The organism is Brevibacillus schisleri (genome assembly GCF_055685845.1).
Genome location: NZ_JBVNDM010000001.1, coordinates 2,425,344 through 2,482,893, shown reverse-complemented (window position 1 = coordinate 2,482,893; position 57,550 = coordinate 2,425,344). Strand labels below are relative to the sequence as shown.

Sequence of the window (57,550 nt, the reverse complement as noted above, 5' to 3'; positions counted from 1 at the left end):
ATGCCACAGATCCCATTCTGGACGAAAAGGAATGGAACCAGCTACAGGATATCATGGATTCCGCTGGTGAATTAAAGCAACGCGCTGAATACAACAAGCTGGTAAACACCACTTTTGCTATCCAATCCAAAGAAGGGAAATAGGCCCTCATGAAGCAGATTTCTTCTACGCCGGCAAAAATTGAACTCGGCCACGTGACCCATCTTTATTTATCCACGACCAGGGCGTTCATGGCGGTCCAAGACATTAACCTGCGCGTGGAGGAAGGCGAATTCATTTGTCTGGTTGGTCCCAGCGGTTGCGGAAAGACGACGCTGCTCTCCCTCATTGCAGGGCTTGAGAAGCCGACAGCAGGCAAGGTGTGGATCGACGGAAGAAAAGTAAACGGAACGTCCAGGCAAGTTGGTTACATGCTCCAGCAAGATTATTTGTTCAACTGGCGCTCCATCGAAGACAACGTGTTTCTCGGACTCGATATCCAAGGCATTCGTAACAAGGAAACAGAAGAGTACGCCCTGCATCTGCTGGATGAAATGGAGCTGTCCGATGTGCGCAAATCCTCTCCCTTGCAGCTGTCAGGTGGCATGCGGCAACGGGTTGCCCTCGTCCGAACACTCGCCTGTCAACCTGATGTGTTGTTGCTTGACGAACCATTTTCGGCATTGGACTACCAGACGAAACTCAAGCTCGAAGACTTGATCTTTTCAACACTGCGTCGGCATAAAAAAACGGCAGTCCTTGTGACACATGATCTCTCCGAATCGATCGCGATGGGCGATCGCGTCTATATCTTTTCACGCAACCCGGGGCGCATCAACAGCGAAATTGTCGTACCCAGTCCGATCCGGGATGCTCTGCCATTTGCCGCCAGAAATCATGATGGATTCCAAGACTTGTTCCATCGCGTGTGGAAAGAGATGGAGGTAGTGTCTGATGCAGCCAAAGGAAATTGAATCCGTCCACCGCCGCTACTTGCAGCTAGAAAAGCGAATGAGCTTTTCCGTCTTTGCCACACAACTGTTCCTCTTTCTCGTTTTTCTCGGCTTATGGGAGCTGTTGGCTCGAACCAATACCATAAATGCGCTCATCTTCAGCTATCCCTCCAAGATTTGGGCTCAATTTTGGTTGCAGCTGCAAGATGGCAGTCTTCTCCCACATGTCGGCTTGACCGTATGGGAAACGATTATCGGCTTTCTCTTAGGAACGATTCTGGGAACCGTCATGGCAACGATCATATGGTGGTCCCCTTTTCTCTCCCGCGTACTAGAGCCTTACCTGGTTATTGCCAACAGTATGCCAAAGGTAGCCCTCGGTCCGGTTTTTATCGTCGGCTTTGGTCCAGGTTTGCTCTCCGTCATAGCCATGGGATGCGCAATCTCAGTTATCATCACTACGATCAACGTCTACACCAGCTTCAAGGAAGTCAATCAAAATTACGTCAAAGTCGTGCAAACACTCGGAGGGAGCAAACGGCAAATCTTCACGCTCGTCATTTTGCCCGCTACCATTCCAACCCTTCTCGCAACGCTGAAGGTAAATGTCGGACTTTCGTGGGTAGGCGTCATCGTCGGAGAGTTTCTCGTATCTCAGCAAGGCTTGGGATATTTGATCATATACGGCTTCCAAGTGTTTAATTTCACTCTGGTCATGATGAGCTTAGCCATTATCGCGGTCATCGCTACCCTGATGTATCAAGGCGTAGCCTATATAGAGCGGCGGCTCACCAGCCAGTTCAAATAGATGGCTTCTAAAAAAACGGTGCCAACCATCTACCGGGGATGATTGCACCGTTTTTTCATGGACTAATATGTTCCAAGGAGGTTAGGGAGCCACGATCTCGACCTTTATTCTATCTGGGTCCTCGAAAAACAAAGCATAATCTCCCTCTCCTCCAGCATGGGGATGCCGCTCCTGATAAAGTAAGGAGATTCCACGACGAGCAGCTTCCTCCCGTAGCTTGTCCACATGTTCCCGATCCCGTGCGTAAAATGCCAGATGATTCAAACCGACACGACATCGGTGATACGAAATGTCGAGAAATCGCTCTTCTGCCTGGACGAAGACCAGATAGGTGCCATTCTGTTTCCAACTTACCCCGCTGGCCCATTCCTGATAACGCGTATAACCCAGCTCACCCTCCAACAACCAACCCCAAAAATCTTTTGAGCGCGCCAGATTGGACACATACACTTCCAGATGATGCAGCAAAGCACAGTCCCCCTTCTTACAGAAAAACGCCCGACAGCGAAATGCCGGGCGCTCTAGCTATTCATTTACTTCCAAAACTTCCACTTGCTCTTTTTCGTCATCGGATCGTCCATTTGGCTCTCGACGACTTTCTGTTTGGTGGCTGCTTCCACTTCAAGCGCTCCAGGTACTCGATTCAGGAAGTGGTCGATCATGGGCTTGTAGTTATCTGGCAAATGCTCTTGCATGTTTCGAAGGATGTCAATTGCCTTTTCCATTTGATCGGTCGCCAACAGAGCATTGGCATAGTTGAAGCCTGCATATGGATACGGGAAGTGCGGCGTCCAGAACTTTTCACAAATCTGAATCAATTGATAGACATATCCTGCTTGTCCCAATTCTCCAGTCACAGTCATCACGACCTCAAAGCGGTCCTTCGCTCCTTCAATCGCTACGGTGTACCACTTCATCGCATTCAGGAGGTCCTCCTCCGTCAAGGCAATACGAGCTAGTTGCAGCTGTGGTCTCCAAGCGCCTTCTTTACTTGCCAGCGCCTCCAGTTGCCCTTTCAGCTCATCCTTTTTCCCTCTTTGCATGAAGCTCTCGACAAACATGTTCAAGCCATTTTCTTGATTCGGGTCTTTGTGCAAACCTGTATGTAGGGTCTCGAACGCTTTTGGCTCATCTCCCTCAAACGCGAAGATTTTTGCCAAATTGGTGCAAGCCGTACCCGATGACGGGAATCGTTCCAGACAATCTGTCAGGATTTTTTTAGCGCTTTCAAACTCTCTCGCCTGCATATGAACGACTGCACGGAAAATGAGAGCAGACTCAATTGGCCCGTATAATTCGAGAAGCTTGTCGGCAGCAACAGCCGCTTGCTCGTGAAATTGACCCTTCACCAACTCCATCGCAAAATCGCGAAGCTTATCTTTTTCATCCCAGTACTTATCCAGATTTTGCGGAATTATTTTTTTCTGGTAATCCTCTCGGGACATATCGATGGTTTGACCAAACTCATTGGTAAACGTCACAAATTCAGACATGAAACAGCCTCGCTTTCATTTCCTCACAAAAGTTTCAAATGCTTGTATCGCCAATTAGATCCATGCTTTGATATTTACTTTACGGATAAATTCCTCCATTGATTCCTTCGCGGGTTCGTCATTTGCCTCTTCTGCATCTTCCATGCCCATCAGTTGTCGAAACAGTGCTTCGTTCCTTGTCGCCAATGCAAAGTCAAGTAATGCCTCATGCGAGATGCGATTAGCTTCTTCTTCCAGCAATTGCTCCTCCAAAGCGATATCCTCTTCTACAACGGCGATGTGTTTATCAATTTTTGGAATGCGTAAAACCCAAGAAAATGCGCTGTCCGGATTGCGGTCACGAGCAATCAGGTAACCGTATTCACCCAAAGGCAAACCTTGCTCGAAGGAGTCGGCAACAATGACGACGCGTTGTCCAAGCTTGAACATGAGCGTCAACTCCCAATAAAGATTAATTCTAATCATACTAAATTGTATGTGTTCTTGGGAAGAGCAAACCCCCAAGGATAGGAAAACACAAAAAGTTTGTTGCCCGAACCAAAATAAGGTACAATTTTTACTAATGAATGGATATTGGTAATGAGGTGTACAAGGTATGGGTGAAATGTCTACAGGGTTTTCCCTGTTTATCGTTGGCTGGACCATTGTTCTCGTAAGCTTGATGGCGATTGGCGGGTATTTCATGTTCCGCAAATTTCTCAAGTCCATGCCCAAGCAAGACGGAAAATCTGACTTGGATTGGCAGGACCATTACATTGATCAGACACGGGCGCTCTGGACAGATGAGGGTCTGACCTTGCTCAATGAACTGGTTGATCCTGTGCCACAATTGTTTCGTGATGTTGCAAGACGTTCCATCGCAGCGAAAATCGGCCAAATTGCGCTGGAAGAGAAAGCAACCACCATTACAACAGATTTGATTGTAAAGGGGTACATCGTAGCAACTCCCAAGCGTGACCACAAATGGCTCATCGCCCACCTGAAATCCAAAGAAATCGATTATACGCCCTATGAGAAATATTTGAATGCCGAGGGATAATTGAAACTTCCTGTTGAGTCGTCCGTAGAAAATGGTAAGACCTTTTTGGCAAGGAGAAGATGTGGATGTCAGTCCTACTCACGATTTTGGGAATCGGTTTCGTTATTTTGATCGTTGCGATTGTCATCGTGGCGGTGCTCTTTAAGAAAGGCGCCCGGTTCTTATGGAAAATGACCGGACGTGGCTATCACAAATACAGCAGCAGTGATTACCGACATCGGCCTTCATGGAAGATGGGGCATCGAACATACGGGCATCGTCACTATCGTCGCAAATATTCCAGCCATAGTGGATTTTTTAGTAGCTAACGTTTATAAAATGAGAAGGCACTCCAATTCGTTTAGGTGTCTTGCAACAAACCTCCAAAACCACAAGCTTAGTGGGGTTGGAGGTTTGTATAATTTTAAGCATCGCTGCTTTTTTTGGTTACGTTTTTCTGCCCTCCGGATACCCCACCTGATATAAGGAATGCCATGACTTCTGAGCTTTCCGTATCTAGAAGCTGTACCTGATCACTCGGAAACAACAGGAGATTTCCTGCAAAATTGTACGACTGCGGCAGATAGACTGCTACGTGGTCTGTGAGACCGAAAGAATCGAGGCTTTCCTTTGTAATAAACCCAATTGCCTTTGCATTTCCATCCTTGGATAGCGTCACGAGCACTGGCTTGTCAAAACTCTTCTTCTCCCCTACAAACGCTCCGATCAAATCCTTGATGGACGTATAAATGAGTTTGATAAACGGCACTTTCTCGAAGACGGTGGATACGAGCGAAAGCACTCCGCGTGTCAGTACATTAGATGCAAGGAAGCCTACAATTGTAATGCCGAGTATGGTCAAGAAGACACCCAGTCCTGGAATTTGGAGATTAAACCACCTATGGACCAGCAGATAGAACCAGTTATCCACGGTCGTGAAAATCCAATACAAAATATAAAGCGTCACTACCAAAGGAATGACAAACAATAACCCCTCTAAAAAATAGCGAATGAAACGCTTCATTTGTCTCCTCCTCTCTCCTTACCACAATACCGTAATTATTGTACCTGATTGGATTGCCATCTGCTATGATGAAGAAAAAAAGAGAAAGTAGGGAGATTCATGCAAGCACTTGTCACACCTCAATGGCTCAAGGATCATCTGAACGATGAAAATTTGGTGATCGTCGATTGTCGTTTTGCTTTAAGTGCTTCTGAAGCAGGTGCAGAGGAATACGAGAACGATCACATCCCGGGAGCCCTCTACTTTCATTTGAGCCGTGACCTTTCTGGCTCCAAAAGTGAGCATGGTGGACGTCATCCTCTACCAGATACGGATCTGCTAGCTGCCCATTTTTCAAATGCGGGAATCGATGCCAACACCACTGTCATCGCCTACGATGATCAGGAAATGGCAATGGCAGGACGGCTATGGTGGCTGCTGCGATATCTTGGTCATGATCGGGTAGCTGTACTTGACGGCGGATACGCTGCTTGGAAAAAGGCTGGCTATGAGGTAACAGCAGAAGTACCTAATGTACAAGGTCGTCAGTTCGTCCCCCATGTCCGTCACGACATGCTGGTTGACATGGAAGATGTCAAAAACCGCAGCGAGCACACTGTATTGCTCGATTCTCGTGCGCCAGAACGCTACCGCGGCGAGAACGAACCGATCGACGCAAAAGCAGGTCACATACCCGGGGCGCACAATTTTTTTTACAAGGACAACCTCGGTGCTGATCAGACGATGCTTCCGGCAGACGAGCTGCAAAAGCGTCTCGCTCCGTACGCTGATAAAGAATTGATCGTCTATTGCGGCTCAGGCGTGACAGCTTGCTCAAATTTGCTCGCTTTCCATGCTGCTGGTCGAACCGATGTGAAATTGTATTTGGGCAGTTGGAGTGACTGGAGCTCGTATCCGGATAATCCGGTAGCTACCGGCGAAGAGTAATTCCATAATTGGAATGGCGGCGATCGCTTCCCTACGATACTGGGGAGCGGTCGCCTTATTTTTTTCTTCCTCTATCATTTTCGTCACCATTCATAGATAATAATTATCATTATCATAAACTTGTGCACGTGCCTGAAAAGGTGGATGGATTCATGAAGCATAACAAAGAACACGAGCCTAGTCACCAAATGTCACTCAGCGAGGTTCGCACCTATATAATCTGTAACTTCGATCGTCCGTTAAACGTAACTACGTTGGCAGCGATGGCGAACTTAAGTCCGAGCTATTTTGGAGATTCGTTCAAGAAGGCTTACGGACAAAGTGTCATGGACTACGTTACGAGTCTACGTATCAATCACGCCAAGCGATTGTTACGCGAGACGGATATGAAGCTGCGGGATATTGCGAAAACAATCGGGTATAGCGATGAGTTTTACTTTAGTAGGAAGTTTAAGAAGGAAGTGGGTGTATCCCCTTCCACGTATGAAAGAGCATCCCAACGCAAAATTGCCGTCTACTCCCCTTCCCTGCTGGGACATCTAGTAGTACTGGGGATTATACCAGTCGCTGCTCCCCTGGATGCGAAGTGGACCCCCTATTACTATCAGCAGTATCAGCAACAGATCGCGGTTCATCTAAAAGCGGTCGAAACACCGTGGAACGATGACAATCAGGAAATCCTGCTTCTGACTTCCAAGCCGGATGTTGTCATTAGCCACATAGAGCTTCCCGAGACTACCAGGCAATGCTTGTCCGCACATGGCATAGACGTCTTGACCCTCCAATCTTCTGGCTGGAGAGAGCAATTACGTGAAGTTGCCAGCTACACGGGCAAAGAAGCAGCTTGTGACTCTTGGATCGCTTTTTATGAAGCGAAGACTGCTGCCGTTCGCGCAGATCTGCAATCCATGCTCAAGCAAGATAAATTTGCGATCATTCGACTCTATCGCGATGGCATCCATCTCTACAACAACAAGGGAATGAAGGAGCTTTTGTGTGATGAATTGCAGCTTTCCCTTGTGGAAGAGGAAACGGAACCTTGCAATCGGCCAATCACGCTCGAGCAGCTCGCGAGCTATGACCCGGAGCGAATCCTGTTGTTCGTTTGTCTGGATGAGTCGACACGCCTAAGCTGGCTGGCTCTCCAGCATCATCCGCTTTGGAGAGGACTTGGCGCTGTTCAACATGGATATCTCTACTCCTTGCCCTCTAACCCGTGGTACGAGTATTCACCGATTGCCATGAACCGAATGCTGGATGAGATCGTGCTGATGATAACGGGGAAAAGTCCAAATGCCATTCAAGGTGTTGTCCATGGAGCCCCTTTCTTGGGTGAATTATAATGTTTTCCAGTGAGAAACATTATCATCGAGAGGGGATTCCACTTTTATGAGAAAGAAAACTAGCCTTGCGCTGATGCTAACCACAGCGATACTCGTTGCGGGACTGGCAGCAGGCTGCGGGAACCATGCAAACAGTGAAGCAGTAGCGCAGAAGGTCGATTCGTCCGCGACTGGGAATGTCGCAGGATCGGCAAATAGCTCTTCTGACCAGCCTGCCTACCCCCGGGTACTAAAAGATGAAATGGGTAACGAGGTGACATTGCCTGCCGCACCTGCCAAAATATTCGCTCCCAATCTGGAAGATACGTTGGTCGCGCTGGGCGTTACTCCGGTCGTGCAGTGGTCGTCTGGCTCAAGACCGACAATGTATTTGCAAGATCAACTAAAAGATGTGCCGGCCATTCCCTTTACAGGCGGATTGCCTCCAGAGCCGGAAGCGGTTATGGCCCATGAACCAGACCTCATCCTCTTACACAATGCCAACCATATCGAAAGCGGCGTGTACGATAAATATAAGATGATTGCGCCGACGTATGTGTTCAAGCAAGCAAATACTGATCTTGATTCTTCCGTACGAGTGATTGGCGATCTGTTGGGCAAGTCGGCGGAAGCTGAAAAAGCTTTGCAGACATATAAGGAGCATGTCGAGGCAGCCAAAAAGGAGCTGGCCCCTCATATCCAAGGCAAAAAAGCAGCGATCATTCGCTTCAATGGCAGAGGGATGTTCTTCATCAAGTACGATTTCTTCAGTGGATATGTACTTACCAATGAGCTAGGCTTTTTGCCGAGCCTGGTTGTATCCGGCGGTGACATCCATTTATCACTAGAGAGCTTACCTGATCTGGATGCGGATTATATTTTCCTCATCAATGACGCTGGTACGGGGGATGCGTTCGAAAAAGAACTAACAGAGAGTCCTGTTTGGAAAAGCATGGAGGCTGTGAAGAACGGTCGTTCCTTTAAAGTAGAGGGAGATCACTGGTTAAGTGGCGGCCTGATCGCACATAGGAAAGTCATTGACGATGTGAAAGGATTGATTGCAAAATGAGAATGATAGAGAAAAACAGCTACTCCCCTCATAATTGTGTGGAGTGGACACTGCAATCAAGCCATGGTCGTGACTATCGGATTATGATTGCGATTCCGGAAGCTGAGGCCCCCCCTGAGGGGTATGCGGTTATTTATGCCGTGGATGGCGATGCGATGTTCGGAACGATTGCCGAGACAATAAAGTTGCAAACCCGCAAGCCCAAGGGCTACAACCCAGCCATTGTTGTAGGAATCGGCTATCCCTCCCGACTACCATTTGACATGGACCGCCGTTGTTACGATCTGACCATGCCTGTGGACGCAGCTACACTTCCTGACCGACCGAATGGGCAGCCTTGGCCCGAGCATGGTGGAGCTGATTTGTTCCTCGATTTCCTTGAACAGCAGCTGATGCCAGCTATTTCTTCCGAATGGCAGGTAAATCCGAATAAACAGGCGATTTTCGGCCATTCCTTGGGCGGTCATTTCACACTGTATACGATGTTCTCGCGCCCGAAGCTTTTCTCACACGTCGTATCAGGCAGCCCTTCCGTCTGGTGGGGCAACGACGAGGTATTGAGGGAGCAGGAACGCTTCATCGCCGAATGGAAAGGCGATCATGAAATAAGGCTGCTTGTCATTGTTGGCGGCGATGAGCTCTCCTTCATGGTCGAGGGTGCACAACGGGTCGTCGAGCGCATGGAACCACTCGCTACCAAAGGTGTTCAAGTGAGCTACATCAAATTCGAAGAGGAGGGCCACGTAAGCGTACTGCCTTCCGCTATTAATAGACTTGTGCGGTTTGTACTTACGGATTAGCCCTCTGAAACTACTTTCGTAAACGTAAAGGACAGACAAATGATACGATATATGCGTCTTTTGCTTCATTTCGGCTATCAAGAAGCCATGTCTTGCTTGTTTCCAGTCTTTATTTTTGGCTCGCTCGCCTTATCCAAATTCATCACCATTCCCGGTTTGCCGAGGTATGACCTCCTGCTATTGCTGTGCCTGCTCTTCCAGATTTTCATGGTGAAAAGCGGCTTGGAGTCTCGAGACGAATTGAAGGTCATCACGGTCTTTCACGTGATCGGGCTGTGCTTGGAAATATTCAAGGTACATATGGGATCTTGGAGCTATCCAGAGGATGCGTACAGCAAGGTGTTTGGCGTTCCTCTGTACAGTGGGTTCATGTACGCTAGTGTCGCGAGCTACTTATGTCAAGCGTGGCGTCGCCTAGAGGTTTCTCTCTCTGGCTGGCCGAATCAGATTATCGCCACCATTTTGGGCGCAATGATCTATCTGAACTTTTTCACCCATCATTATATTGGGGATTTGCGTTGGGTGCTGATGGCAGCTATTTTCATTGTCTTCTGGAAAACACGTGTTTATTTTACCGTCGCGAACGAGCGGCTTTTCATGCCCATCCCTCTTGGTTACTTCTTGATTGGTTTCTTCATTTGGATTGCGGAAAATATAGCGACGTTTCTTGGCGCTTGGAATTATCCGAATCAAAGAGCAGGCTGGGAGCTCGTGCATCTTAGTAAAATCAGTTCGTGGTTTTTGCTCGTCATCGTGAGCTTCATTATCGTGGCGGAGTTGAAGCATGTAAAAGCCAGAAGATCCCAATCCCAAGACAGCAAGAAACACATGTAAAAAGCCTATCCACTCTTTCGTACGAAACGTCAAGGGGTGGATAGGCTTTCTCTTCTTTATTTAATAACGTTGCTGCGTACATTCTCAATCATTTGACGATTGGCAATGACGCCTGTGTAAAGCCAGCTGGAATCTTTCGCAAACGTATACGCATTTCCATTCTTCACAGCAGGGATATTCGTCCATACTGGATCCTTTTGAAGCTGTTCCACAGCAGTCGGATTACTGTTTACGATAAACAAATACTCAGCATCGAGTTCAGCCAATTTCTCCATGGAAATCGCGTTCCAATTTGCATCTCCTGACTTGGAGATTTCCTGAACGATGGCAGGAACCTTAAACCCGAGATCCTTGTAAAGCACATCGCCGCTAGACAAGTCCTGACGTGCTACGTACACATTTTTCCCCGTCATCCACAGTGCTGCCGCTGATTTTTCCCCAATCGCTTTCTGCAGCTTTTGCTTGGACTCGGCTGCAAATGTCTCGTAATCCGCCAGCACTTTCTTCGCTTCTTCCCCCTTGTTGAGGACTTCTCCTACAGTCAGGAGCTCTTTACGCCAATCGCTGTTCTTTTCTTTTCCAATGATATAAGTAGGAGCGATTTTCGAGTACTGGCTATACTTGTCCCCTTGGACCAGAGATGCGCTATCCAAAATAATCAGGTCAGGGCTGTGGCTCATCACGACCTCTGGCGGCAAATCATAAGGAATCGCTGGAATACCCGCCAGCTCTTTTTGCAGGTAGCCTTGTACCTGGCTGTTCCCTACTGACCATTGAGCAACTGGCTTCACTCCCAACGCTACTAAATGATCCTCCAGATAAGAAGCAATCACGCGCTGCGGTTGAGCTGGGACTGTTACTTCATTTCCCATCGCATCCTTCAGTACCCGTGGAGCTTCAGCCGCTGGTGTCACGGTCTGACTGTTGCTCGCTTGTGTCTCTGGACTCGCAGCGTTCGGCTGGCCAGAGCAAGCACTCACGATTGCAACGAGGCTTGCCAATACGACACTGGCTATCGAAAGTTTGGCTGTTTTCTTCATCGGTTCGTTCCTCCATCTGCGTCATGCCTTCAAGCAGCAAAAAATTGCCAACTCGACTGCATTTCAATTGAGAATAATTATCATAATCACAATGGGTATTATAGCGGATTATGGCAAGATGCTCAACTTTTTGTTTTTAGAAACGAAAAAAGACCCCTGCTAACATAGCAGAAAGTCCTTATCCTCTTAGCGTGGAACCCCGCTTAACAAGAATCGATGCAGTCCCCCGATCAGGCAGACACCCGCGGTTACAAAAAACGCAATGAAGTAGGAATGGTGCCAATTCCCCAGCAAGCCTGCCAATACTGGGCTCAATACCGCTCCAATCGACAATATCGCTGAGTAAATACTAAACACGCTACCGTATTGCTCTCTCGGTGAATGTACCGTCAAAATGGTCGCAAAAGCTGGGAACAGCATCCCAAAGCACGCACCGAAGAAAAACATCATGACGTGAATCGGAATCGCCAGCCCGATTGCCAGAGCGTACAGAAGAAGGCTGAGCACACCCAATCCTGCAAACGTTCTCGTCTCCACGGGGACCCGATGCAGCCAAAACTGGCACAAAATCGCAAGTGCCCCCAACCCTTTCAAGCTGAACAATATGCCAGTAACGGCGGGGGACATTCCTTGTTTTTGAATGAGCAAAGGCACTTCATAGATGATCGTTCCTTGTGCGTAAATGATCGCAAATCCCCCGAGAAACGCAGGATACAGCATTCGATTTTCCAGGATGGCAGTTAGGCTCTGCTTGCCCCCACCTTTGCTTCGTGGCGTAGACGACGTGCTTCCCTCTACTCTTTCGGGTAACATCATCCAAGCGAAAACGCCAGCAATCATCATCATGTAGCCGAGAATCACAAATGATTGACCATAGCCGAACTGCACCGCCAAAAAGCTACCGACTGCCGGGGATACGATACCTGCCGCGGTAAGGACCAATCCCTTTTTCCCCATGATCTCGCCCTGCTCAAGTGCCGTCTTCCCTGTTTCTCCGAGCAAAGCAGAACAAGCAGGAGATACAAACGCCATCAAAAACCCGAGCATCAGCCGAAAGGTAAAGAAACCCGCCGTATTTTGCACGATGCCTTGACCAATCAGCATCACGCCAGCCAAAATCAATCCACCTGCGATAAACCATTTTTTCGGATAGCGATCAAGAAAAGGGCCAGCGAGCAGGTTGCCTGTCAAATTGCTGATCGCATAGCCGCCGAGCACAAAGCCGATCATCGCAGCGGATACACCCAATACGTTTAAATACGGCGCAAGAAGTGGCGTCTGCGCGTGCATGTCAAAGGCAACCAGAAACAAAACCACTAACAAGAGAGCCCTCAAAGCATTCCCTTCCTCTCAAACGGCCTGTCTTTGTCCCAGTATATGAAGGCAATAGTACAAGTAGGATACAAAAAGAAGAAGGAAGATTCGGAATAAATGTAGCAATTATTTTTGTATTACCGTAATATTTACTGTAATACCGTAATTACTTTTTGAGCAGGAGGTGACTTTTTGGAGCACATTTACAAAAAAATACGAGCACTTCGTATCCAGCAGGAGCTTACTTTAAAGGATTTAAGTGAGAAATCAGGATTCTCCGTCAGCTTCTTATCACAAGTAGAGCGCGGCAACAGCTCGCTCGCGATTACTTCCCTGCAAAAAATTGCGGAATGCCTGGGTGTTCCCATTACGTACTTCTTTGAAGTAGAAAAAGATGTCACGTACCACACGCCCATTGCAAAGCGTAAAACGTTGCAGATTGAAGGGTCACCGGTAAAGTACGTTCGAATCGGCGGTAATTTCCCTGACAGGGCACTTGAGCCCCTCCTCAACGTGTTGCCACCCGGACAGACGAAGCATGTCGCCTTTCAGCATCCCGGTGAAGAGTTTTACTACGTCGTTAAAGGATGTGTCACCATCGTCATCGACGAAACCGAATACCATCTCGAGCAAGGAGACACGATCCACTTCCCTTCCTCTCTCCTACATACGTGGTACAATCCTTCCACTGTTGAAGAAGCCGAGATCCTGTCCGTTTTGACACCTGTCATTTTTAGAACCTAACGCAACGTGTCTCATCCGTATGTCTACCAATAAAAAAGGGTGATCTGGATGCAAGAAAGACTGGAAAAGCTGCACGCGTATATGGAAAGCAGGAAGCTGGACGCATTGATTATCACGCATCCCAAAAACGTGTACTATTTTACCGGATTTTTGACAGAGCCACATGAACGTTTTATGGGCCTCGTCTTGGTGAGAGGCGAGTCCCCCTTCCTCTTCGTTCCATTGCTGGACGCTGACAAAGCACGGGAGGCTTGTCCCGCCATGATGATTTACACGCATGACGATTCACAGGATGCGCTAACCGTGTTGAAGCATTTGCTGCCGACTTCCCTCTCTCACATTGGTGTAGAGAAGAACCATTTGACAGCGAAAACATACGAGGCACTCGTATCGACCGTGAACACTACAGAAGCAGTGGATGTCGGTGACTTGCTATGCAGTATACGTGTGGCCAAGGATGCATCTGAAATCGCTACGATCAAGCGGGCTATTTGGGTCATGGAGGAATCTCTACGCCGTACGCTCCCGCTGATATCCGTAGGGATGACGGAACTGGACGTCGTCGCAGAGCTGGAATACCAGATGAAAAAGCTAAAAGCACAAGGCCCTTCCTTTTCAACGATTGTGCTGGCTGGAGAAAAAGCAGCACTGCCCCATGGCGACCCGGGTGATCGGGTGATTCAGGCAGGAGAAGTTTTGTTGATTGACGCAGGCGTGTATGTCGATGGGTATGTATCGGACCTGACTCGTACCTTTGCTGTCGGTCAACTGGGTGCAGAATTGCTGGACATGTACGATACGGTCTTGCAAGCGAATCTGGCGGGGATACATGCAGTGCGACCAGGGGCTCCGATCGCAGATGTTGACCTAGCTGCACGGGCTGTCATTGCGGACCGGGGCTATGGAGAATTTTTCATCAATCGTGTCGGGCACGGGATCGGACTGGAGCTCCATGAAGCGCCTTACGTTCACAGCCAAGCAGTAGGAGAGCTCATCCCTGGCATGGTTTTCACGATTGAACCGGGCATTTATAACACGAGGATCGGTGGCATCCGCATGGAGGACAATGTACTCGTCACGAAGGAAGGCGTAGAAGTATTGACGTCTTTTCCCAAAGAGCTGCAAATTATCGGATAAATGATAAAAGCAAAGGCTGGTGTCGTTTCTTTGAAAGTGCTGGAAACAGATCGTCTCATCCTCCGCTGGCAAACTGCCGAAGACGCTGATTTTGTCTTGAAACTGATGAATGAGCCTTCTTGGATTCGTTTTATTGGCGATCGTGGTCTTCGTACGACGGAAGACGCCCGCAACTTTATTTTGAATGGCGCTGTTGCGATGTATGAAAAGCATGGCTTTGGCCTGTATTTGATAGAGCTGAAGGAAGGAAATGTTCCAATCGGTTTATGTGGACTAATCAAGAGAGATTCGTTGGAGGATGTCGATATCGGCTTTGCCTTACTACCTGCATACTGGGGCAAAGGCTACGCCTATGAGGCAGCCTCTGCCGTTCTTGCCCACGGAAAAGAAGGTTTCGGTTTAAAGCGCATCGTAGCAATCACCAACCTCGATAATACATCTTCTGGCAACCTTCTAAAGAAAATCGGTCTGCAAGAAAAAGGGATGATCACCCTTCCAAATGCTACGGAAGCGGTCAGGTTTTTTGAAATTGAGTTCTAACGGCGTCTCCTGAGCCAAACTACTACTTTGCCTCCTCAGGAGGGACAAAAAGGGCCTCACCGTGAACGGGAGGCCCTGTCATTCTATTTTCAATTAAGAATGTACGGATTTTAAACCAAGTGAACTCTCATGGAACGTAATATTTGAGTACTTATCCATCGCGACACGCAGCTGGTACTCGCTCTCAAACAGCATAACCGGACGTCCATAACGGTCGGAAACGGTTCGGTTCTTCACAGCATCGAGGTCTGCTTTCTCCCCTTCGAGCCAGCGAGCGATTTGATACGGCATACGGGTCAGCATGATGTCTACCCCGTACTCGGCTTTCAAACGGTATTCCAGTACCTCGAACTGCAGCACACCTACGACACCAAGAATCAGCTCTTCCATCGGATGGGTACGGAATAGCTGCACCGTCCCTTCCTCGGTCAACTGCATGATCCCTTTTTGGAATTGCTTGTGCTTCATCGCGTCCTTCACCATCACCTTGGAGAAAAACTCCGGCGAGAAGTGCGGCATTTCTTCGTACTCAAACGATTTTCCGACACAGAGTGTATCGCCGATCTGGAAAATGCCCGGGTCGAAAAGACCGATAACATCTCCCGCGAACGATTCATCGACTATTTCGCGATCCTGTGCCATAAATTGTACCGGCTGCGCCAATTTGATGTCTTTGCCAAGACGGACGTGCTTGACTGCCATCCCCCGCTCAAACTTGCCGGAGCAAATACGCAAGAAAGCGATCCGATCTCGGTGAGCTGGGTTCATATTGGCTTGGATTTTAAAGATGAAGCCGGAGAACGCGTTCGTATACGGATCAATCAAGCCTTCTGAACTCTTCTTCGCAGAAGGTGCTGGCGCCATTTGCAGGAAGTTGTCCAGGAATGTTTGTACACCGAAGTTGTTGATGGCACTACCGAAGAAAACAGGCGTCAGTTGCCCTTTGTTGATCAATTCCGGATCGTATTCATCTCCTGCAACATCCAGCAGCGAGATTTCGTCCTGCAATTGCTGCCACAGTTCTTGACCGACACGATCACCGATCAATGGATCTTCTGCTCCCTCTACAGGGAAAAAGGAAATCTCCTCGTGCTGTGTATTGCTTTGGTACAGCTCGACACGAGACTTCATACGGTCAAAAACGCCGCTGAAATAGCTGCCCATCCCAATCGGCCAGTTCATCGGATAAGAACGAATACCCAATACGCGCTCAATTTCTTCCAAGAGCTCGAATGGATCTTTACCGTGGCGGTCCAGCTTGTTCACGAACGTAAAAATCGGAATACCCCGCATCCGACAGACCTTGAACAGCTTGATCGTCTGTGCCTCTACCCCTTTTGCTACGTCGATAATCATCACAGCAGCGTCAGCAGCCGTCAGCGTACGGTACGTATCTTCACTGAAGTCCTGGTGACCAGGTGTATCCAAAATGTTGATGTGGTGTCCGTTGTATTCGAAATCCATCGCACTGGACGTAACGGAGATTCCACGCTTCTTCTCGATCTCCATCCAGTCGGAGGTGGCATGCTTGGAATTTTTGCGCCCTTTGACCATCCCTGCTTCACGGATGGCTCCGCCGTAGTAGAGCAGCTTTTCCGTCATTGTCGTTTTACCCGCATCCGGGTGGGAGATGATGGCGAAGGTACGGCGTTTTGCTATCTCATTTTCCCATTGGGGATTGGATTGACTCATCTTCATTCTCCTGTCATCGCAAATAAGTAACACATTCGTTTCCTCTACGATTATACCGACAAATGCTTGCCGCATCCACCTAGTAATTTTTCGTTAAACCGATATAATATTCAGTAGTAAAAATTTTTTGACTGCATGACTTACCTATCCATTACCAGAACATGAAAAATTTATGGGAGGAACCCTATGTCAACGACTGTAGAAACACGTGCGGCAGAATTCCGTGACTATGTGAAGAAAATAACCAGCTACACGCAAGCACTGAACGTTCTTTATTGGGACAAGGCTACACAAGCGCCTCGCAATGGAATGGACGCCCGTTCCGAAATCATCGGCACGTTGGCTGGCGAGCAATTCAAGCTGGCGACGTCTAAAGAAATGGAAGCGCTTTTGGCAGAGCTGAGTGAGCCATCTGTCCTCGAAACATTGGATGAAATTACCCGTCACAGTGTGCTGGAATGCAAAAAGGAATTTGACCGCAACAAGAAAATTCCTGCTGACAGACATCAGGAATATGTTGTACTGACCGCCAAGGCAGAAACGGTGTGGGAAGAAGCCCGTGCCAACAACGACTTTTCCATGTTCCAGCCATACCTCGAGAAAATCGTGAACTTCCAGCTCGAGTTCATCGAATATTGGGGTCATGACGGCAAAAACAAGTACAACACCCTCTTGGACATGTACGAGCCTGGCATGACTGTCGATCAGCTCGATCCGATCTTCGCCACCTTGCGTGAGAAAACCGTCAAGTTGGTAAAAGCGATCGCCGACTCTCCGAACAAGCCAGACACCTCCTTCTTGACGAAAAACTTCCCAGTGGCAGACCAGGAAGCATTCAGCCGTTATATCCTCGAGAAAATCGGATACGACTTCAAGTCTGGCCGCATGGATCGCAGTGCGCATCCGTTCTGCACCACCTTCAACCCTGGAGATGTCCGCATTACGACACGCTACGCTGAAAATGATTTCAATTCTGCGCTCTTCAGTTGTATTCACGAGGCTGGCCACGCGATGTACGAGCAGAACATCAATCCAGACCTGCTGTTCACTCCTCTGTGCGATGGTACCTCCATGGGGATTCACGAATCTCAATCCCGCTACTGGGAAAACATGGTCGGACGCAGTCTGCCATTCTGGAATCACTTTTTCGCAGATCTGCAAAAAGCGTTCCCTCCCCAGTTCGAAGGCGTATCTGTAGAAGACCTGCATCGTGCGGTTAACGCTGTTACTCCTTCCTTTATCCGGACAGAGGCAGATGAGTTGACGTACAACCTGCATGTCATGATCCGCTACGAAATCGAGAAGGGCTTGATCAATCAAACCATTCAAGTGGCTGATCTGCCAAAAATCTGGAACGAAAAAATGAAAGAATACCTGGGTGTTGAGCCACCGACAGATGCATTGGGTGTGCTTCAGGATGTTCACTGGTCAGGTGGAATGATCGGTTACTTCCCGACTTACTCGCTGGGTAATGTGTATGCGGCACAATTCGTCTACGTTATGGAAAATGAGATTAACGGTTACGAAGACCTGATCGCAAAAGGCGATTTCGCGCCGATCCGTGAATGGCTCAAGGAAAAAATCCATCAGTACGGTAAAATGAAGAGCCCTCGTGAACTCGTTCAAGCGATTACAGGCGAAGGTACAAATGCGACTTACTTGATGAATTACTTGGAGAAAAAATACACAGACGTATACAAGCTGTAAGCAGTTCTATTCTTGCTATCCAATGTTCTCCCTACTCAGGGAGGACATTTTCACTTTATACAGTTACCTTTCGTAACCTACGTACATAAAAGTGCATCCTTCCCTCCGGGGATAAATGCTAGTACACTGCACAATATACATGAGATTCCTATTGTCTTGAAAAAGGAGTGTTTTTCGTTTGGCTATCGAACTAAAAGGAAAAACCGCATTCATTACGGGTGCAGGTAAAGGTATTGGCCGCGCAATTGCGATCGCCCTGGCAAAGGAAGGCGTGCATCTCGGTCTCTTGGCTCGCTCTGAAGAAACTCTGAAGCAAGTCGCGAAGGAAGTAGAAGCATACGGCGTCAAGGTAGCGATTGCGACCGCAGACGTATCCAATTACGATGCTGTTACAACAGCTGTTGCTTCTATCAAAAATGAACTGGGTCAGATTGATATCCTGATCAATAATGCGGGTGTTGCCAAATTCGGCAAGTTCATGGAGCTCGAAACAAGCGAATGGGAGCAAATCATCCAAGTTAACCTGATGGGCGTCTATTACGTGACTCGCGCGGTGCTTCCAGGCATGATGGAGCAAAACGCCGGTGACATTATCAACATTTCTTCCACGGCAGGACAAAAAGGTGCTCCTCTTACCAGTGCGTACAGTGCATCCAAGTTCGGCGTTCTTGGTCTGACGGAGTCTTTGGCTCTTGAAGTGCGCAAACACAACATCCGCGTCACGGCTCTGACGCCGAGTACGGTAGCTACCGATTTGGCTTTGGACTTGGGTCTGACAGACGGAAATCCTGAGAAGACCATGCAGCCTGAGGATATTGCTGAGTTCGTGGTTAGCCAGCTGAAGCTGAACAAACGCATTTTTGTGAAATCCGCTGGACTGTGGTCCACCAATCCATAGAAATGACATGGCAAAAAAGCGAAAAGAGTCCGCTCGTACAGGCGGATTTCTTTTCGCTTTTTTTCGAAGTCCTGTGAAATCGCTTCATTTTTGTTCACTTTCTATCCACCATTTCTTCACGCCTTATTCACACCTGCCCAACCAAAACTGCCCTCAACTGGAGTATGATGAACATGTAAAACATTTCCACAAAGTGGAGGGTATCCTTATGATACAAATGCTGTCGAATTGGTTGTGGGGGAATGAAGAACAAGAAGTCGTTCCATTCGAGACGAAAAGATACGTCCGGAATGAAATGGAGCAATTCACGTTCAATGAGCCACAGCAAGTGCTGCCGTATCCGCTTCCCCAGTTATAAGATCCAATCCTTGAGCCTATATAGCTTGAAGCTGCCGAGTCCGGCAGCTTTTTTTGCTTCTTTCTGAAAGCGCTCACTGATGTGCTACAATGTGGTAAACAGGAGGGGTTCGCTTTGGTCGAGTTCACAGAAAAATGGTTGCCCACGTACATTCGCCGTGATTTGGCGGTTTTATTTTGCGGTATCAATCCAGGACGTATATCGGCTACAACGGGCTTCCACTACGCCAATCCGGCCAACCTGTTTTGGCGCGGATTGTACGAAGGCGGCCTGACACCTCACAAGCTCTTGCCCGAGGAAACGGCTACCCTCTTAGACTACAACTATGGCATTACCGATCTGGTCTCACGTCCTACCCGCTCTGCAACAGACCTACGCAACGAGGATTACGCCGCAGGTGCAGAGCTGTTCGTCCAAATGATCCAGACTTACCGACCTCGTGTCATTTGTTTTAACGGTATTACTGCTTTTCGTCACGCGACTGGCCAAAAGAAAGAGGCAATTTCATTGGGGCTGCAACCAATCAGGTACTTTGGAACAGAAGATTGGTCTGGTAGCTATGTGTTTGTCGTCCCGTCTACCAGTGGGGCTAACGCATCTTTTACACGTGAGGAACGCATCGCCAAGTTTACAGAGCTGAGTCATTTTTTACGCGAGATGAATTGGCACCCTCTACCCTCGCCTGCTAAGTAGAGCTTTTCGTGTCAACCACATCTCTTCTTCCGTACAATACTTGTAGCTCTGTACGCAGGGAGGGGCATCAGCAGTGGACGACCTCATCAAAAAAATCCAGAACAAATACGACATGACTGTTTTGCAACACAAAACCATTCGGGATACACCCAAATCACTCGTCATTTACTTGGAAACAACCAATGGCAAATTCATCGCAAAAGCTTTGCCTCTGGAAAAGGAACGTTTACATTTCATCCTGAATGCAGAAGCGCATTTGCGTAAAAACGGCGTACACATCCCCGACATTCAACGCACCAAAAATAATAAGCGCTACATCACGCATAAAGAAAATCTTTTCGTTCTCCACCAAAGGCTCTCCTGGCCACATATTGCGTATACTTCCCCTCTTCGAATGGAACGCATCGGCACGGTATTAGGCAAAATTCATGCGAGATCGCTCGGTTTCTCCTCCAAGTACGGCAAACTTTACAATGGTGCAGAGAAATGGTCTGTGGAGTACAAAACAGATTTAGCTGCCCTTGAGAAGTGGGAGCTTCAACACACCGGGAAAAATGATCGAAAATACGCTACTATCGCGGAATACCTTCCTTTTTTTAAACAAGCAGGGGTGACAGCTAAGGAACATTTACTATCCTCTCCATACTTCTCGACATGGAAAAGGGAACCATTGAACAAGCACTTCCTCTGTCACGGAGATTTTAACAATGGGAATTTGCTCGTCAGTAATCAAAGAATTGCGATCATTGACTGGGAGGACGTTCGCTACGATTTCCCGTCCAAAGACATTACGCGTGTTCTCTCCCTTGCTATGCGAAAAAATGACCAGTGGAACGAGGAATTGTTCTCTCATTTATTGCGTGGCTATCTCCAAGAAAATCCCCTATCGATTAGGCAACTGCATTTACTCTTTGTTGATCTCGCTTTCCCACATATCATTGAACGTTTTTTACGCAAAAAGCAGTATGATCAGATGAACCTTGCTGAGATTCAACAGTTTTGCAATCGAGAAGCTCTCAAAACTGCGTTTATGCTAGACGAAATGAAGGCCCATGTGTATTAGACGCAAGGCTATAGCCTGTCTATACACATAGGCCTTCCCTATTTAACTGGCGTAAACTGTTACGTCTGAGCCATCCTCACCAAAGAGCTTTGTTGGCGGGTATATTGAATGAGCTCTGCCGCCATCTCGTAATAATTGAAAGGTGTAATCAAATAGATGCCATTGAAGTAACGAACGGCCGTATCGACCAATTCCTTCGCGATTGCGATTCCTTCCTGTCTGGCGGCTTCTCCTTGTACCTTTTTCATCCGTTCCAGAGCTTCTGTCGACAGCTTGATTCCCGGTACTTCATTATGCAAGAACTCCGCATTGCGCGAGCTGGTCAGCGGCATGATCCCGATAAAGACAGGAATGCCGATATGCTTCGTCGCCTCGTATACATTCCGAATCGACTCCGCATCGTACACAGGCTGCGTCATAATGTAATCCGCCCCTGCCTCGACCTTCTTTTCCAAGCGGGCAACGGCAGCATCCATATTTCGGACATTCGGATTAAAGGCTGCGCCCACGATAAACTGGGCTTTTTGCTTTAACGGACGTCCTGAGAACGAAACACCTTCGTTCAACTGCTTCACCATGCGAATCAGATCAAACGAGGTCACGTCAAATACCGAGCTAGCACCTGGCAAGTCACCAAAGCGTGATGGATCGCCAGTAATTACCAATATTTGGTCAATCCCTAAAGCGTGGAGCCCCATTAAGTGCGATTGCTGTCCAATCAGATTACGGTCCCGGCAAGCAAGGTGCAAGAGCGGATCGATTCCATGTCTGCTCTTCATGAGGGCCCCAAGAGCCATGTTGCTCATCCGCACTGTCGCCAACGAGTTATCCGCCAACGTAATCGCGTCTGCTCCTGCTTTGTGCAGCTCGCAGCATCCGTGGAGAAATTGGTCTGCATCCAGATCGCGTGGCGGATCAAACTCGACAATGATCGTCGTTGCGGTTTTTACGCGCTCGACAATGCTTGGTTTCTCCCTCTCTCTCGTGTTCTGCACAGAAATCGTAGGACGATCTCCAGCAACGATGGTCGGGTTCACACGCGCTTGCGGCTCAAGAGACTCAAGTGCATCCGCAATCGCCTTCACATGTGCAGGTGTGGTTCCGCAGCATCCACCAATCAACCGAACCCCCTGCTCACGCAAGCGAAGCGCACTTTGTCCAAAATATTCAGGTGATGATTTAAAAGCGTATTCTCCATCAGTCATACCCAGACGCCCCGCATTCGGGAATACGGATAAGAGTGCATCTTCTGGAATCACTGTATTTTCAAACGAGCGTAAGAGTTCAGCAGGACCAAGGCGACAGTTTAGTCCGATCACGTCAGCGCCCGCTGCTTTCAGCTCGGAAAAGGCATCTGTCAAAGCGTAACCATCACGTGTGCGCCCTACTTCCAAAGTGGCTAACTGCGCGATTACAGGGACATCTGTAAGCGGGCGGATTACCTCGATCGCCAGAAGTAGCTCTTCCAAGTCCAAGAACGTCTCCAGAATCAGTCCGTCTACCCCTGCATGTAACAGGGCAATAGCCTGTTCCTCATACTGGTCACGGTATTCATCCAAAACCTTTTTCTTCACCCGTCCAGCCAAAATCGATCCAATGCTACCAGCTACATAAGCATCATCCTGTGCGGCTTCCCTAGCAATGGCGACTGCAAGCCGGTTAATCCGCGCTACCTTATGCTCCAGACCGTAACGGCTTAATGCATCTCGGTTGGCTGAATACGTATTTGTCTCTAGGAAACGCGCACCGGCCTGGTAATAAGACGTATGAACTTCATGCACCAAACGAGGGTTGGACAAACACAGCTCCTCAAAGCTGACGCCAACCGGGACGCCCAGCCCGTGCAGCTGGGTCGCCATCGCACCATCTCCTACTAGGAGATGGTCTTTCAAGTAGGCTCGTAAATCTTTCTTTCTCGTCGTCAACTCCATCCCTTCTCTCCCATTTTCATTTATTTTTAAACTTCAAAAATAGATGGACCTGCGTTGAAATAACGCGCTTCTGGGTGAGCAAATACCATCGCCGATACGGAAGCCTCTGGCTCCATCATGAAGCCCTCTGTCAGCTGAACGCCGATATCCTCTGGACGCAATAGACGGAATAACTGCGCCTGATCTTCCAGGTTCGGACACGCAGGGTAACCGAAGGAGACTCGAATGCCTTGATATCTAGCTCCGAAACGTTCTAGCATTGTCATCTCAACCGGATCCGGTATGCCCCACACGTCGCGCATGACGTGGTGAATTCTCTCAGCAAATGCCTCTGCCAGCTCCAATGCCAAGGCTTGGAGGACATGAGAGCGCAAGTAGTCACCACGCTCTTTGAGCTCTGTTGATTTTTCTCGAATCCCGCCACCAGCCGTGACAGTCAGGAATCCGACATAATCCATTTCCTTGCTCTCCACTGGTCGCAAGAAATCGGACAGGCAGAGATGCGGTTCTTCCAGCTGACGTGGGAACGAAAAGCGCTCCAGCAGCTTGCTGTGGTCTTTTGGATCATAGACCAAAATATCGTTGCCATCTGACTGAGCCGGGAAGAACTGATACACACCGTGTGTCGTAATGGTTCCTTTTTGCTTCGCTTCATTTAATAGCTCTTCCACAATGCCATACAGTTCCAGTACCTTCTCGTCGCCATCCTCTATCAATCTATCTACATTTCCGCGTACACCGAGGTGTTTTCCGAGGAGCATCCGCAGGTTCAAATACGGTTGCAGATGGCTCAGCGGGTATTGTCGCAGAACATGTCGTTCACAATCGGGCGGCAGATGGATTGGAACGGTTCTGCTAATGGCTGAACGAGCTGGCAAAGGTGCTTTTTTCTCCTCGACAACAGGCTGAGCCGTTGCGACAGCTTCCAGCAGATGCTGCTGTTCCTCTACCAAGCGATCACGTTCTTCCGGATTTTGCAGACGATTCACGAGCTCCAGACCATCCATGGCGTCTTTTGCGTATAAAACAATTCCACGGTATTCTGGTGCGATTCGGTTTGATGTGAACTTGCGCGTCAACGCCGCACCGCCAACCATCATCGGGATATCAATGCCTGCATCACGCAGGTCTTGGGCTGTAATGACCATTTGCTGCGCGGATTTTACCAAGAGTCCAGACAGACCGATGGCATCCGGCTTTTCTTCTCTGCATGCAGCAATTAGTTGCTCTGGCGGTACCTTGATCCCCAAGTTCACGACATTGTAGCCGTTGTTTGACAAAATAATTTCCACGAGGTTTTTCCCGATGTCGTGTACATCGCCCTTGACTGTCGCCAACAAGATTTTCCCCTTGGCAGCGGCATCGCTTTTTTCCATAAACGGCTCTAAAAATGATACAGATGCCTTCATGACTTCCGCGCTCTGCAATACTTCTGCCACGATCAGCTGGTTGCCGTTGAATAGACGACCGACCTCTTCCATCCCAGCCATCAACGGACCGTTGATGATCTCGAGTGGTGTGTATTTTTCCAGAGCTAGCTTCAGGTCTTCCGTCAGTCCATCCTTGGAGCCTTCGACTACATAACGGGCCAAGCGTTCTTCGAGTGTTAACGAGGAGACTTCCACACTGACTTCCTTTTTCTTTTGGCGATAAAATTCGGTGAAAGCCGCCAATGTCTCATCATTTGTCTCGAATAGAAGGGCTTCTGCCAGCTTTCTCTCGTCTTCTGGAATCGAAGCGTAGCGCTCCAGCTTTTCCGTATTGACGATGGCGTAATCAAGCCCTGCAAGAGTGGTGTGGTACAAGAAGACCGCGTTCAGCACTTCCCGACCCGCAGGAGGCAAGCCGAAGGAAACGTTACTGACACCCAGGATCGTCTTGCAAGCAGGCATTGCTTGTTTGATCAAACGAATTCCTTCTACGGTTTCCTTTGCTGAACCGATGTATTGTTCATCCCCTGTCCCTACCGGAAAGACGAGTGGATCGAAAATAATATCTTGTGGCTTTATTCCGTACTGATTGACAAGAATGTCGTACGAGCGTTGCGCGACCTCCAGCTTCTTTTCGCGAGTGATCGCCATACCCGCTTCCTCAATCGTTCCAACGACAACGGAGGCACCGAACTTATGAATAAGTGGGACGACTTCCTCAAATCGCTCCAACCCGTCTTCCAAGTTGATCGAGTTGAGAATAGCCTTTCCTTGCGAATAGCGAAGTCCCAGCTCCATGACCTTGGCATCTGTCGAGTCGATCATGAGGGGCGCTTTTACTTTTTTCACGATGAACTGTAGGAATTTTTCCATATCTTCATATTCATCACGGTCGGGGTCAGCCAAGCATATATCGATGACGTGTGCGCCGCGTTTTACTTGGGCCCGGGCAATATCAGATGCTTCTTCATAGTGACCAGCTGCAATCATTTCACGGAATTTTTTGGAACCGATGACATTGGTTCTCTCTCCTACTAGCAAGGGACGATTGTCATCTTCGACGTAAACGACCTCGATCCCGGAGACCGCACTCAGCGGTTCTACAGCTGTACTGCGTGGCTTGCAGTCTTTCAATGTCTCTGCCATCGCTTGAATATGGTCAGGCGTTGTTCCACAGCAACCGCCAGCGACGTTTATCCAGCCCTGTTCAGCGAACGCTCGCATTTTCGAAGCAAGTCCCTGTGGCGTTTCATGGTAATGACCGTTCTCGTCTGGCAAGCCTGCATTCGGATAACAGCTGACCGCACATTGGGCAATTCCTGATAGTGTCCGCAGGTGATCGCGCATGAACTCGGGTCCTGTCGCACAGTTCAGACCGATAGAGACAGGCTTTATATGCTCCAAGGAGATGTAAAACGCCTCGATGTTTTGACCCGCCAGCGTCGTGCCCATCGGCTCAATCGTACCTGACAGCATCACCGGAAGCTCCTGTCCAAGCTCTTCAAAAGCTTTGCGAATCCCGATTCCGCCAGCCTTGACGTTCAACGTATCTTGCGAAGTTTCCAGAAGAAGAACATCGGAGCCGCCAAGAATCAGACCTTTTGCCTGGCGATAATACGCCTCGACCAGCTCTTCGAAAGTGACACCGCCTGTCAACGAAAGGGTTTTGGTCGTAGGTCCCATTGCACCTGCTACAAAACGCGGCCACTCCTCCGTGGAATAGGCATCCACCGCTTCTCTGGCCAAGCGCGCTGCAGCTATATTGATCTCAAGGTCCTTCTCTGCCACATCGTACTCAGCCAAAACAATGGAAGCAGCACCAAACGTATTTGTCTCGACGATGTCTGCGCCCGCTTCTAAATATTTCTCGTGAATGGAACGGATCACATCTGGTCTGGTCAGATTCAGGAGTTCATTACAGCCATCATAGGCTTCACCGCCGAAATCATCAGCAGTCAGGTTCGCCTGTTGAAGCATGGTGCCCATTGCACCGTCCAGAATCAGAATTTTCCGGGAAAGCTGTTCGCGAAAAGTTGGTTTCATTGACGTGCCCCTTTTCTCCCTTGCATCGGCTTATTCTCCGTAATTGGGTAAATCAAATAAAAAAATCCTCTTCTTTGAAAGAAGAGGATTTGTCAGCAGATACGAAAACGCCTGAGACATCCTCTTATCTTTCAAAGCACGTAGCTTTGCTGGAATTGGCACCGGATTTTTACCGGTTGCCGAGGCTTCATCAGGCCAGTCCCTCTGCCTCTCTGGATAAGAGTCGTACACTTGTCATTTAGTTGGTTTGCGAAATGTCTTGAATGTTTGCAAGTATCTTAACACCCCCTTTGTCTCCCCGTCAATTGTGAATTGTCTATTTTTTACGGAGTCTCCCCTCTTACGCGCCCATTTTTGCCTAAGCTGGGCATCCGCCCAGTCCAATATCGGCATTCGTGTATAGACTGGAGTATAACGGAAAGGAGGGGAAACAAAGATGAGTACATCTTTCTGCGGTAACGGATTCTTCGGTGACTGCTTCGCAATCGTGCTCGTGCTGTTTATCCTGTTGGTTATTATCGGGTGCTCCTGTGACGACTGTTAGATAAGTGTAAAAAAGGCTATCCCAAAAGCCATCAGGAATGGCTTCGGGATAGCCTTTTTTTCTTGTTATTTGGTGATGATCTTGCCTGTCACGGCATCCATAGTAATATATTTGAACGCCAGCTTTTCGTCACTCCACGGCACATACGCCAGCTTTGGTTGAGCTAATTTTTGCCCATCCACATCTCTCATCAAATAGACCAGCTTTAAAGGCATGACGCGTAAATACGCCTCAACAGCCTTGTCTTTCGAGACGATCTCGTCGGATGCTGGAAGCTCCACCAACTCGTGCGTCTCTCTGTAGTTTTCAAACTTTGTCACTTTGCCAGAAGACGGATCGACTGTTACTGAATAAGCCGCTTTTTGCCCGCGATCCTGTACTGGAATGCCATCCTTGCTCATGAGATATCTGAATTCCCATTCGCCCGATGACACAGGATTCGCTTCGCCTGGCTGTATGACTTGCGCCAATTGCACTTCTTTTATGCCTGGATCAACGTATTTAGGCAGAAAGGCAAGTGCAGCCTCTTCCGCTTGCTCGCGTTTGACAGTCACTGCTGTATCGGAACGCGGTGTTCCCAGCCCGACGACACTGCCTGTTTCTGCGAGAACTTCTACGCCGATATACTTGTCATTTTTATCATTCCAGACGTATTCCTTGCGTCCGTCACGGTTACTCTCTCTATAGGTCGAGTCATCCACTTGTATGCCGAATTCCGCTTTCAGCAACGCCTTTGCCTCATCCTTGGAGCGAACCTTGACGTATTCCTTTGGAGATTCGATCGGATGTGCTTCCTTCGTATTCAACTGATCATAAGCAAGCCCGTTATCTCCCGTTCCATACACCATCTTGCCATTGGTCGCGTCGATATACCACTCCTGACCATCTTCACGTCCTCTTTGCATGAAGGAAACAGCTGGTGTGTACTCCAGAATGGGCTGCCACATATCCCCTTGTTTTGATTGTGGCTGTATTCTCGGATTCTGCACGTACCGAAGCTTCATATGCTCGCTCAGCTCTTTGATGGCTACCTCTTCTGACACAGCAGTCGATACATCCGGGTACTGCGACGTCTCAAATGATTCGAGCTCCTTACTGAAATATTCGAGGTGGCCAGAGTCGGTTGTATTGATGCTTATTTCATCAGACAACACCGGCATCCCGTTATAGTATCTCAGGTACAATCCCGGATGGTTGGCGTCCAACAACCGATAGTTCTCGCTATCAGCCCCGAGCAGCTTGTTCAGGAACTGTCGCTCTTGCTCCAATGCTTTTGCTCCATCTGCTCTTTTCTGGCTCGCTGCTTCCTTTTCATCCTTAAACAGAAGCCTATACAATTCCAATGTTTGACCATTGCCAGTGATCACAAGAGAAACCTGATGCCCCTCTTTGTTCGTTTTCCCCAAAATGAATGACATGCCATCGTGGTTCTTTTCTTTATCCAAAAGAAGAAGGGATGGGCTCAAATCGGGCATGGCATCTGTCAGCTTGGTGAAAAAGGCTTGTTCGCTCTTGTTCAATCGCCCGAAAAACGCGACTTGCTCACGTTCGTCAATTCCAACCGACATTACGTCGAACGGGACGGGCTGGCCGTTTTCGATCCGTTGATAATTCACGCTCATCCATGGGCCTTTTACCATATACTCGTCGGTATAGATCTGAGTCTCGACGAGCTGATAGGTCTTACTTTCCTCCCCCAAAAAAGCTTGAAGAAATGCGCTTGCTGCTTTCTCCGCAGTCTTGGCTGATGGCAATTTCTCTCCCTTCTGTTCTCCTCGATCACCATCAATTGTAAAACTCTCAATTTGTCCTGTCTGTATATCATATGCAACCTTGGCACGAGCATTATCGCCTTCCAATAACGTTAGATTACTGATTCCATGGCTTGTACGATCCACTCTTATTGTCATCTTGCTCAAGGCTGGAATCACTTTTTTCAATGGTAAGATGGCCTCTTCCGCCGACACCTTTACACTGTTCGGTTTTGCCTCTTTATTGTTTGTTTTCGTAGCAGTTGTAGCAATCGCATTCGTTACATTTTTGCCATTTGGCAACTGTGGAAACCAGCCTTGCTGGTGCATTCCCACAACAGTAACCGCCAAGCAAGCTGCCAGCGAACCAGCCACGAAAATTCTGTTTCGATTCTTGTGTTTATTCTTTGCAATCGCATCTCTGATCCGCAATTCCATTTCTTTTGTAAACCTCACTTCCTCCACTGATTCCACACTTGCGCTCCGCACCGCTTCACGCATTTCCTTATCTACGTCCATTCCAATCCCTCCTTTTCACACAATGCCTTAAAATGTTTTCGGGCCCGTGACAATTGGGTTCGTACGGCATCTTCTGAAATATCCAGCACTTGCGCCATCTCTCTTATCGACAAATCTTCATAGTAATGAAGTACCATGACTTTTCGGTACAGCGGCGAGAGCTTCATCACCTGCTCTGCTACCTGTACCTTGCTCATTTGTCCGATGACGGCCGATTCAACATTTGCCGTGTCGACCTTTTCCGGGGGTGCTTCCTCCTTGGAGAGGTAGGTAGAAAAAATCTGGCGAAAGGACCACGAACGCAAATATTTGCGGGACTCGTTGATCGCGATTCGGTAAAGCCATGTTTTCACGCTACTCTGATGGCGGAACTGATCCAGACCCCGATACGCCTTCAGGAACACCTCCTGGGTGATGTCTTCCGCGATTCCACGATCCTTGACGATCAAGTAGGCGAGCTGCACGATGTTGTCTCCGTACTCGCTCATGAGTCTTGTCAGCTTCTCCTCGTTGGTCAATTGCAGCGTCCAGTCCGCTTCGCTACTTTTGGCACTTGCATTCACGTACTGTTCACCTCCTTGTTACCTGTTGATATGTATTTGATCCAGCTGGCTTATTTTTGTGACAAGATTATCCAACTATTTTATCTATAATCCTTTTCCCTTCTTCCACTGCTGCACTCTGCTGCGTTGCTCTCATTGTCAGCGCACATTGCTTTTGCTATCATGAGGCTTATTGTAGAGCGAAAGGAACGAGATGACATGGATGACATGCAAGCACGAGAAAAAGACAAATTTCTGTCCTGTTTGGAGACCATAAAAGAGCTATCCAAATCCGAATTTGAAACGTATTCCATCGTTAAGAATACCGAAACTGGGGAACATTATCTCCACTATTTTTTGTCCCACATTAACTTGTCCGAGGGAGGCAGAAGAGACGATTACGATCACTTCCTGCCGATTGAATCTGACGATATTTTAGCGATTATGTTTGGCGAACAGCCTTATCAGTTTCCGGAGAACTGGCGCTCGGCTTATTTTCGCAGTGGGAATGACAATCGATTGATCCCGTTCGATCCATCGGAAAATTACGATCTGGACGATGCGGCGGCTGCCGAGCTGGCCATGCTCGAAAAGCTGGAACAGTACAAAGAGCAAATGATGAACGCAGATAACCTCAGCCCGGAAGAAAGGGAAGAGCTGACCAAGCAATATTTCGCGGAATTAGATAAGATTTTAAAAAAACCTTGATCGAGACACCTTGCATCATGACGGACAAAACAGCTATAATTCTAGAGAAACAAACGAATCGTTGAAGAGGATAGTACTCCTGGTGTGAGGACGAAAGCGAGTCGGGGACGGTGTAAGCCCGATGCCAAACCATGTGAGGAAGCGCCCCTCTGAGATGCCGCCTGAACATCCTACGCCAGCCATTATGGGCAACGGATCGTGTAGGGCTATGCCGGGACTGCCCGTTACAGCAGATCAAGCGGTTTTTTCCTTCCTATGTGATGGAAGGGTAAAACAACAAGAGTGGCACCGCGGGAGTATAACCTCTCGTCTCTTTTTCACAGGAGACGTAGAGGTTTTTTTTATTTGAAAGGGGAATTTTAGATGAGCTACAAACACCAAGTCGCTGAAAAGATTGCCGCTGCGCTCTCCTCGATGGGCGTAGACACACTGACCAAAGAAGCCGTATACGGCATGCTGGAAACACCACCAAACCCTGCAATGGGCGATGTGGCCTTCCCTTGCTTCCAATTGGCAAAAGCATTGCGCAAAGCCCCACCGATGATCGCAGCAGAGCTGGCTGGACAGCTCTCCGGTGCACCATTGCGCGAATCGCAAGCAGTTGGTCCATACGTGAACCTGTTCCTGGATCAAGAAAATGTGGCCGAGCAAGTTATCGGAACCATCCTTACCCAAGGCAGCACATACGGAAGTAGCCATGTTGGTGAAGGACGCAAAGTACCAATCGACCTCTCCTCCCCGAATATTGCGAAGCCGTTTTCCATGGGGCACCTGCGCTCTACTGTAATCGGAAACGCGATTGCCAACATCATGGAAAAGCAAGGCTATGAGCCCGTTCGCATCAATCACTTGGGTGACTGGGGTACGCAGTTCGGTAAACTGATCGTTGCGTATCGCCTCTGGGGTGACGAAGCAAAGGTAAAAGCAGAACCGATCAAGGAGCTGCTCAGCCTCTACGTTCGTTTCCACGAAGAAGTTGAGAACGATCCTACCTTGGAAGATCAAGGGCGTGAATGGTTCAAAAAGCTCGAGGATGGCGACGAAGAAGCTCAGCATCTGTGGAAATGGTTCCGTGATGAGTCCCTCAAGGAATTCATGAAGATTTACGACCTGATGAACGTAGCCTTCGACTCCACACACGGTGAAGCATTCTATAATGACAAAATGGATCGTGTTGTTACCTTGCTCGAGGAAAAAGGTCTCTTGACTGAATCCGATGGTGCAATGGTCGTGAACCTCGACGAATACAACATGCCTCCATGCCTGATCAAAAAATCTGACGGCGCTACCCTGTACGCAACGCGTGATTTGGCTGCAGCCCTCTTCCGCCACGAATCGTACGATTTTGCTAAAGCACTTTATGTCGTAGGAAACGAGCAACGCCTCCACTTCCAGCAGCTCTATAAAGTGTTGGAAAAAATGGGCTATGCGTGGTCCGCAAATATGCACCACATCCCATTCGGCATGATGCTCAAGGACGGCAAGAAAATGTCCACGCGTAAAGGGAAAGTTGTTCTCTTGGAAGAAGTATTGGCACAAGCCATTTCTGATGTCCAAAAAGTCATCGAAGAGAAAAACCCTTCCCTGTCCAATAAAGAAGAAGTGGCTCGTCAAGTAGGAGTCGGCGCAGTTATTTTCCATGACTTGAAAAACTTCCGCCTGAATGATGTCAACTTCTCCTGGGAAGAGATGCTGACCTTCGAAGGGGAAACAGGACCATACGTGCAATACGCTCACGCGCGTGCATGCTCGCTGCTGCGCAGAGGTGGCTACCAGCCAGCAACAACTGTGAACCTGGCTTCCGGTGCACTCGACAGCAAAGAGGCTTGGGCAGTGATTACCCTCTTGAACGCGTTCCCAGAGGTAATCGAACGTGCTGCCGATAACTTCGATCCGTCGCAAATCGGCAAGTATGTGATCGACCTGGCGCAAACATTCAACAAATTCTATGCGAATGTACGCATCCTGGCTGAGGAAGAAGATGTGACAGCATCCCGTCTCCAGCTCGTAGCTGCAGTCGTGGCTGTGCTGAAGGAAGGTCTGCGTCTGCTCGGTCTGGCTGCTCCAGAAGAAATGTAAGAAAGCATACGCCAAGCCGGTTGCTTTCCCTTGTGGGAAACGCCGGCTTTTTTGATTGTCCCGTGTCATCACTATTTATCTGTGAGATAATGTAACGATGGCAGATGAAAGAGGTGAGGAACGATGGGAAGAAGTGTACATTTCGGCAAAACGGATTTTACCTTGCGTCTCACTGGCTTGCATACACTCTTAGCCTTGAAAAATACGATCACGCTCCCTTATCAATCGATCAAGCATGTCGAGGTCGGTTCTTTTGTTCCGCCAAAATGGATGTTGCGCATGCCAGGGACGTCTTTTGGACCTTTGAACATTTATGAAGGAAGCTTTAAGTATCAAAATGAATGGTACTTCCTTTCTTTTGCCCAGACGGATTCGTTGTTGATCCTAGAAGCAGAGGGTCATGTCAAATATCAGCATGTCATTGTACAGCTGGAAAACCCAACAGAAGTAGCGGCTACATTGCGAAAATACTTACGCGAACAAAACGCTCCCTAATAGCGCTCAAGCTTCCATTGCAAAAAGCCCCGACATTTCAACGTTCGGGGCTTTTTCATTTGCACATGTGAAGTTTACATTGTCAAATTTTCATAGATCACTGACATTCCCATGCCACCTGCCATGCACAGTGTCACCATTCCATACTTCTCGCGTCTGCGCATCATTTCGTTCATCAACGTCACTGTCAGTTTGGCGCCAGTTGCTCCCACAGGGTGACCCAAGGCAATCGCGCCTCCATTGACATTCACCTTACTCGTGTCCAGCTCCAAGCATTTGATCACAGACAAAGCCTGGGCGGCAAATGCCTCATTCAATTCGATGAGCCCAATGTCTTCGAGGTTCAATCCCGCTTTCTCCAGTACCTTTTGCGTAGCAGGAACTGGCCCGATCCCCATCACGTCAGGTTCGACTCCTGCGCTGGCAAAAGCCTTTATTTTCACCAGTGGAGTCAAACCCGCTTCCTCCGCCTTTTCACGGGACATCATCAATACAGCGGCTGCACCGTCATTCATCGGACACGCATTTCCGGCAGTGATGGTTCCCTCTTTTTGAAAAACACTTTTCAGCTTGGCGAGTTCTTCTAGCTTGATATCATGGCGCACCGATTCATCCTGCGCAAAAACACGTGTGCCTTTGCGATCCTTGATTTCAATCGGTACGATCTCATTCGCGAACGTGCCCTCTTCGATTGCTGCCGCTGCTCTTACATGGCTCTCATAGGCAAAACGATCCTGCTCCTCACGGGAAATACCGTATTGTACAGCCAGCCGTTCTGCGGTCATACCCATATGCTCACCGGTCAGCGAGCAGATCAAGCCATCGGACAATAGAGCGTCGTCCATGGACAAATTGCCGAATTTGCTGCCCCAGCGATTCTTCACGAGGTAGGGAACACTACTCATGGACTCCACTCCGCCCGCAATCACCACATCCTCTTGACCTGCTGCAATCGCTTGCGCACCGTTGCCAATTGCTTTCAAACCTGAACCACAGGCTTTGATCACGATGTGACCATAGACATTGCGGGGAAATCCCGCCAGCTGCGAACTGATACGTGCAGCATTGAGTCCTCCCCCATGTACGTACCCATTGCCAAAAATCACTTCATTGACTTGTTCCTTCGGCAAATCAACCTTATTCATCAAGCCTTCCAATACTTGCCGCCCCAGCTCTGTTGCTGGTACGTCACGCAGGCTTTTTCCGAATGCACCCACAGCACTCCGCACACCTGCGACAATGACCACGTCTTTCATGCCCCAGCTCCCTTTCGTTTTTACGCCATTACAGTACACGGTTCAAAAATTCTCTCGTGCGCTCTTCTTTCGGGTTGTTGAAAATTTCTTGGGGTCTAGCCATCTCGATGATCTTGCCTTGATTCATAAACGCCACCCAATCGGCCACTTCCTTGGCAAACCCCATCTCGTGCGTCACAATAATCATCGTCATCCCTTCTTGTGCGAGCTGTTTCATTGTCTCCAGCACTTCCCCTACCAGCTCTGGGTCAAGCGCTGAGGTTGGCTCGTCGAAGAGCATGATCTCAGGTTTCATCGCCAGCGAACGAGCAATGGCCACGCGTTGCTTTTGTCCACCGGAGAGGCTGGACGGGTAAGCGTCCGCTTTTTCAGAAAGACCTACCTTTTGCAGCAGCCCAAGCGCTTCCTGCTTCGTTTCTTCCTTGTTCGCTTTTTTCGCTATCAGCGGTGCCTCCATGATGTTTTCCAGAACGGTTTTATGCGGGAACAGATTGAAGTGCTGGAACACCATGCCTACCTTTTGTCGTACTTTGGTCAAGTCATCCTTCTTTGGGTCGATGCTGTTCCCTTCGATATAAATCTCTCCGCCGTCCTTGATCTCCAGAAAATTAATGCATCGAATCAATGTGCTTTTCCCCGATCCACTGGCACCGATCAAGACGACGACCTCGCCCTTTCCGACTTGCAGGGTAACATCCTTGAGAACTTCCACTTTTCCGAAGCTTTTCTTCAAATTTTGCACGCGTATCATTTCTCTTTGCTTTTCCATCGTTTTTCCCCTCCGCTTTACGCCTCTCCTTTTGCCAGACGCTTCTCCATGATGTGGACCACATACGTAAACGCCATGACAATAACCAGGTAATAGAGCGCCACAATCAAAAAGTACGTCATTTCATCAAAGGTTTCCGCAGACAAGCGACGGGCCAGTGAGAACAACTCATCCATTGCAATGAAAGCGGCCAGAGACGATTCCTTCAAAGACAAAATAAACTGGTTACCAAGCGGTGGGATCGATCGTTTCAACGCTTGCGGCAAAATGATCCGACGCATCGTCTGACGAGCAGACATGCCCAAAGACAGCCCTGCCTCCATTTGTCCTTTATCAATCGATTGAATAGAGCCCCGGAAAATCTCTGCGATATAGGCTCCGCTGTGAATCGCCAAAGCGAGCGCTGCCGACCAAAATTGACCGAGGTCAATGATTTTGTAAAAGCCGAAATACAAGACGAAAATTTGCACGACCAACGGTGTACCGCGAATGATCATGATGTACGCATTGGCTATGAAACGTGCAACTGGAAGCTTGGATACCTTTAACAAGGCGACAAACAATCCGATAATCGAGCCTACGATAACAGAAGCGATCGTCAGCTGAAATGTCAGCAGCAACGGCTTCCAAAAAAACGGCAATGTCCGGAAAAACTCTTCTGTCAGATGGGCAAAACTGGGCACTTGATGCCACCCCTCACTCGTAATGGAATTTACTTTTAATACCAACTCACTATTCAGCTTTACTGATGTCGCGGTTAAAGTACTTTTCGCTCAATTTGACGTAGGTACCATCCTCCATCATTTGCTTGAGCACTTCGTTGATCTTCTTCAGCAATTCCGTATTTCCTTTGCGCACTGCGATTCCATGCTTGACCTCCGAGAGTGGCGACCCGCTTTTCTTGAGCTTCAAGCCTTGGGCAATGGCAATTTCCCCTACGACGCTATCTGTAATCACGACATCGTGTTTTCCTTGCTCCAAGGCACGCAGAGCCGTTACATCGCTGTCATACGTTTTGATGTTATCCGTGTACTCCCTCGCCATCTTTTCGTGTGTAGTGCCGAGTGCGACTGCCACTTCTTTTCCTTTTAATCCTTCTAGCGTGCTAATCGTCCCATCCGGGCGAACGAACAATTGACCACCGGACAAATAGTACGGGTCTGCGAAATCAACCTGCTGCTTCCGCTCTTCTGTAATCGCATGGCTGGCAATCGCTGCATCGTAGCGTCCTTCCTTTACCCCTGCGATAATACCGGAAAAAGGCGACGTGACCGGCTTTGGCTCAAGCCCCAAACGCTTGGCGATCTCATTGCCGATCTCGACATCAAATCCGGTCAATTGGCCATCCTTGAAGTAGCTGAATGGCTGATATTCACCGGAAGCCGCGTAAACAAATACGCCTGCCTCTTTTGTCATCGATGATGCATTTCCAGCAGTAGCCCCACCCGCTTGACCTCCCGCACTGTTAGTAGATGCGCCTTGGCTACATCCGCTTACGAGTAGTGACAACGAAAATACGACCCCTGCGATTGTTTTCCATGTTTTTTTCATCTGTTCCATCCCCCAATTCTTTATGTTCACGCTTACATTTTTTATTACTCTACCATTTGTAAATTTTCTGAAATAATTAAAGGTGCTCCGGTATTCGTGATGACATTTTCCAAGGTGAACGGGTACATTACCTCTGTCAAAAGCAAGCCTCTTTGCGTGATCTCGATTACGGCCCGCTCCGTGATAATAAGATCGACGCAGCCCTTCGCCGTCAGCGGCAATGTGCACTCCCTGCGAATTTTAGGCTCTCCTGCCTGATTCACATGGCTCATGAGCACGATCACTTTCTTGGCGTAATAGGCAAGCTCCGCTCCTCCACCAATGCCATGAACACGTGAGCCCGGAACAATCCAGTTTGCCAAATCTCCTCGGCGATTCACCTGCAAAGCCCCGATAAACGCGGCATCCAGCTTCCTTCTTCGGATCATGCCATACGCTATGGTACTGTCGAAATACGATGCCCCCGGGACAACGGTAACAGGTGCTCCACCAGCGTTGGAAATATGCTGGTCCTCTTCTCCCTTTAACGGCGTAGGTCCGACACCCAAGATTCCATTCACAGAGTGAAACATGACTTGCCATTCATGCGGAATAAAATCAGCGACGAGCTCAGGTATCCCGATCCCCAAGTTCACTGCCATTCCGGGAGCGACCTCTTTGGCCGCACGCCACGCAACCATATTTCGCTGATCCACTTCCAACCCCATTAGCTGTTCCCTCCACCACGAACCACGATATAATCCACAAAAATGCCAGGCGTCACGATTTTATCCGGGTCCAGCTCTCCTGCCGGAACGATCTCCTCAACCTCAGCAATCGTGATATCTGCGGCCATCGCTACTAACGGGTTCAGATTTCTTGCCGCCTTGTCATAAATGAGATTTCCGTAAGTATCTGCCTGTTTGGCATAGACGATCCCTACCTCCGCTGTCAGGGCGGCTTCAATCTGACAAGTTCTTCCGGCAAAAGCAAACGGCTCTGCTCCTTCCATTCGCTCTCCTCTCACATGCGCATCCACAACGATTCCCGGAATGCCAACACCTCCTGCCCGAATCTTTTCTGCGAAAATTCCTTGTGGACAAAATGTCACTTCCAGCATCCCATCCATCATTTGTTGACCTGCCTCGGGATTGGAGCCAATATGTGTGGTTATTAGCCGCCTCACCCGTCCATGACTGATCAGCTTTCCGATTCCGATTTCCGGGTACCCCGCATCAATTCCAATGAGTGTCAAGCTTTGCACGCCTTTGTGCAAGATCGCATCAATCATGTGTGCCGGGGAGCCTATCGTGCCGAATCCGCCATACATCAGCCGGGTGCCATCCAGAACATGCTCCACTGCCTGTTCGTGCGTCACCAGTTTTGATAACATCGCATGCATTTCCTTATCTCTTATTCTGGGTAAATCGCTTACGTCCACTATGTAATAGCAACTCTTGTGCCAAGCCTCAAAACGGCAAGAAAACGTGATCAAGCTAAAAGCCATTCCGATTGCCGAGTCGAAATAGACTCACTTTTGAATCGAAAAGGTAGGAAAAGTCTAACTTTTCGCTCGAATCGATTTCGACTCAACTATTTTTAAATCCGACTCACTATACAACGATCAATATCATCTTGTACAATCAGTTGAAAAACCAGGGAGCTACTCAACATGGAAAAAGCTGCGGAGATACTAGCACTGTCTTCTGTTGATCGTTTAATTGACATCCTGAACACACTGGCAGATGGCATATTCATCGCTGATGCGCAGGGAACTACTTTATGGTTAAACAACGCGAGTGAAAACCTGTGTGGTCTACCAAAAGCCGAACTCATCGGGCAAAACGTATCCGCTCTCGAAGAAATGGGGATTTTCAGCCCTTCTGTCACCCGCTTGGTTTTGGAAACGGGAAAACCGACCACAACCATTCAGCTCGTCAATAATAAGGGAAAATTCCTGGTAACTGGACACATCATCCCGGATGAGGAGGGGAGACCAGAGCTGATCGTTTCCCACTCACGCGATATCACTGAGGCAGCCCGTGCCAGTTCACAGCTGGAAGAGACGGTTGCTTTGCTTAAGCGGTACAGCGAAGAGATTCAGCACATGAAGTGGGAAGCAAGCCAGAGCTCCTCCCAAACCTTGATAGGCAACAGCCGTTCCTATCTCGCTCTGCTGGAATTAATGAAAAAAGCAGCCCCTGTCGACACGACCGTGTTTATTACAGGAGAAACAGGTGTAGGAAAAAGCTATCTAGCGGAGCAAATCCATCAGTTGAGTGAGCGAAGCAGCGGGCCGTTTGTCCACGTCAACTGTAGCGCCATTCCCGAAACCTTGATCGAATCAGAGCTGTTCGGCTACCACAAAGGGGCCTTTACGGGGGCGAGTCACTCGGGGAAAATCGGATTAGTGAAAATGGCGGACAAAGGGACGCTTTTCTTGGATGAAATCAGTGAGCTTCCCTACCACTTACAATCGAAATTATTGCTGCTTTTGCAAAACAAAACCTTTATGCCGATCGGCGGCACGAAAACATACACGGCTGACATCCGCATCATAACAGCAACCAATGCCAACCTTCAGGAGCTTGTGCGGTTGGGCAAATTCAGACACGACCTGTACTATCGTCTTAATATTTTGCCAATCAATGTTCCGCCATTACGGGAGAGAAAGGACGATATTTTCCCGTTACTCCATCACAACTTACAGCGATTCAATAGCAAGCATAGCCAGAAACGCCGTTTTTCCCCGGAAGTGCTGGATGTCTTGCATCAATACGAGTGGCCTGGAAATGTGCGGGAACTGGAAAATTTGGTAGAGCGGATCGTTATTACGTCCAAGCTGGATGAAATCCAAGTCAGTGATTTGCCGGAAGAACTGCGGAGTATTCGTGAGCTGGAGGAAGGAATTCTTTCACTCGGTTCTCTTTCTCTTACAGATCGGATGGAGAAAATTGAGATGGAATTTATTCTGCAAGCATTGCGCACACACAAAACGACTCGCAAAACAGCAGCGGTCCTCGGTATAACCCAGTCGCTACTTATGCGGCGGATTAGAAAGTATGGGATTCAACTGGATTCTGAGGACGAGTGAGTCAATATAGTGGAGGAGAAGAAAAAGCGCAGTTCTCTTCGACTCTGACACGCCCGCAAAGGGGATTGGCTGTCCGTCTCCACTTCAAAAAGGGGACCGTTGAGCCAAAGCCACCCTACGGGCGGACGTTTCTCAGGGAAGAAGTGTTCGACAACCGGGTCCCCTTTTTGAAGTTCCGACCGGGTAGGCGTTGTCAAGGTCTGCGAGTCCTGCGCTTTTTCTTCTCACCAGCTTTGTTGGATCTTATTGACATAAAAAAGGAGCGCTACCTCGCAGCGCTCCTTTTCGTTCTTGGATTACTCTTCAATCTTCTTTGCTTTTTTACCAAACCACGTATTTGCAACCAGCTCGACTACTTGCTTCGGCAATGATTGTGGTGCTTGTATTTCTGATCCAGCCTTGTCCACTGTGCGGTACAGCAAAGCTTTGTCATCTGCTGGGTCAGACATGGTTTGCAGTGTCCATTCGCCGATTTGTCCGGCGTTTGTCCACTCCTCGATCATCAGCTGATATTCTCCTGGAGCCAGCTCGATGTAATCCTCGTCTGTCACATCCACAATCGCATATCCATCATGCTCGATTTCAGCATCGTATGTATTTCCGTTCGCCGCTTCGTACAGAGCGAGCTCCTCTGGATTATTCAAGTTTTCTGTTAGATGAGTAAAATCCGCAATCGTCACCTTAATACGCTTTTTCATTGGTACCCCTCCCGTGTTGAACACATCATTTCACACTCTACCATAACATGGTCAGCCCTGCCAATTGTCAATGAGCAGACGAACATGTTTGATTTCTTCACCATGGCCCCCTTCTGAGCCTCTCGCCGTTTCCAAAACGATGGGAAGTCCTTGCAATTCTGGTGTTTGCAAAAAAGCGGCAATGGCTGCATCACCGATCATCCCTTTTCCGATGGCGGCATGCCGGTCTCGAAAGGAACCACTCGGATAAACAGAATCGTTTAGATGAACGGCCCGCAAGCTCGTAAAATAGTCAAGCTCTCGCATCCGATCGGCTACTTCTTCCCAATCATTCCCTTTCCACAATCCGCTGGCAAATGCATGACACGTATCCAAACAAAAGCCTACCTTCTGTGGCTCAGCAAACAATTGTCGAACCTGCGTAAGCTCTTCGAGTGTCGTGCCCATGCGGTTGCCTTGTCCGGCATTGTTTTCGATTAACAGCTGGGCTTTTCCATTCCAGCCATCCAGTATTTGATTGACCATCTGGATCATGACTTTGTAACCGGCAAGGACATCAGCGCCTTTATACTGGCCAAAGTGAACGACCACGCCCAACGCTCCACAAGCATCGGCAATTTCAAGGTCATTTCGCACGGAGCCTACTGTGACGGCGAATAGTTCTTGCTCCTCGACGCAAAGATTCACCGGGTATGGCGTATGAGCAATCGACAGCATGCCGTTTTGCTGACAAAAAGCACGACACCGCTCTGCATCCCGGGCATCGAATTGCTTGACGCCTAAGCTACGCGGGTTTTTCGGGAAGAATTGAAAGGATAACGCGCCTTCTTTGTATGCCGTTCTCGCCGCCTCCTCGTACCCATGGCGAATACTGACATGACAACCGATTTGCAAAATAATCCCTCCTCTTACTCGCTTCTTCTCATTTTTCCCTCTGCCCTTTTTCTCAATCGAGCACTTGCGCTTCCCTTTCAAATCGAATAAACTAAAACTAAACCGAACGTTCAGTCTAGATTAAGGAGCATTTCAATCATGTCAAAGCGCCGTCTCGATGGGGAGAAAACCAAACAACATATCATAGAGAAAGCCACCGAGTTATTTTCTCAGAAAGGCTATTCAGCCACTTCCATTGAGGACATTTGCCAAGCAACTGGAGCGAGTAAGGGCAGCCTCTATTACCACTTCAAAAACAAGGAGCAGTTGTTCCTGCATTTGCTTGAAAAGCAGTACAACGAATGGGAAGATCTATGGCATGAAAAAGAAAAAGAATTCGAGACATCCATCGATAAACTGTACGGCTTAGCTGCTTTTTTCTTGGAGGACTTTTTGTCCCACCCTCTAAAAAAAGCAGGCGAAGAGTTCTCCGGCAGCCAGCTCGCCGATCCAGTTATTTTGGAACAAGTGCTGGAAATGCTCGGCTCCACATATACCCTCTATACTTCCCTCTTTCAAGAAGGAATCGACCGAGGTGAGTTCGCCCCATGCGATCCTGAAGAAATGGCGATGATACTAGAAGGGCTTATGAACGGAATCATTAATGTAGGTTATCAGATGGATGACGAGCGTCTTCATGCTCTGCTGAAGAGGAGCATTGACGTTTTGCTGCATGGCATTGTTGCCAAGTAGCATTTTTTTCAACATTAATTAGACCGGACGTTCGGTATAACTTTTCGGGAGTGATATGACCTATGAAAGGTCTTTGGGGAAACAAAGTTTTTCTTACCGTCTTTATCACGGATACATTAGAAAATATCGGTATATGGATCCGTAACATGGCCTTACTCTACTACGTAATGGAAACGAGCGGCAACAATCCGACCGCGGTATCGCTTTTGACCGCTATCGAACTCGCGCCGATCTTGGTTTTTTCGATTATTGGCGGGGCATTGGCTGATCGCTGGAATCCAAAGAGAACGATGATAGCCGGGAACCTGTTAAGCGCTCTCTCTGTTTTGGTCATCGTGTATTTGCTCTGGCAAGGGATGTGGATCGCTGTATTCTTTGCGACATTTATCTCAGCTGTCGTGTCGCAGTTCTCCCAGCCTTCTTCTGCCAAGATGTTGAAGCGTCATATTCCTGATGAGCAAATGGCAGCAGCTGTGTCTATTTCACAAAGTACGGGATCTATTTTTCTACTGGTTGGCCCGATTGTCGGTACCTTCTTCTTTGAACATTGGGGCATCTACCCTTCCCTGTTAACGATGGGCGGCCTCTTCCTTGTCTCGGCATTGATTCTCTTGACGCTCCCTGCCTCATCTGCCACCGCAACAGAAGAAGACGGGACCCTCCTTTCTGAAATTAAAGCAGGTTTTGCCTATGTAAAAAAGCGACCAGCCTTGCTCGGGATTGCCATTACCTTTTCGTGTCTGGGGCTATCCTCGGGTTTTATTAATTCGCTGGAGGTATTCGTCGTCACGGATCGTCTTTTACTCTCCAAAGAAGCCATCCAATGGTTTACTGCGTTAGACGGATTGGGTATGTTGTTGGGCGGCATTTTGGCTTCTGTTTATCTGGAGCGCATGAATAGTCGCTGGGTTATTACAGGTGGATTGATATTCTTCGCTCTCTCCGTCGCCGTAGAAGTTCTCTCTGTCTGGGTATACGTAACCGCAGCAATGCGCTTTTTCACCGGAATTGGGATGGCATTTTTACAGATTGCGATCAGTATGTTCATGATCAAGCTCGTGGATGAAGCGTATATCGGACGAGTGAATGGGACGATTTCACCGCTCATGGTCGGACTCATGATGGTCGGTTCCTTTGTTGCAGGTCCGCTCATGCAGATGACTTCGTTGATTACCGTATTTCTGATATCATCTGTCATCCTTCTGCTCGCTGCATGGGGATGTACGCGAATCAAGTGGGATTCGGCAGAGGTTACACCAGATGGGGCGAATCAACCTTTCGAACAAAAACAAGCGCAAACGCTATCGTAAGAGGCTGCGCCCAAGCAAAAAAGCTGTCCACGAATCGGACAGCTTTTTCTAGCGAAATGCTATGTTTTCACAATGAGGAGTGGTGTTTTCGTACGATGAATCGTCTTAAATGTAACACTGCCAAGCAATGTCCCTGCAACCGCACCTTGGCCATGATGACCGAGCACAACCAGTCCAGCGCCGATTTCTTCAGCGGTCTGGCGAATCACAGTAGCTGGATCTCCAACTACGACCATGCTTTCAAAAGGAATCGATGCAGCTTCAAGCATCTCCTCGCAAGGTTTTAACGATTCACGTCCCCAACCTTCGAGTGTATTCATGTTATCCCAGCCTACGCCATATACACCTGCGTATGTGACTGGCGGTATGACAACGGACAGAAGTGTATACGATACATTCGGGAGGTGCTGACCCATCTCGATGGCTTTTTTCGCAGCTTCCATCGAATGATCGGAACCATCTACTGCAATGAGCACTTTATTCCAAGGGAAGCGGCTCTCATCTGTCTCCTCTGCAATGAGGAAGACTGGAACTTTGACATCGTGGAGTGTCGGATAGCTGACGCTCTGCAACAAAAAGCCTGTGATTCGACCGTAGCCATGTGTTCCCATTACGATGGCAGCATAGTCATTCGCAGCATGCTTCGCAATGACTTCATGCGGCTCTCCGAATTCAATCTCCAATTCATACGTGATACCTGCTTCTTCTATGATCGACAGGAATTTCTTCAGATCATCTCTTGCCTCATCCAATTGATAATCTTCTACAACTTCTCGTCCTAACCTTCTGACAACATTGCGTGAAGGGAATGGCGAGATGGCATGAAGCAATGTGATATCATGCTTATTTTTGGCGTAGGCTAGCGCGAAGCGGACCGCCTGAATGGACTGCGCTGAGAAATCAACAGGAACTAGAATACGGGACATAATGACACGTCCTTCCTCTTTTTCATCTGGCAAATGTGTTAGTGTAGCTCTATGTATCCATCTGCCTTGAGTTCATTGTAGCCCCGTGGGCCCTACGTGTATGTAGGGGTATTCCCTGATCTTGATAGGGATATTCCCTGATAGGGAGTCCTATTCTTTCTATGCCTAGTCCATGACAGCTGAGATAAAAATAGTAGGCTTTTCACTCAAATCAATGTCCGTAATCTCATGATCATCGACGATCCGCCGATTCGCCTGTTGCTCTCTTCGAATGACCCGAACGACTGGGCGCGAAGGCAAGCCTCTATTTTGGTCAATGATCACACCGATCTCTCCTGTCGACAGCTTCAGCGAGGTTCCTGTCGGATACATGGCAATCGAGCGCAAAAAGTGAATGACCATTTTATGATCAAAGCGTTTCTCCGCGAGCCCCATGACTTTTTCGCAAGCCTCATACGCAGGCAAAGTCTCCTCTTCCGCTGAAAAAGGCGAGATGAGATTATCATAGTAGTTACAGATCGCAACAATCTTGGCGAAATCATGAATCTCATCGCCAGTCAGTCCTCGTGGCTGCCCACTACCATCCACCCATTCATGATGCTGCAAAGGAACGTGTGCGGACACAATGCTCATCTCATGTTTTTTTCGCAACAGATCAAAGCCTAGCCAGGTATGATGATTGGTTTTGCTGTTCTTTTTGTAGGCTGGTGCTTCCTTGTCGACTGACAGCTTTCCAATGTCATGCAAGAGGGCTCCGATGGCGAGCTCTTTTAATTGAGCCGTATTATAACCTAATCCTACCCCCATTACTGTCGCCATCATGCACACATTCAAGGAATGAATGTACATCGCGTTGTCGGTCGTGCGAATTTCCCCCAGATTCAAGAGCACGCGACGATTTTTCAAGGTCTCGTCGATGATACTTCCCACCGATTTTTGAATGCCCCGGACATCAAAATTTTTTCCAGTCTGCACACACGAAATCGCTTGAGACAGATTGCGGATTGCGTCCTTCCGAGTGGTCTCCGTGACGACCTCCTGCTCTTTCACTTCATCGAGCAGCGGGTCTTTGATGCTTAACATCGTGACGCCAAACCGACGCAATTTATTTATCATTCCGACAGTCAGCTGGACACCTGCATGCAACAGCGTCAAGCCCTCGCTTGTATAAATGCTTCGAGCCAAAACGTCTCCTGGCTCTACTAGGTCTACATTCACATATTTCATGGGGTCTTTCCTCCTGATTCCATCCTCCCCTGATGCTTCTTCCCTATCTTTGCTTTGGAAAAACCTGTTTCACATGATTTTGCCGAAAAAACATCCACGAGATAGATGCCTCCTCATTTTTCACCTGTTCCCGCCAAGACCAAGCCATGTACAAAGCCCAGAAAATTGAGTACGAGCATCCTGATAGCCTTGTCTGTAATAATGCTCCAGCTTCTCCTCTTGACGTTCAAATCCTCGTAGAAAGGTACCCTCTGGAGGTGCGATGACAAACGCTTTGCCTTCCTTCTGCATCTCTTTGATCTGCTCTATTGCCTCGTAATAGATGCGAAAATGACGAATGAATGCTTGACACAAGCGCGTACTTCTGGAAAAAAGACGCTCGACACGCGAAAGCTTGCGCATCCACTCTCTTGGAGGACAAGAAGAAGTAAGCACAATAATATGCTTTTGATTGCCATCAAGCATGGACTTCATGAGAGGTACCGGATGCACGATGCCTCCATCCCATAACTTACGTCCGTTGAAGGCAACTTTTGGGGATAGAAACGGGAGACTGCACGAAGCCCGAATCACATGAAAAATATCCTCACAGTCGTCTTTCGTAAAGTAAGCAGCTTCCCCCGTCATGCAATCCGTCGTGACGACGACAAACTGTTCCTTCGCTTCGCGAAACCGATCAAAGGCGAACGGCTCCAGCTTGTTAGGCATCTCACTGAAAATAAAATCCATGCCAAACAGCGAGCGTTTCTTGATCAAATTTTTATAGTGAAAGTATCGGGGATCGCGAATGTATTTCGTATGATAAATCTTGCCCAATCCGTGCTGTCTCGCCAAGTATGCCGCCGCATTGCACGCACCTGCTGATACGGCAATCACGTACGGGATGTATAGCTCCTGCTCCATGAAGTAATCCAAAACGCCAGCAGTATAAATCCCACGGCTACCTCCTCCCTGCAAAACGAGCCCGACCTTTTCCATACCCATCACCCATTTTGATGTCGTTTACCCGTAGTATGAATGATTGCCCAATGAAACATGCAAGGCCGGATCGTGCCAATCAAAAAAACGACCCTCAAAAAGGGTCGCCACTCTATCGTCTTTTTTCATCATGCTGTGCTCATCACGGATCATCGATACGTTTTCCCAGATGGAACTCGGATTCCCGTCAACGCCTGAAACAGTACGCGCTCATACTTCCTCTCGGCATCCGGATCAGGCCGATCCAGTAGTGTTCCGAGCACCGCCCCTAAAAAGCCGAGTGGTATCGAGACCAATCCGGGATTCGTCAGTGGAAATAATGGCTCCGCACGAATAAGTCCAGCTGAGGGATGCATAACAGTCGGTCCCAAAATGACAAGGACTACGGATGCCGTTAACCCTGTCAGGACGCCACAAATCGCTCCTCGCACGGTAAACCGCTTCCAATATAACGTAAACAACAGCAGTGGCAAATTGGATGATGCTGCGACTGCAAACGTCAGCGCAACGAGAATCGCCACATTCATTTTTTCTGCACCGATCGCCAGCCAAATGGAGATCACGCCCACCGCAACTGACGAAAGCTTTGCCATGGTGACCTGTTCTTTTTCCGATGCCATCCCTCGCCTGATCAGATGACTGTAGACATCATGCGCGAACGCTGAAGACGCAGAGAGCACGAGTCCTGTCACGACAGCCAATATCGTCGCAAAGGCAACGGCAGCGATATATGCCATCAAAAACTCTCCACCGAGAGCATTCGCCAAGAGCGTGACAGTCAGATTCCCCCCGAAGCCCACATTTTTCAATGCCTCATAGCCTACAAACGTACTCGCTCCGAAGCCGAGGAAGATCGTCATCAAATAAAAGGCGCCGATGACCCAAGTAGCGGTATAAATTGAATTACGAGTCGTCTTTGCGTCTTTGACTGTGAACAACCGGGAGATAATATGGGGGAGTCCGGCGGTACCGAGAATCAAAGCCAAATGCAGGGAGATCGTTTCCAGCGGATCATGAAGTTGATTACCTGGCTGTAAGAACTGTTCCTGAAGAGGTGTAATCGTACTTACATGAGAAAACATTTCGGATAAGCTCCAATCAAAACGGGCAAACACGATCAGACTTAGGATCAATGTCCCTGTCAGGAGCAAAATCGCTTTAATAATCTGAACCCACGAGGTCGCCACCATCCCGCCGAACACGACGTAAAATGTCATCAGGCTCCCGACGATCAGGACCGCCGTATCGTAACGGATTCCTAATAAATAATGAATGAGGGCACCAGCCCCAACTAATTGCGCCAACATGTAAAAAATCGTAATTAATAGAGTCGTACAGGCAACAACGCCACGCAGCCAAAGACTGTCAAACCTGACGGCAATCGCGTCTGCCAGCGTATAGCGCCCCAAATTATGCAACGGCTCCGCAACTAAAAACAAAATAATCAGATAAGAGACAAAAAAGCCTATCGCATACACGAACCCGTCAAAGCCGTACATCGCAATCGTTCCCGCAATCCCCAAAAACGAGGCAGCACTCATATAATCGCCCGCAATGGCAATACCATTTTGTAACCCGTTCAAGCGATTTCCTGCTGCATAGAAGTCCCTCGTCGTTCCTGTCTGTTTAGCAGCCGAATAAGTGATAGCCATCGTTCCAATAATGACGGCAAGGAAAAAGATGATCGTCGTCACGGACAATACCTCTCCTTCTTGCAAAAATAAAAAAAAGACCAGGGGTTAACCCCAGCCTTCTCTTCGTGGCATGAGCTTCCTATGTTTACTGTTTCTACGCTGAATCTTTCATTCCTGTATTCGCTTTCACCAAAATTTCATCGAACTTCTTATCATCACGGGAGCTAGACAGCAAGGTTCCGATCCACGCTGCCAAAAACCCTAACGGGATCGAGACAATCCCCGGATTCGGCAATGGGAACAGCGCTTCGCCGACCAAAATGGCTTTTCCAGCCACAGGATTCCAAACGTTCGGACTCAAAGCAACTAGAATGAGAGCGCTGAACAGTCCGACGAGCATCCCGCTAATTGCTCCAGCCGTATTGAATCTTTTCCAGAAGATCGTGAACAAAATCACGGGTAGATTTGCACTCGCCGCTACTGCGAAAGCCAGAGCAACAAGGAAAGCCACGTTCAGATTTTGCGCAAACAAGGCGAGCAGGATAGAGACAATCGAGACGCCGACAGACGCCCATTTGGCCATCTTCATTTGTTCCTTTTCTGTTGCTTTTCCTTGGCGTAATACGTGTCCGTAAAAGTCGTGCGCGAAGGCAGAAGCCGCAGTCAGTACCAGCCCAGCCACTACTGCGAGAATGGTAGCGAAGGCAACCGCAGAAACGAAAGCGAACAAGAAGTTACCGCCGAGTGCTTGCGCTAGCAATGGAGCGCCCATGTTACCTGCTGGGTCCATATTGCCTGCTCCGACAAACGCTGCCGCCCCGAAGCCGAGGAAGATCGTCATGACATAGAAGACACCAATGATCCACGTTGCGTACACAACCGATTTGCGAGCTGTCCTGGCATCCTTTACGGTGAAGAAACGAATCAAAATATGCGGCAATCCAGCTGTTCCGAGCACAAGCGCGAGATTCAATGAAATCGTATCGAGCCCCACTTTAAACTTGTTGCCAGGATTAAGGAATTGCTCTCCCAATGGTGTCGCCATCTTCATTTGCTCGAACATTTTCAAAAGATTAAAATCGAATTTGGCGAAAACCATCATAGAAATAATGAATGTCCCAAGCATTAACAAAACGGCTTTGACGATCTGCACCCACGAGGTTGCTGTCATCCCGCCGAAGACGACGTAGATGGTCATTAATGCCCCTACGATCAGTACGGAGGTCGTATAATCCAGACCCAAGAGCAGCTTGATCAAGGCGCCTGCTCCGACCAATTGCGCGATCATATAAAAAATCGAGATGGCAATCGAATTGAGAGCAGCGACACCACGAACCTTTTTATTGTCAAAACGCGCGGCTATCATATCAGCCATCGTGTATTTTCCTAAATTACGCAAAGGCTCTGCTACCAAATAGAGCACCACGAGATATGCGACAAGAAAACCGATACTGTAGAAGAAACCATCAAACCCGCTCAACGCAATCATCCCGGCAATTCCAAGAAAAGAAGCAGCGGACATGTAATCTCCCGCAATCGCGAGGCCGTTTTGCCAACCCGTCAAGCCTCCTCCAGCGGTATAAAACTCACTAGTCGTATTCGTCTTTTTCGACGCGTAAAAGGTGATAACAAGCGTCAAAAGAACAATGCCGAGAAAGAGTAAAAATGCAGTAACGTTCATTAGCCCCTCCCACCTGCCTCTCGTTTGATTTTCTCTACGAGTTGATCAAACTGCTCTGCCCGCCTGGTGTACAGGATACAGAGACCCCATGTCATGACGAACTGAGCAAAGGCAAACACCCACGCCCACGAAATGGCTCCAATCGCTGGTTGATTCAGTACGGTGAAATAGGAGGTTAAAATCGGAAGAGTAAAGTAAAACACAAAGAAAAAAATAGAAGATGGCAAAATAAACGCTTTTTTTCTTCTCAAAAGCTCTTTGAAAGTGGCTGACTGAATCACTGCTGCATAATCAACAGCATCCTTCTTCTGATCCTCGGCTTTTTTTGCCGAAGCGGATTTGCCCATAGGAACCTCCCCCTCATCAACAGAAATGTAAGCGCTTCCTACATTGTAGAGAATCCTTTTTTATCCGTGTATTTTTCTGCGTAAGATGTCGGAGAGAGTGTGTCAGTGGCAGATTTTCAACCACGATCTGCAAACCATGGATCACCAGGCTTACTCCTCGAGACGTTTGAGCAAATCCTTGGCGGAGGTCCGGGATACGGGAATACGCGGTCTTCCTTCTCCCTTCAAAATTAGGTTGTAGGCACCGTTGAACCACGGTTCGAGCTCGCTCACGAATTGAAGATTGACCAGATAGCTTTTGTGGGTACGGAAAAAGTCGTATGCAAAAAGCTTCTCCGCCAGCTGGGTCAGGGTCATCCGCGTTGAATAGGTAGCTGTTTGGGTGACGATTTGCACATATCGCTCCTCCCGCACCGCATAGACAATCGTCGTTGGATCAATGACCACTAATCGGCTGTTGTCTTCTACCAACAGCTTCGTTCGTTTTGTCTGGACAGGCTCTACTTTTGGCTTGACTAGACGCTCTCGGATTCGTTGCATCGTTTCCACCAGCCGTTTGGGCTCCGTAGGCTTCAACAAATAATCGACGGCGTACAGCTTAAACGCATCGATGGCAAATTCCTCATACGCGGTACAAAAAACGATGAGGGGGTGCTGCTTACGCGAAGCCAGCATTCTCGCTGCCTGCGCTCCTTCCAGCTCAGGCATTTTCATATCGAGGAAGACGACATCCGGTTCGTGCACATCTACCATTTCCAACAGCTCTCGTCCATTGGTGGCATAGGGCAGCAGCTCTACGTCTCCTTCTTGAAGCAGTAAATAGCTCAGTTCTTCGCGTGCTAGTCGCTCGTCTTCTGCAATCATGACGCGTATTGGCATTAGGCACTCACCTCTTTTGTAATCGGAATCGTAAAGGTAATCATACTACCGCCTTCTTGTTTATTGGCAAAATGAAGTTGGGCCTCTTGTCCGCACAAGCTGATCAGACGTTGGTTGACATTATGAATGCCAATTCCATTGCCCTCCTTACTCTCCATTGGCACCTTTCCGAGAACTGGCAGCAAGTTGTCGGGAAAGCCTTGGCCATTATCTTCGATTTGAAAAACAACGTGCACATCCTGCCGTTTCACATGGAGAATGATCTCACCGCCGTTCGTGATGTCGCGAACACCATGCTGAATACAGTTTTCAAATAACGGCTGCAACGTGCCAGGAGGAATAAGGGCTTCCTCTACCCCCGCCTCAATGATGGTGCGAACGGCGAATTGCTCGGAAAATCTTATCTTGATAATTTCCAAATAGGCATGCAGGTGATCCAACTCCTGTCTCACGGTGACAAGCGGACTTGCGGTGAGCTTCAGGTTAAAACGCATGAACACGCCAAGCTGAATGGTCATATGCCGAGCTAGCTGCGGATCAATTCGTATCAAGGTCACAATCGAATTCAGCGTGTTGAACAAAAAGTGTGGATGAATTTGTGCCTGCAGCATTCGCAACTCAGCATCCTTCATCAAGCCTTTCATTTGCTCCGTGAGAGATAGGGTCAATTGATTGGAGATCAGGTTGCCAAGCCCTTTTGCTAATGCTTCCTGAACTTTTCCTATTTGTTGCGGTCTCCGATAGTAGAGTTTGATCAGACCAACGACGCTGTCCCCCTCTTTAATCGGCACGAGAATCGCTGCATGCAGGCTACAATTTTTACGCTTGCACCCGACGGTCTCTCGCGTCAATCCCTTGTCGATTCCACCGCTAAACAGAGCGCGCTTATCGAGCTCACTATGGAGTGTTTCTCCCGGATGATGATGATCTGCCCCCACTCCAACGTGCGCAAGAAGCCGTTCCCGATTTGTTACTGCAACGGCGGCTGCTTTCGTTTCTTTTTGTAAGACGAGGGCTGCTGACTGGGCTGTCTGGGGTGTAAGCCCCCTTTTCAAGTGTGGCAAAATTCTTTCCGCTATCGTAAAGGAACGCTCCGCTTCAATGGCAGCGGAACGCTCTGCCTCTTGCAAGGCAACCCGTATCATCGTCGTAAAAATCGCAATCGAAACACTGTTTGTGAGCACCATCGGAATCCCGATCACGTTGACCATGGTTCGCGCCAGCTCGGGCGGAGCGGCCATGATCAATAAAAGCGACATCTGAATAATGGGCGCGAACATGCCGATGAACATGGCTTTGGATGGAGAAATAACCCGCTCCTGCGAGAAAAACCGCGCTACGTATCCTGCCAGCAATCCTGTGATCGGGATCGACAAGCCCATCGGTGCTGCGGCGAATCCTCCCAATTGAAAGACATGAAGCCCAGCAATGACACCTGCCCCCAGGCCGACGAGAGGCCCCCCTAGCAAACCTCCAATGACGACCCCTACCAACGTAGAAGTGGCGATTATTTCGTCATGCGACAAACGAAAAATCCAAAATGCAGGGAGATAGCTCTCTCCTTGTACAACCACTCCTGCATATGTACCCGCAATCCCAAACAACCCGAACATGACAGAAAATGCGATTGACGTCCCTACGTGCAATTCGCGGTCTAAAAGCTGGCGAAACAACGGTGTCCTTGTCAAAATAAATGCCAGCGTCAAAAGAATGCCCATTCTTTCAATGAGCAATAACGTGAGATTGTCCACCGCAGCCTCCCTTAGTTTAAATCTTCTATAAATTCCGCATATTACCCTCAATTCCCTGCTGGACAGACAACCTCGCTAGGCTGATTGCATACGCTGTGTGTGCAATGCTTCAGGAGAAGGGTGATTATGCCATGTGTGGAATTGTAGGATGGATTGATTGGGAAAAGGACTTATCTGGTGAACGTAATATGCTGCAAAAAATGACCCAATGCCTCAAGGATCGAGGCCCTGATGCAGAAGGCTTTTGGCTGACTCCTCGCGCAGCCCTCGGTCATCGTCGCCTTGTGGTCGTTGACCCTGCTGGCGGACAGCAGCCTATGTCAGCTCTCAAAAACGAACATGCCTGCACCATGATTTACAATGGTGAACTGTATAATACCGAGGATTTGCGAGCAGAACTGCTTGATTGCGGACATACTTTTCAATCTCACTCGGATACGGAGGTGCTTTTGCACACATATTTAGAATGGGGTCCAGATTGTCTGTCAAAGCTTAACGGCATCTTTGCTTTTGCGATCTGGGACGAACGGGAACAAAGATTGTTTGTCGGCCGTGACCGTATGGGGGTTAAGCCGCTGTTTTATGCGCAAAGAGGCAGTTCATTTCTGCTTGCCTCCGAGCTAAAAGCCTTGCTCGCTCACCCCGAAGTCAAACCAGAGCTCTCCCGTGAAGGCTTGGCAGAGGTTTTCGGAATCAGTCCCGCCCGTACGCCTGGCCATGGAGTTTTTCACAACGTACACGAGGTTCGGCCCGGTGCTTATCTGTTGGTGACTCGTAATGGCGTCAAGCAAAAACGTTACTGGCAGCTCAAAAGCCACCCACATACGGATGACTTGGAGACAACTGCGGAACGTGTCAGGGAGCTAGTCACGGATTCGATTGAACGCCAATTGGTTGCGGATGTGCCCGTTTCGACCCTCTTGTCAGGCGGGTTGGACTCGAGCATTATTACAGCTGTTGCGGCAGATCATTTTCAAAAAACAGGCCGCGGAACTTTGCACAGCTACTCTATCGATTACGTCGACAACCGAAAACATTTCAAGGCGAGTGCTTTTCAACCGAATGAGGATGAACCTTATGTGCAACTCGTTACAAAGTTTCTCGGAACCGAGCACCACACGATTAAGTTCGACACTGACGATTTGATCGACTCCTTGAAAACTGCGACACTTGCCCGCGACTTGCCGGGGATGGCTGATGTGGATGCGTCCCTTTACCTGTTTTGCCGCGAAATAAAAAAAGAGACGACCGTCGTCCTCTCTGGAGAATGCGCAGATGAGGTATTTGGTGGGTATCCGTGGTTTCATCGTGAGGAACTGCTGCATGCCGGAACGTTTCCTTGGTCGAGAGTGACGAAAGAACGTGCCTCCTGGCTATCACCTGAACTTCGTGATTGGGTCAAACCCGAGGAATACGTTGCCATGCGCTATAAGGAATCTCTCGATGAAGTCCCGCATCTTCCAGGCGAAGACCCGATTGAAGCGCGCCGTCGGGAAATGTTTTATTTGAATATAACGTGGTTCATGAACACGCTGTTGGATCGCAAAGACCGAATGAGTATGGCAGCCAGTCTGGAAGCGCGCGTCCCGTTTTGCGACCACCGCATCGTGGAATATGTCTGGAACATCCCATGGGATATGAAGAAGCACGGGAATCGGGAAAAAGGAATTTTGCGAAAAGCCATGGAAGGAATCTTACCTGATGAGGTTTTATATCGCAAGAAAAGCCCGTATCCGAAAACACACAATCCCGCCTATACGGAAGCCGTTCGCTCTTGGCTGCTGGATATTATAAACGACTCTTCCTCTCCACTGCTTCAACTGGTAGATGCTCCGACGATTCGAAAAATTGCCGAGTCAGATGCCCAGGCTTCGAGCATTCCTTTTTTCGGTCAGCTCATGAGTACCCCACAGTTATTTGCCTATCTCGGCCAGCTAGATTATTGGCTGCGGGAGTACCGCGTTTCCATTCGTACGTAACGGTATAACAAAAGCTCCTCGCCCCTTATGTTTCGGGGGAATTGAGGAGCTTTTCGTCACTTTTTGGTTTTTCCCCGTTGCTTGCTTCTACGTACGGGTTGTGCCTTCGGGTTGAGGGGTATCGTAGCAAGAGATTGATATCTCAGATCAAACTGCTCGCCTGAGCGTTTCATGATCGTAAACGTTTTGGTTGCGCCGACTCGGATCAAACGGTAGTCCACTCTTGTTTTTTTCCCTCCCCCGCTCAGTATCGCAGCCACGGTCCGATGATCCGGCAGATTCACTTTTATTTGCAACGACAGCACGGTTGCTGGAAAAGTTGGGATGTCACGATAAGGAATACAGAGCTTTCCCTTCAGCATCCGCAAGTGGAGATTCCGAATCATCACTTCCGTCAATTGCTTGCCCCAATACCGGCGGAAAATACGGGAGATTTTTCGTTTGGTGTTGTATTTTTCGGGCAATGGCGTGTAATCCACACCGTTTACGGTATATACAGGCTTTCCTCTTGGCGAATTCGCGATCTGAGTCCAGACATGCTCTGCTGAAGTAATAAACTGCTTGAGCCTCTGCAACTCATCCAAGGATTTCACCTCCTCCATAAACCGTATGGCGGTAGGCTTATGCTAGTACGCCCGATTTCAGCGTTCCACACGTAACGGACAACAATTCTGAACATACATATAAATTGCAATCATATTATCGGGATGATAGAATATAAACCGCTTTCACTTCTCTTGTCGGGAAGTGCGTTTTTTTGCCTTTTATGTTTAGCACTATTTAAATTTTTGGAGGTTGTAATGAATTTTATCATTCCCATCGCTGGCATACTCATCGTGATCGGGTTAGCATTGTTAGGAAGTAATGGACGTAAACAGGTCAAATACAGACCGATCATCGTCATGATTGCTCTGCAATTTTTGCTCGCCTTTCTTCTTTTGCAAACCAAGTTTGGGGTTATATTCGTTTCAGCCATTTCCAAATCGTTTGAAAAGCTTCTTGCTTTTGCTGGGGAAGGAATCAATTTCGTATTTGGTAATCTGGCAAACGACGGACAAATGTCCTTTTTCCTTGGTGTATTGCTCCCAATCGTCTTCATTTCCGTCCTCATCGGTATTTTGCGTCACTTCAAGATTTTGCCGATTATCATGAAGGCAATTGGCTTTGTTCTAAGCAAAATTAACGGCATGGGTAAGCTAGAGTCTTACAACGCTGTTGCTTCTGCTATCGTTGGCCAAAATGAAGTATTCATCACCGTGAAAAAACAGCTCGGTTCCTTGCCGGAGCACCGTCTGTATACGCTGTGCGCGTCAGCCATGTCCACTGTTTCAATGTCGATTGTCGGTGCGTACATGACGATGATTGAGCCGAAATACGTTGTCACCGCCCTGTTCTTGAATCTGTTTGGCGGCTTTATTATCGCTTCGATCATCAACCCTTATACCGTGAAAGAAGAAGAGGATTTACTGGAGATTCAAAGCAATGAAAAGCAGTCCTTTTTCGAAATGCTCGTCGAGTACATCATGGACGGCTTCAAGGTAGCCGTAGTCGTTGGCGCAATGCTGCTCGGTTTTGTTGCTTTGATTGCAGCTGTGAACAGCTTGTTCGGCATGATTTTCGGCTGGACGTTCCAAGAAATGCTTGGCTTCGTCTTCGCTCCTTTTGCCGTCCTGATGGGCATTCCTTTTGGGGAAGCGATGAAGGCTGGTAGTATCATGGCGACGAAGCTCGTAACGAACGAGTTTGTAGCGATGATCGAGCTGGGCAAAGTCGTATCTGAACTCTCCCCACGTACAGTAGGGATTCTTTCCGTCTTCCTCGTTTCGTTCGCGAACTTCTCCTCTATCGGCATTATTGCTGGTGCGGTGAAAGGGCTGAATGAGAAACAATCCAATGTGGTTGCTCGCTTTGGGTTGAAGCTGTTGTTCGGTGCCACGCTGGTTAGTCTTTTGTCTGGTATCGTCGTCAGCTTTGTTTTGTAATCGAAAAGAAGAAGTGTCCCTCTGCCATGCGGTGGGGACACTTTTTTATTGTTGGTTTGGCGCTTTTAAAATTTCATAGTCGAACTGGTTCACGAAGCGGAGAAACTTTTCGTTTTTCCAAAATCCAGTATCCTCGTTTATATACAACACACCATTCCTTCTAATAGATGAATGGTTTCACCGTTACATTCAAAGATAGCGCTCCCTTGGGCCTTCCAAAAGTAACGAATACTCTAGTGCCACAAGAGAACCTCCTCCTGTATTATGGGGAAACCTTCTTGAAATTTGGGATATGGGCCATTTGTTCTTCTCCTGCATGAAACGGTATGATGCTTGCACCTTCCGGGATTCCGATTCTTGAGATATGAATTCCTTCCAAACACTCATAGCACCACATCAAAAAATATCCCACTCTCTTCTCTGGATCT

The 57,550-nt window shown here is 48.4% G+C and carries 55 protein-coding genes and 1 riboswitch (1 of these 56 running past the window's edge); of the genes, 27 read left to right on the top strand and 28 right to left on the bottom strand.

What is annotated here, in order from left to right:
• The 3 genes in view from ACUUHJ_RS12310 to ACUUHJ_RS12300 are tightly spaced (at most 6 nt apart) and all read left to right on the top strand, a layout consistent with a single transcriptional unit that may run on beyond the window.
• Positions 1-143, top strand: the end of a protein-coding gene (locus ACUUHJ_RS12310) for an ABC transporter substrate-binding protein (protein ID WP_289677511.1). The gene continues 850 nt to the left of window position 1, outside the view; only the last 143 of its 993 coding nucleotides appear in the window; its start codon lies off the left edge, out of view; the stop codon is at positions 141-143.
• 6 nt (positions 144-149) lie between these two features.
• Positions 150-953: an ABC transporter ATP-binding protein gene (locus tag ACUUHJ_RS12305; RefSeq protein ID WP_472299011.1), complete on the top strand. Its 804-nt coding sequence runs from the start codon at positions 150-152 to the stop codon at positions 951-953.
• Positions 934-1,740: an ABC transporter permease gene (locus ACUUHJ_RS12300; protein WP_188067941.1), complete on the top strand. Its 807-nt coding sequence runs from the start codon at positions 934-936 to the stop codon at positions 1,738-1,740. Before ACUUHJ_RS12305 ends, ACUUHJ_RS12300 begins: the two co-directional genes overlap by 20 nt.
• An 81-nt stretch (positions 1,741-1,821) precedes the next feature.
• Here ACUUHJ_RS12300 and ACUUHJ_RS12295 read toward each other — a convergent pair whose 3' ends face one another.
• The 3 genes from ACUUHJ_RS12295 to ACUUHJ_RS12285 all read right to left on the bottom strand — a co-directional run bounded on the left by ACUUHJ_RS12295 (position 1,822) and on the right by ACUUHJ_RS12285 (position 3,662).
• A complete protein-coding gene (locus tag ACUUHJ_RS12295; protein ID WP_472299010.1) occupies positions 1,822-2,208 on the bottom strand; it encodes a VOC family protein in 387 nt (128 codons plus the stop codon).
• A gap of 65 nt (positions 2,209-2,273) precedes the next feature.
• Positions 2,274-3,233 (bottom strand): tetratricopeptide repeat protein, encoded by a 960-nt coding sequence (locus tag ACUUHJ_RS12290; RefSeq protein WP_472299009.1) that lies wholly within the window; start codon positions 3,231-3,233, stop codon positions 2,274-2,276.
• A gap of 54 nt (positions 3,234-3,287) precedes the next feature.
• Entirely contained in the window at positions 3,288-3,662 is a 375-nt protein-coding gene (locus ACUUHJ_RS12285) for a hypothetical protein (RefSeq protein ID WP_012685928.1), read from the bottom strand.
• A 166-nt stretch (positions 3,663-3,828) separates the two neighbouring features.
• Here ACUUHJ_RS12285 and ACUUHJ_RS12280 point away from each other — a divergent pair, with 166 nt between their 5' ends.
• Together ACUUHJ_RS12280 and ACUUHJ_RS12275 are read left to right on the top strand one after the other, a co-directional pair.
• Positions 3,829-4,272 (top strand): DUF2621 domain-containing protein, encoded by a 444-nt coding sequence (locus ACUUHJ_RS12280; protein ID WP_012685927.1) that lies wholly within the window; start codon positions 3,829-3,831, stop codon positions 4,270-4,272.
• Positions 4,273-4,337: 65 nt separating this feature from the next.
• Entirely contained in the window at positions 4,338-4,580 is a 243-nt protein-coding gene (locus tag ACUUHJ_RS12275; protein ID WP_041749375.1) for a hypothetical protein, read from the top strand.
• A gap of 95 nt (positions 4,581-4,675) precedes the next feature.
• Here the strand turns inward: ACUUHJ_RS12275 and ACUUHJ_RS12270 are convergent, their stop codons facing one another.
• Entirely contained in the window at positions 4,676-5,275 is a 600-nt protein-coding gene (locus tag ACUUHJ_RS12270; protein WP_472299008.1) for a DUF502 domain-containing protein, read from the bottom strand.
• 99 nt (positions 5,276-5,374) lie between these two features.
• On the opposite strand from ACUUHJ_RS12270, the gene ACUUHJ_RS12265 reads away from it, so the two are divergent.
• The 5 genes from ACUUHJ_RS12265 to ACUUHJ_RS12245 all read left to right on the top strand — a co-directional run bounded on the left by ACUUHJ_RS12265 (position 5,375) and on the right by ACUUHJ_RS12245 (position 10,227).
• Positions 5,375-6,202, top strand: coding sequence for a sulfurtransferase (locus tag ACUUHJ_RS12265; protein ID WP_472299007.1), 828 nt, complete (start codon positions 5,375-5,377; stop codon positions 6,200-6,202).
• Positions 6,203-6,354: 152 nt separating this feature from the next.
• On the top strand, positions 6,355-7,545 hold the full coding sequence (locus ACUUHJ_RS12260) for a helix-turn-helix domain-containing protein (protein WP_289677505.1): 1,191 nt from the start codon (positions 6,355-6,357) through the stop codon (positions 7,543-7,545).
• Between the two features lie 46 nt (positions 7,546-7,591).
• Complete coding sequence (locus ACUUHJ_RS12255) at positions 7,592-8,593, top strand: ABC transporter substrate-binding protein (protein ID WP_472299006.1); 1,002 nt, start codon at positions 7,592-7,594, stop codon at positions 8,591-8,593.
• Complete coding sequence (locus ACUUHJ_RS12250) at positions 8,590-9,393, top strand: alpha/beta hydrolase (RefSeq protein ID WP_472299005.1); 804 nt, start codon at positions 8,590-8,592, stop codon at positions 9,391-9,393. The genes ACUUHJ_RS12255 and ACUUHJ_RS12250 overlap by 4 nt, the downstream gene beginning before the upstream one ends.
• Positions 9,394-9,432: 39 nt before the next feature.
• Positions 9,433-10,227 (top strand): DUF817 domain-containing protein, encoded by a 795-nt coding sequence (locus ACUUHJ_RS12245; protein ID WP_289677502.1) that lies wholly within the window; start codon positions 9,433-9,435, stop codon positions 10,225-10,227.
• Between the two features lie 56 nt (positions 10,228-10,283).
• On the opposite strand, the gene ACUUHJ_RS12240 is transcribed toward ACUUHJ_RS12245, so the two are convergent.
• Entirely contained in the window at positions 10,284-11,267 is a 984-nt protein-coding gene (locus tag ACUUHJ_RS12240; protein ID WP_472299004.1) for an ABC transporter substrate-binding protein, read from the bottom strand.
• Positions 11,268-11,453: 186 nt separating this feature from the next.
• Positions 11,454-12,602 carry an MFS transporter gene (locus ACUUHJ_RS12235; RefSeq protein WP_472299003.1) on the bottom strand — a complete coding sequence of 383 codons (1,149 nt, stop codon included), beginning with the start codon at positions 12,600-12,602 and terminating at the stop codon, positions 11,454-11,456.
• A 171-nt stretch (positions 12,603-12,773) separates the two neighbouring features.
• Here ACUUHJ_RS12235 and ACUUHJ_RS12230 point away from each other — a divergent pair, with 171 nt between their 5' ends.
• Genes ACUUHJ_RS12230 through ACUUHJ_RS12220 form a run of 3 tightly spaced genes read left to right on the top strand, consistent with a single transcriptional unit; the run spans position 12,774 to position 15,002 of the window.
• A complete protein-coding gene (locus ACUUHJ_RS12230) occupies positions 12,774-13,325 on the top strand; it encodes a helix-turn-helix domain-containing protein (protein WP_472299001.1) in 552 nt (183 codons plus the stop codon).
• A 48-nt stretch (positions 13,326-13,373) separates the two neighbouring features.
• Complete coding sequence (locus ACUUHJ_RS12225; protein WP_472299000.1) at positions 13,374-14,462, top strand: M24 family metallopeptidase; 1,089 nt, start codon at positions 13,374-13,376, stop codon at positions 14,460-14,462.
• Entirely contained in the window at positions 14,463-15,002 is a 540-nt protein-coding gene (locus ACUUHJ_RS12220) for a GNAT family N-acetyltransferase (RefSeq protein ID WP_472298999.1), read from the top strand.
• Positions 15,003-15,095: 93 nt separating this feature from the next.
• On the opposite strand, the gene ACUUHJ_RS12215 is transcribed toward ACUUHJ_RS12220, so the two are convergent.
• Positions 15,096-16,694, bottom strand: coding sequence for a peptide chain release factor 3 (locus tag ACUUHJ_RS12215; RefSeq protein ID WP_472298998.1), 1,599 nt, complete (start codon positions 16,692-16,694; stop codon positions 15,096-15,098).
• 186 nt (positions 16,695-16,880) lie between these two features.
• Between ACUUHJ_RS12215 and ACUUHJ_RS12210 the strand changes: the two genes are divergently transcribed.
• The 5 genes from ACUUHJ_RS12210 to ACUUHJ_RS12190 all read left to right on the top strand — a co-directional run bounded on the left by ACUUHJ_RS12210 (position 16,881) and on the right by ACUUHJ_RS12190 (position 21,413).
• Positions 16,881-18,401, top strand: coding sequence for a carboxypeptidase M32 (locus ACUUHJ_RS12210; protein WP_472298997.1), 1,521 nt, complete (start codon positions 16,881-16,883; stop codon positions 18,399-18,401).
• A gap of 178 nt (positions 18,402-18,579) precedes the next feature.
• Positions 18,580-19,299, top strand: coding sequence for a 3-ketoacyl-ACP reductase (locus tag ACUUHJ_RS12205; RefSeq protein WP_289677491.1), 720 nt, complete (start codon positions 18,580-18,582; stop codon positions 19,297-19,299).
• Positions 19,300-19,507: 208 nt separating this feature from the next.
• Complete coding sequence (locus ACUUHJ_RS12200) at positions 19,508-19,657, top strand: hypothetical protein (RefSeq protein WP_016739809.1); 150 nt, start codon at positions 19,508-19,510, stop codon at positions 19,655-19,657.
• A 114-nt stretch (positions 19,658-19,771) separates the two neighbouring features.
• Positions 19,772-20,350, top strand: a complete 579-nt coding sequence (locus tag ACUUHJ_RS12195; RefSeq protein ID WP_016739808.1) for a mismatch-specific DNA-glycosylase — start codon at positions 19,772-19,774, stop codon at positions 20,348-20,350.
• A 73-nt stretch (positions 20,351-20,423) separates the two neighbouring features.
• Entirely contained in the window at positions 20,424-21,413 is a 990-nt protein-coding gene (locus ACUUHJ_RS12190; RefSeq protein WP_289677488.1) for a phosphotransferase, read from the top strand.
• 59 nt (positions 21,414-21,472) lie between these two features.
• On the opposite strand, the gene ACUUHJ_RS12185 is transcribed toward ACUUHJ_RS12190, so the two are convergent.
• Together ACUUHJ_RS12185 and metH are read right to left on the bottom strand one after the other, a co-directional pair.
• A complete protein-coding gene (locus ACUUHJ_RS12185; RefSeq protein WP_289677485.1) occupies positions 21,473-23,344 on the bottom strand; it encodes a bifunctional homocysteine S-methyltransferase/methylenetetrahydrofolate reductase in 1,872 nt (623 codons plus the stop codon).
• Positions 23,345-23,370: 26 nt separating this feature from the next.
• Positions 23,371-26,817 carry a methionine synthase gene (gene metH, locus ACUUHJ_RS12180; protein WP_472298996.1) on the bottom strand — a complete coding sequence of 1,149 codons (3,447 nt, stop codon included), beginning with the start codon at positions 26,815-26,817 and terminating at the stop codon, positions 23,371-23,373.
• Positions 26,818-26,938: 121 nt separating this feature from the next.
• A riboswitch (SAM riboswitch) is annotated at positions 26,939-27,040 on the bottom strand.
• 213 nt (positions 27,041-27,253) lie between these two features.
• On the opposite strand from metH, the gene ACUUHJ_RS12175 reads away from it, so the two are divergent.
• Positions 27,254-27,361 (top strand): YjcZ family sporulation protein, encoded by a 108-nt coding sequence (locus ACUUHJ_RS12175; protein ID WP_007724452.1) that lies wholly within the window; start codon positions 27,254-27,256, stop codon positions 27,359-27,361.
• Positions 27,362-27,426: 65 nt separating this feature from the next.
• Here ACUUHJ_RS12175 and ACUUHJ_RS12170 read toward each other — a convergent pair whose 3' ends face one another.
• A complete protein-coding gene (locus ACUUHJ_RS12170) occupies positions 27,427-29,631 on the bottom strand; it encodes a YcdB/YcdC domain-containing protein (RefSeq protein ID WP_472298995.1) in 2,205 nt (734 codons plus the stop codon).
• Complete coding sequence (locus ACUUHJ_RS12165) at positions 29,622-30,194, bottom strand: sigma-70 family RNA polymerase sigma factor (RefSeq protein WP_472298994.1); 573 nt, start codon at positions 30,192-30,194, stop codon at positions 29,622-29,624. The genes ACUUHJ_RS12170 and ACUUHJ_RS12165 overlap by 10 nt, the downstream gene beginning before the upstream one ends.
• Positions 30,195-30,392: 198 nt before the next feature.
• On the opposite strand from ACUUHJ_RS12165, the gene ACUUHJ_RS12160 reads away from it, so the two are divergent.
• The 3 genes from ACUUHJ_RS12160 to ACUUHJ_RS12150 all read left to right on the top strand — a co-directional run bounded on the left by ACUUHJ_RS12160 (position 30,393) and on the right by ACUUHJ_RS12150 (position 33,455).
• Positions 30,393-30,881, top strand: a complete 489-nt coding sequence (locus tag ACUUHJ_RS12160; protein ID WP_289677481.1) for a hypothetical protein — start codon at positions 30,393-30,395, stop codon at positions 30,879-30,881.
• A 363-nt stretch (positions 30,882-31,244) separates the two neighbouring features.
• Positions 31,245-32,960, top strand: coding sequence for an arginine--tRNA ligase (gene argS / locus ACUUHJ_RS12155; RefSeq protein ID WP_472298993.1), 1,716 nt, complete (start codon positions 31,245-31,247; stop codon positions 32,958-32,960).
• Between the two features lie 123 nt (positions 32,961-33,083).
• Positions 33,084-33,455, top strand: coding sequence for a hypothetical protein (locus tag ACUUHJ_RS12150; RefSeq protein WP_289677479.1), 372 nt, complete (start codon positions 33,084-33,086; stop codon positions 33,453-33,455).
• Between the two features lie 74 nt (positions 33,456-33,529).
• On the opposite strand, the gene ACUUHJ_RS12145 is transcribed toward ACUUHJ_RS12150, so the two are convergent.
• Genes ACUUHJ_RS12145 through ACUUHJ_RS12120 form a run of 6 tightly spaced genes read right to left on the bottom strand, consistent with a single transcriptional unit; the run spans position 33,530 to position 38,403 of the window.
• Positions 33,530-34,711, bottom strand: coding sequence for a thiolase family protein (locus ACUUHJ_RS12145; protein ID WP_472298992.1), 1,182 nt, complete (start codon positions 34,709-34,711; stop codon positions 33,530-33,532).
• Between the two features lie 28 nt (positions 34,712-34,739).
• Positions 34,740-35,480 carry an amino acid ABC transporter ATP-binding protein gene (locus ACUUHJ_RS12140; protein ID WP_289677476.1) on the bottom strand — a complete coding sequence of 247 codons (741 nt, stop codon included), beginning with the start codon at positions 35,478-35,480 and terminating at the stop codon, positions 34,740-34,742.
• 17 nt (positions 35,481-35,497) lie between these two features.
• Entirely contained in the window at positions 35,498-36,163 is a 666-nt protein-coding gene (locus tag ACUUHJ_RS12135) for an amino acid ABC transporter permease (RefSeq protein ID WP_016739797.1), read from the bottom strand.
• A 49-nt stretch (positions 36,164-36,212) separates the two neighbouring features.
• Positions 36,213-37,031, bottom strand: coding sequence for an ABC transporter substrate-binding protein (locus tag ACUUHJ_RS12130; RefSeq protein ID WP_472298991.1), 819 nt, complete (start codon positions 37,029-37,031; stop codon positions 36,213-36,215).
• A gap of 44 nt (positions 37,032-37,075) precedes the next feature.
• Positions 37,076-37,738, bottom strand: coding sequence for a 3-oxoacid CoA-transferase subunit B (locus tag ACUUHJ_RS12125; RefSeq protein ID WP_472298990.1), 663 nt, complete (start codon positions 37,736-37,738; stop codon positions 37,076-37,078).
• Positions 37,738-38,403, bottom strand: coding sequence for a CoA transferase subunit A (locus ACUUHJ_RS12120; protein WP_289677471.1), 666 nt, complete (start codon positions 38,401-38,403; stop codon positions 37,738-37,740). Before ACUUHJ_RS12120 ends, ACUUHJ_RS12125 begins: the two co-directional genes overlap by 1 nt.
• 279 nt (positions 38,404-38,682) lie before the next feature.
• Here ACUUHJ_RS12120 and ACUUHJ_RS12115 point away from each other — a divergent pair, with 279 nt between their 5' ends.
• Positions 38,683-40,104, top strand: coding sequence for a sigma-54 interaction domain-containing protein (locus tag ACUUHJ_RS12115; protein WP_472298989.1), 1,422 nt, complete (start codon positions 38,683-38,685; stop codon positions 40,102-40,104).
• 296 nt (positions 40,105-40,400) lie between these two features.
• On the opposite strand, the gene ACUUHJ_RS12110 is transcribed toward ACUUHJ_RS12115, so the two are convergent.
• Both ACUUHJ_RS12110 and ACUUHJ_RS12105 read right to left on the bottom strand, forming a co-directional pair.
• Positions 40,401-40,802, bottom strand: a complete 402-nt coding sequence (locus ACUUHJ_RS12110) for a hypothetical protein (protein WP_472298988.1) — start codon at positions 40,800-40,802, stop codon at positions 40,401-40,403.
• Positions 40,803-40,853: 51 nt separating this feature from the next.
• Positions 40,854-41,696, bottom strand: coding sequence for a deoxyribonuclease IV (locus ACUUHJ_RS12105; RefSeq protein ID WP_472298987.1), 843 nt, complete (start codon positions 41,694-41,696; stop codon positions 40,854-40,856).
• Positions 41,697-41,834: 138 nt separating this feature from the next.
• Between ACUUHJ_RS12105 and ACUUHJ_RS12100 the strand changes: the two genes are divergently transcribed.
• The gene (locus ACUUHJ_RS12100; RefSeq protein WP_289677467.1) at positions 41,835-42,428 is read left to right on the top strand and encodes a TetR/AcrR family transcriptional regulator; all 594 of its coding nucleotides are present in this window, start codon (positions 41,835-41,837) and stop codon (positions 42,426-42,428) included.
• Positions 42,429-42,490: 62 nt separating this feature from the next.
• Positions 42,491-43,738: an MFS transporter gene (locus ACUUHJ_RS12095; RefSeq protein WP_289677466.1), complete on the top strand. Its 1,248-nt coding sequence runs from the start codon at positions 42,491-42,493 to the stop codon at positions 43,736-43,738.
• Positions 43,739-43,797: 59 nt separating this feature from the next.
• Here the strand turns inward: ACUUHJ_RS12095 and ACUUHJ_RS12090 are convergent, their stop codons facing one another.
• From ACUUHJ_RS12090 to ACUUHJ_RS12055, 8 genes are all read right to left on the bottom strand, one after another.
• Positions 43,798-44,664, bottom strand: a complete 867-nt coding sequence (locus ACUUHJ_RS12090; RefSeq protein WP_289677465.1) for a universal stress protein — start codon at positions 44,662-44,664, stop codon at positions 43,798-43,800.
• A gap of 165 nt (positions 44,665-44,829) precedes the next feature.
• A complete protein-coding gene (locus tag ACUUHJ_RS12085) occupies positions 44,830-45,891 on the bottom strand; it encodes an HD-GYP domain-containing protein (RefSeq protein WP_173604344.1) in 1,062 nt (353 codons plus the stop codon).
• 120 nt (positions 45,892-46,011) lie between these two features.
• Positions 46,012-46,869, bottom strand: a complete 858-nt coding sequence (locus ACUUHJ_RS12080) for a patatin-like phospholipase family protein (protein ID WP_472298986.1) — start codon at positions 46,867-46,869, stop codon at positions 46,012-46,014.
• A gap of 149 nt (positions 46,870-47,018) precedes the next feature.
• Positions 47,019-48,569: a solute symporter family protein gene (locus ACUUHJ_RS12075; protein WP_472298985.1), complete on the bottom strand. Its 1,551-nt coding sequence runs from the start codon at positions 48,567-48,569 to the stop codon at positions 47,019-47,021.
• 88 nt (positions 48,570-48,657) lie between these two features.
• Complete coding sequence (locus ACUUHJ_RS12070; protein WP_289677460.1) at positions 48,658-50,184, bottom strand: solute symporter family protein; 1,527 nt, start codon at positions 50,182-50,184, stop codon at positions 48,658-48,660.
• On the bottom strand, positions 50,184-50,531 hold the full coding sequence (locus ACUUHJ_RS12065) for a DUF485 domain-containing protein (protein ID WP_289677458.1): 348 nt from the start codon (positions 50,529-50,531) through the stop codon (positions 50,184-50,186). Before ACUUHJ_RS12065 ends, ACUUHJ_RS12070 begins: the two co-directional genes overlap by 1 nt.
• A 150-nt stretch (positions 50,532-50,681) precedes the next feature.
• Positions 50,682-51,410 (bottom strand): LytR/AlgR family response regulator transcription factor, encoded by a 729-nt coding sequence (locus ACUUHJ_RS12060; RefSeq protein WP_012685882.1) that lies wholly within the window; start codon positions 51,408-51,410, stop codon positions 50,682-50,684.
• A complete protein-coding gene (locus tag ACUUHJ_RS12055; protein ID WP_472298984.1) occupies positions 51,410-53,161 on the bottom strand; it encodes a LytS/YhcK type 5TM receptor domain-containing protein in 1,752 nt (583 codons plus the stop codon). The genes ACUUHJ_RS12060 and ACUUHJ_RS12055 overlap by 1 nt, the downstream gene beginning before the upstream one ends.
• Positions 53,162-53,292: 131 nt before the next feature.
• On the opposite strand from ACUUHJ_RS12055, the gene asnB reads away from it, so the two are divergent.
• Entirely contained in the window at positions 53,293-55,140 is a 1,848-nt protein-coding gene (asnB, locus tag ACUUHJ_RS12050) for an asparagine synthase (glutamine-hydrolyzing) (RefSeq protein ID WP_472298983.1), read from the top strand.
• A gap of 56 nt (positions 55,141-55,196) precedes the next feature.
• Here asnB and ACUUHJ_RS12045 read toward each other — a convergent pair whose 3' ends face one another.
• The gene (locus tag ACUUHJ_RS12045) at positions 55,197-55,733 is read right to left on the bottom strand and encodes a DL-endopeptidase inhibitor IseA family protein (protein ID WP_173626123.1); all 537 of its coding nucleotides are present in this window, start codon (positions 55,731-55,733) and stop codon (positions 55,197-55,199) included.
• A 207-nt stretch (positions 55,734-55,940) separates the two neighbouring features.
• Between ACUUHJ_RS12045 and ACUUHJ_RS12040 the strand changes: the two genes are divergently transcribed.
• Entirely contained in the window at positions 55,941-57,122 is a 1,182-nt protein-coding gene (locus tag ACUUHJ_RS12040) for a NupC/NupG family nucleoside CNT transporter (protein WP_472298982.1), read from the top strand.
• The last annotated feature ends 428 nt before the right edge of the window (positions 57,123-57,550 follow it).

Bases quoted from the DNA above. Each gene is read 5' to 3' on its own strand.
- ACUUHJ_RS12305 (WP_472299011.1), top strand. From the start codon at position 150: ATGAAGCAGATTTCTTCTACGCCGGCAAAAATTGAACTCGGCCACGTG.
- ACUUHJ_RS12300 (WP_188067941.1), top strand. From the start codon at position 934: ATGCAGCCAAAGGAAATTGAATCCGTCCACCGCCGCTACTTGCAGCTA.
- ACUUHJ_RS12290 (WP_472299009.1), bottom strand. From the start codon at position 3,233: ATGTCTGAATTTGTGACGTTTACCAATGAGTTTGGTCAAACCATCGAT.
- ACUUHJ_RS12285 (WP_012685928.1), bottom strand. From the start codon at position 3,662: ATGTTCAAGCTTGGACAACGCGTCGTCATTGTTGCCGACTCCTTCGAG.
- ACUUHJ_RS12280 (WP_012685927.1), top strand. From the start codon at position 3,829: ATGGGTGAAATGTCTACAGGGTTTTCCCTGTTTATCGTTGGCTGGACC.
- ACUUHJ_RS12275 (WP_041749375.1), top strand. From the start codon at position 4,338: ATGTCAGTCCTACTCACGATTTTGGGAATCGGTTTCGTTATTTTGATC.
- ACUUHJ_RS12270 (WP_472299008.1), bottom strand. From the start codon at position 5,275: ATGAAGCGTTTCATTCGCTATTTTTTAGAGGGGTTATTGTTTGTCATT.
- ACUUHJ_RS12265 (WP_472299007.1), top strand. From the start codon at position 5,375: ATGCAAGCACTTGTCACACCTCAATGGCTCAAGGATCATCTGAACGAT.
- ACUUHJ_RS12260 (WP_289677505.1), top strand. From the start codon at position 6,355: ATGAAGCATAACAAAGAACACGAGCCTAGTCACCAAATGTCACTCAGC.
- ACUUHJ_RS12255 (WP_472299006.1), top strand. From the start codon at position 7,592: ATGAGAAAGAAAACTAGCCTTGCGCTGATGCTAACCACAGCGATACTC.
- ACUUHJ_RS12250 (WP_472299005.1), top strand. From the start codon at position 8,590: ATGAGAATGATAGAGAAAAACAGCTACTCCCCTCATAATTGTGTGGAG.
- ACUUHJ_RS12245 (WP_289677502.1), top strand. From the start codon at position 9,433: ATGATACGATATATGCGTCTTTTGCTTCATTTCGGCTATCAAGAAGCC.
- ACUUHJ_RS12240 (WP_472299004.1), bottom strand. From the start codon at position 11,267: ATGAAGAAAACAGCCAAACTTTCGATAGCCAGTGTCGTATTGGCAAGC.
- ACUUHJ_RS12225 (WP_472299000.1), top strand. From the start codon at position 13,374: ATGCAAGAAAGACTGGAAAAGCTGCACGCGTATATGGAAAGCAGGAAG.
- ACUUHJ_RS12220 (WP_472298999.1), top strand. From the start codon at position 14,463: ATGATAAAAGCAAAGGCTGGTGTCGTTTCTTTGAAAGTGCTGGAAACA.
- ACUUHJ_RS12215 (WP_472298998.1), bottom strand. From the start codon at position 16,694: ATGAGTCAATCCAATCCCCAATGGGAAAATGAGATAGCAAAACGCCGT.
- ACUUHJ_RS12210 (WP_472298997.1), top strand. From the start codon at position 16,881: ATGTCAACGACTGTAGAAACACGTGCGGCAGAATTCCGTGACTATGTG.
- ACUUHJ_RS12200 (WP_016739809.1), top strand. From the start codon at position 19,508: ATGATACAAATGCTGTCGAATTGGTTGTGGGGGAATGAAGAACAAGAA.
- ACUUHJ_RS12185 (WP_289677485.1), bottom strand. From the start codon at position 23,344: ATGGAGTTGACGACGAGAAAGAAAGATTTACGAGCCTACTTGAAAGAC.
- metH (WP_472298996.1), bottom strand. From the start codon at position 26,817: ATGAAACCAACTTTTCGCGAACAGCTTTCCCGGAAAATTCTGATTCTG.
- ACUUHJ_RS12175 (WP_007724452.1), top strand. From the start codon at position 27,254: ATGAGTACATCTTTCTGCGGTAACGGATTCTTCGGTGACTGCTTCGCA.
- ACUUHJ_RS12170 (WP_472298995.1), bottom strand. From the start codon at position 29,631: ATGGACGTAGATAAGGAAATGCGTGAAGCGGTGCGGAGCGCAAGTGTG.
- ACUUHJ_RS12160 (WP_289677481.1), top strand. From the start codon at position 30,393: ATGGATGACATGCAAGCACGAGAAAAAGACAAATTTCTGTCCTGTTTG.
- argS (WP_472298993.1), top strand. From the start codon at position 31,245: ATGAGCTACAAACACCAAGTCGCTGAAAAGATTGCCGCTGCGCTCTCC.
- ACUUHJ_RS12150 (WP_289677479.1), top strand. From the start codon at position 33,084: ATGGGAAGAAGTGTACATTTCGGCAAAACGGATTTTACCTTGCGTCTC.
- ACUUHJ_RS12145 (WP_472298992.1), bottom strand. From the start codon at position 34,711: ATGAAAGACGTGGTCATTGTCGCAGGTGTGCGGAGTGCTGTGGGTGCA.
- ACUUHJ_RS12140 (WP_289677476.1), bottom strand. From the start codon at position 35,480: ATGGAAAAGCAAAGAGAAATGATACGCGTGCAAAATTTGAAGAAAAGC.
- ACUUHJ_RS12130 (WP_472298991.1), bottom strand. From the start codon at position 37,031: ATGAAAAAAACATGGAAAACAATCGCAGGGGTCGTATTTTCGTTGTCA.
- ACUUHJ_RS12125 (WP_472298990.1), bottom strand. From the start codon at position 37,738: ATGGGGTTGGAAGTGGATCAGCGAAATATGGTTGCGTGGCGTGCGGCC.
- ACUUHJ_RS12120 (WP_289677471.1), bottom strand. From the start codon at position 38,403: ATGTTATCAAAACTGGTGACGCACGAACAGGCAGTGGAGCATGTTCTG.
- ACUUHJ_RS12115 (WP_472298989.1), top strand. From the start codon at position 38,683: ATGGAAAAAGCTGCGGAGATACTAGCACTGTCTTCTGTTGATCGTTTA.
- ACUUHJ_RS12110 (WP_472298988.1), bottom strand. From the start codon at position 40,802: ATGAAAAAGCGTATTAAGGTGACGATTGCGGATTTTACTCATCTAACA.
- ACUUHJ_RS12100 (WP_289677467.1), top strand. From the start codon at position 41,835: ATGTCAAAGCGCCGTCTCGATGGGGAGAAAACCAAACAACATATCATA.
- ACUUHJ_RS12095 (WP_289677466.1), top strand. From the start codon at position 42,491: ATGAAAGGTCTTTGGGGAAACAAAGTTTTTCTTACCGTCTTTATCACG.
- ACUUHJ_RS12090 (WP_289677465.1), bottom strand. From the start codon at position 44,664: ATGTCCCGTATTCTAGTTCCTGTTGATTTCTCAGCGCAGTCCATTCAG.
- ACUUHJ_RS12085 (WP_173604344.1), bottom strand. From the start codon at position 45,891: ATGAAATATGTGAATGTAGACCTAGTAGAGCCAGGAGACGTTTTGGCT.
- ACUUHJ_RS12080 (WP_472298986.1), bottom strand. From the start codon at position 46,869: ATGGAAAAGGTCGGGCTCGTTTTGCAGGGAGGAGGTAGCCGTGGGATT.
- ACUUHJ_RS12070 (WP_289677460.1), bottom strand. From the start codon at position 50,184: ATGAACGTTACTGCATTTTTACTCTTTCTCGGCATTGTTCTTTTGACG.
- ACUUHJ_RS12065 (WP_289677458.1), bottom strand. From the start codon at position 50,531: ATGGGCAAATCCGCTTCGGCAAAAAAAGCCGAGGATCAGAAGAAGGAT.
- ACUUHJ_RS12060 (WP_012685882.1), bottom strand. From the start codon at position 51,410: ATGCCAATACGCGTCATGATTGCAGAAGACGAGCGACTAGCACGCGAA.
- asnB (WP_472298983.1), top strand. From the start codon at position 53,293: ATGTGTGGAATTGTAGGATGGATTGATTGGGAAAAGGACTTATCTGGT.
- ACUUHJ_RS12040 (WP_472298982.1), top strand. From the start codon at position 55,941: ATGAATTTTATCATTCCCATCGCTGGCATACTCATCGTGATCGGGTTA.